The organism is Streptomyces gamaensis (assembly GCF_042656465.1).
Taxonomy (GTDB): Bacteria; Actinomycetota; Actinomycetes; order Streptomycetales; family Streptomycetaceae; genus Streptomyces; species Streptomyces gamaensis.
In genome coordinates this window covers 225,504-282,427 of sequence record NZ_JBHSPB010000009.1, presented here as the reverse complement: position 1 = coordinate 282,427, position 56,924 = coordinate 225,504, and the positions used below count along the sequence as shown (strand labels likewise).

The 56,924-nt window shown below is 72.4% G+C and carries 49 protein-coding genes (2 of these 49 cut by a window edge); 38 read left to right on the top strand and 11 right to left on the bottom strand.

What is annotated here, in order from left to right; translation table 11 throughout:
* The 5 genes in view from ACFP1Z_RS17475 to ccsB are tightly spaced (at most 57 nt apart) and all read left to right on the top strand, a layout consistent with a single transcriptional unit that may run on beyond the window.
* On the top strand, positions 1-145 hold the end of the coding sequence (locus tag ACFP1Z_RS17475; RefSeq protein WP_390317310.1) for a polysaccharide deacetylase family protein. The gene continues 1,052 nt to the left of window position 1, outside the view; the window shows 145 of its 1,197 coding nt (coding positions 1,053-1,197); the start codon falls outside the window, past its left edge; the stop codon is at positions 143-145.
* Positions 146-202: 57 nt separating this feature from the next.
* Complete coding sequence (locus tag ACFP1Z_RS17470) at positions 203-826, top strand: TlpA family protein disulfide reductase (protein WP_390317309.1); 624 nt, start codon at positions 203-205, stop codon at positions 824-826.
* 7 nt (positions 827-833) lie between these two features.
* A complete protein-coding gene (locus ACFP1Z_RS17465; RefSeq protein ID WP_390317348.1) occupies positions 834-1,628 on the top strand; it encodes a cytochrome c biogenesis CcdA family protein in 795 nt (264 codons plus the stop codon).
* A gap of 4 nt (positions 1,629-1,632) precedes the next feature.
* Entirely contained in the window at positions 1,633-3,402 is a 1,770-nt protein-coding gene (resB, locus tag ACFP1Z_RS17460; RefSeq protein ID WP_390317308.1) for a cytochrome c biogenesis protein ResB, read from the top strand.
* Positions 3,399-4,547 carry a c-type cytochrome biogenesis protein CcsB gene (ccsB, locus tag ACFP1Z_RS17455; RefSeq protein WP_390317306.1) on the top strand — a complete coding sequence of 383 codons (1,149 nt, stop codon included), beginning with the start codon at positions 3,399-3,401 and terminating at the stop codon, positions 4,545-4,547. The genes resB and ccsB overlap by 4 nt, the downstream gene beginning before the upstream one ends.
* Positions 4,548-4,616: 69 nt before the next feature.
* On the opposite strand, the gene ACFP1Z_RS17450 is transcribed toward ccsB, so the two are convergent.
* Positions 4,617-6,044: an alkaline phosphatase family protein gene (locus ACFP1Z_RS17450; protein WP_390317305.1), complete on the bottom strand. Its 1,428-nt coding sequence runs from the start codon at positions 6,042-6,044 to the stop codon at positions 4,617-4,619.
* A gap of 234 nt (positions 6,045-6,278) precedes the next feature.
* Positions 6,279-6,626, bottom strand: a complete 348-nt coding sequence (locus ACFP1Z_RS17445; RefSeq protein WP_390317304.1) for a PLD nuclease N-terminal domain-containing protein — start codon at positions 6,624-6,626, stop codon at positions 6,279-6,281.
* Positions 6,627-6,726: 100 nt separating this feature from the next.
* Here ACFP1Z_RS17445 and ACFP1Z_RS17440 point away from each other — a divergent pair, with 100 nt between their 5' ends.
* The 3 genes from ACFP1Z_RS17440 (at position 6,727) to ACFP1Z_RS17430 (ending at position 9,889) form a co-directional block, all read left to right on the top strand.
* A complete protein-coding gene (locus ACFP1Z_RS17440; RefSeq protein WP_390317303.1) occupies positions 6,727-8,178 on the top strand; it encodes a menaquinone biosynthesis decarboxylase in 1,452 nt (483 codons plus the stop codon).
* A gap of 28 nt (positions 8,179-8,206) precedes the next feature.
* The gene (gene mqnP / locus ACFP1Z_RS17435) at positions 8,207-9,124 is read left to right on the top strand and encodes a menaquinone biosynthesis prenyltransferase MqnP (protein ID WP_390317302.1); all 918 of its coding nucleotides are present in this window, start codon (positions 8,207-8,209) and stop codon (positions 9,122-9,124) included.
* Between the two features lie 78 nt (positions 9,125-9,202).
* The gene (locus ACFP1Z_RS17430; protein ID WP_390317301.1) at positions 9,203-9,889 is read left to right on the top strand and encodes a UbiX family flavin prenyltransferase; all 687 of its coding nucleotides are present in this window, start codon (positions 9,203-9,205) and stop codon (positions 9,887-9,889) included.
* Here the strand turns inward: ACFP1Z_RS17430 and ACFP1Z_RS17425 are convergent.
* Positions 9,886-10,032 carry a hypothetical protein gene (locus tag ACFP1Z_RS17425; RefSeq protein WP_390317350.1) on the bottom strand — a complete coding sequence of 49 codons (147 nt, stop codon included), beginning with the start codon at positions 10,030-10,032 and terminating at the stop codon, positions 9,886-9,888. The two genes, ACFP1Z_RS17430 and ACFP1Z_RS17425, sit on opposite strands and share 4 nt — an antisense overlap.
* Positions 10,033-10,152: 120 nt before the next feature.
* Between ACFP1Z_RS17425 and ACFP1Z_RS17420 the strand changes: the two genes are divergently transcribed.
* From ACFP1Z_RS17420 to ACFP1Z_RS17400, 5 genes are all read left to right on the top strand, one after another.
* On the top strand, positions 10,153-10,608 hold the full coding sequence (locus tag ACFP1Z_RS17420) for an Lrp/AsnC family transcriptional regulator (protein ID WP_390317300.1): 456 nt from the start codon (positions 10,153-10,155) through the stop codon (positions 10,606-10,608).
* A 125-nt stretch (positions 10,609-10,733) separates the two neighbouring features.
* The gene (gene mqnE, locus ACFP1Z_RS17415) at positions 10,734-11,897 is read left to right on the top strand and encodes an aminofutalosine synthase MqnE (RefSeq protein ID WP_390317299.1); all 1,164 of its coding nucleotides are present in this window, start codon (positions 10,734-10,736) and stop codon (positions 11,895-11,897) included.
* A gap of 127 nt (positions 11,898-12,024) precedes the next feature.
* On the top strand, positions 12,025-12,315 hold the full coding sequence (locus ACFP1Z_RS17410) for a DUF4229 domain-containing protein (protein WP_390317298.1): 291 nt from the start codon (positions 12,025-12,027) through the stop codon (positions 12,313-12,315).
* Positions 12,316-12,762: 447 nt separating this feature from the next.
* Positions 12,763-14,088: a dicarboxylate/amino acid:cation symporter gene (locus ACFP1Z_RS17405; protein ID WP_390317296.1), complete on the top strand. Its 1,326-nt coding sequence runs from the start codon at positions 12,763-12,765 to the stop codon at positions 14,086-14,088.
* Between the two features lie 191 nt (positions 14,089-14,279).
* Complete coding sequence (locus ACFP1Z_RS17400; protein WP_390317295.1) at positions 14,280-14,930, top strand: TetR/AcrR family transcriptional regulator; 651 nt, start codon at positions 14,280-14,282, stop codon at positions 14,928-14,930.
* A gap of 50 nt (positions 14,931-14,980) precedes the next feature.
* Here the strand turns inward: ACFP1Z_RS17400 and ACFP1Z_RS17395 are convergent, their stop codons facing one another.
* The gene (locus ACFP1Z_RS17395) at positions 14,981-15,292 is read right to left on the bottom strand and encodes a sortase-dependent protein (protein WP_390317294.1); all 312 of its coding nucleotides are present in this window, start codon (positions 15,290-15,292) and stop codon (positions 14,981-14,983) included.
* Positions 15,293-15,513: 221 nt separating this feature from the next.
* Between ACFP1Z_RS17395 and ACFP1Z_RS17390 the strand changes: the two genes are divergently transcribed.
* The gene (locus tag ACFP1Z_RS17390) at positions 15,514-17,412 is read left to right on the top strand and encodes an AMP-dependent synthetase/ligase (RefSeq protein ID WP_390317293.1); all 1,899 of its coding nucleotides are present in this window, start codon (positions 15,514-15,516) and stop codon (positions 17,410-17,412) included.
* Between the two features lie 80 nt (positions 17,413-17,492).
* Here ACFP1Z_RS17390 and ACFP1Z_RS17385 read toward each other — a convergent pair whose 3' ends face one another.
* Positions 17,493-18,662, bottom strand: coding sequence for a lipase family protein (locus ACFP1Z_RS17385; protein WP_390317292.1), 1,170 nt, complete (start codon positions 18,660-18,662; stop codon positions 17,493-17,495).
* Between the two features lie 128 nt (positions 18,663-18,790).
* Positions 18,791-19,915, bottom strand: coding sequence for an AraC family transcriptional regulator (locus ACFP1Z_RS17380; protein ID WP_390317291.1), 1,125 nt, complete (start codon positions 19,913-19,915; stop codon positions 18,791-18,793).
* Between the two features lie 128 nt (positions 19,916-20,043).
* Between ACFP1Z_RS17380 and ACFP1Z_RS17375 the strand changes: the two genes are divergently transcribed.
* On the top strand, positions 20,044-22,053 hold the full coding sequence (locus ACFP1Z_RS17375; protein WP_390317289.1) for an AMP-dependent synthetase/ligase: 2,010 nt from the start codon (positions 20,044-20,046) through the stop codon (positions 22,051-22,053).
* Between the two features lie 196 nt (positions 22,054-22,249).
* On the opposite strand, the gene ACFP1Z_RS17370 is transcribed toward ACFP1Z_RS17375, so the two are convergent.
* Positions 22,250-22,453, bottom strand: a complete 204-nt coding sequence (locus ACFP1Z_RS17370; RefSeq protein WP_390317288.1) for a cold-shock protein — start codon at positions 22,451-22,453, stop codon at positions 22,250-22,252.
* Positions 22,454-22,738: 285 nt separating this feature from the next.
* Here ACFP1Z_RS17370 and ACFP1Z_RS17365 point away from each other — a divergent pair, with 285 nt between their 5' ends.
* Positions 22,739-23,629: a menaquinone biosynthetic enzyme MqnA/MqnD family protein gene (locus tag ACFP1Z_RS17365; protein ID WP_390317287.1), complete on the top strand. Its 891-nt coding sequence runs from the start codon at positions 22,739-22,741 to the stop codon at positions 23,627-23,629.
* 90 nt (positions 23,630-23,719) lie between these two features.
* On the opposite strand, the gene ACFP1Z_RS17360 is transcribed toward ACFP1Z_RS17365, so the two are convergent.
* Entirely contained in the window at positions 23,720-24,823 is a 1,104-nt protein-coding gene (locus ACFP1Z_RS17360) for an alpha/beta hydrolase (RefSeq protein WP_390317286.1), read from the bottom strand.
* A gap of 379 nt (positions 24,824-25,202) precedes the next feature.
* Here ACFP1Z_RS17360 and mqnC point away from each other — a divergent pair, with 379 nt between their 5' ends.
* The 4 genes from mqnC (at position 25,203) to ACFP1Z_RS17340 (ending at position 29,568) form a co-directional block, all read left to right on the top strand.
* A complete protein-coding gene (mqnC, locus tag ACFP1Z_RS17355) occupies positions 25,203-26,399 on the top strand; it encodes a cyclic dehypoxanthinyl futalosine synthase (protein ID WP_390317285.1) in 1,197 nt (398 codons plus the stop codon).
* Positions 26,400-26,404: 5 nt separating this feature from the next.
* Positions 26,405-26,962 carry a hypothetical protein gene (locus ACFP1Z_RS17350; protein ID WP_390317284.1) on the top strand — a complete coding sequence of 186 codons (558 nt, stop codon included), beginning with the start codon at positions 26,405-26,407 and terminating at the stop codon, positions 26,960-26,962.
* 405 nt (positions 26,963-27,367) lie between these two features.
* On the top strand, positions 27,368-28,066 hold the full coding sequence (locus ACFP1Z_RS17345) for a demethylmenaquinone methyltransferase (RefSeq protein WP_390317283.1): 699 nt from the start codon (positions 27,368-27,370) through the stop codon (positions 28,064-28,066).
* 212 nt (positions 28,067-28,278) lie between these two features.
* Positions 28,279-29,568 carry a geranylgeranyl reductase family protein gene (locus ACFP1Z_RS17340; RefSeq protein ID WP_390317347.1) on the top strand — a complete coding sequence of 430 codons (1,290 nt, stop codon included), beginning with the start codon at positions 28,279-28,281 and terminating at the stop codon, positions 29,566-29,568.
* Positions 29,569-29,603: 35 nt separating this feature from the next.
* On the opposite strand, the gene ACFP1Z_RS17335 is transcribed toward ACFP1Z_RS17340, so the two are convergent.
* Together ACFP1Z_RS17335 and ACFP1Z_RS17330 are read right to left on the bottom strand one after the other, a co-directional pair.
* Positions 29,604-30,716: an ArsR/SmtB family transcription factor gene (locus ACFP1Z_RS17335; RefSeq protein ID WP_390317282.1), complete on the bottom strand. Its 1,113-nt coding sequence runs from the start codon at positions 30,714-30,716 to the stop codon at positions 29,604-29,606.
* Positions 30,717-30,992: 276 nt separating this feature from the next.
* Complete coding sequence (locus ACFP1Z_RS17330) at positions 30,993-31,910, bottom strand: C40 family peptidase (protein ID WP_390317281.1); 918 nt, start codon at positions 31,908-31,910, stop codon at positions 30,993-30,995.
* 714 nt (positions 31,911-32,624) lie between these two features.
* On the opposite strand from ACFP1Z_RS17330, the gene ACFP1Z_RS17325 reads away from it, so the two are divergent.
* The 14 genes from ACFP1Z_RS17325 (at position 32,625) to nuoN (ending at position 49,588) form a co-directional block, all read left to right on the top strand.
* On the top strand, positions 32,625-32,984 hold the full coding sequence (locus tag ACFP1Z_RS17325) for an NADH-quinone oxidoreductase subunit A (protein WP_390317280.1): 360 nt from the start codon (positions 32,625-32,627) through the stop codon (positions 32,982-32,984).
* Between the two features lie 43 nt (positions 32,985-33,027).
* Entirely contained in the window at positions 33,028-33,582 is a 555-nt protein-coding gene (locus ACFP1Z_RS17320; RefSeq protein WP_390317279.1) for a NuoB/complex I 20 kDa subunit family protein, read from the top strand.
* On the top strand, positions 33,579-34,316 hold the full coding sequence (locus ACFP1Z_RS17315) for an NADH-quinone oxidoreductase subunit C (RefSeq protein WP_390317278.1): 738 nt from the start codon (positions 33,579-33,581) through the stop codon (positions 34,314-34,316). The genes ACFP1Z_RS17320 and ACFP1Z_RS17315 overlap by 4 nt, the downstream gene beginning before the upstream one ends.
* Positions 34,316-35,644, top strand: a complete 1,329-nt coding sequence (locus tag ACFP1Z_RS17310; RefSeq protein ID WP_390317277.1) for an NADH-quinone oxidoreductase subunit D — start codon at positions 34,316-34,318, stop codon at positions 35,642-35,644. The genes ACFP1Z_RS17315 and ACFP1Z_RS17310 overlap by 1 nt, the downstream gene beginning before the upstream one ends.
* The gene (gene nuoE, locus ACFP1Z_RS17305; RefSeq protein ID WP_390317276.1) at positions 35,641-36,423 is read left to right on the top strand and encodes an NADH-quinone oxidoreductase subunit NuoE; all 783 of its coding nucleotides are present in this window, start codon (positions 35,641-35,643) and stop codon (positions 36,421-36,423) included. The genes ACFP1Z_RS17310 and nuoE overlap by 4 nt, the downstream gene beginning before the upstream one ends.
* Entirely contained in the window at positions 36,420-37,775 is a 1,356-nt protein-coding gene (nuoF, locus tag ACFP1Z_RS17300; protein ID WP_390317275.1) for an NADH-quinone oxidoreductase subunit NuoF, read from the top strand. Before nuoE ends, nuoF begins: the two co-directional genes overlap by 4 nt.
* Positions 37,776-37,863: 88 nt before the next feature.
* Complete coding sequence (locus tag ACFP1Z_RS17295) at positions 37,864-40,392, top strand: NADH-quinone oxidoreductase subunit G (protein WP_390317273.1); 2,529 nt, start codon at positions 37,864-37,866, stop codon at positions 40,390-40,392.
* Between the two features lie 694 nt (positions 40,393-41,086).
* The gene (nuoH, locus tag ACFP1Z_RS17290) at positions 41,087-42,472 is read left to right on the top strand and encodes an NADH-quinone oxidoreductase subunit NuoH (RefSeq protein ID WP_390317346.1); all 1,386 of its coding nucleotides are present in this window, start codon (positions 41,087-41,089) and stop codon (positions 42,470-42,472) included.
* 2 nt (positions 42,473-42,474) lie between these two features.
* Positions 42,475-43,140, top strand: a complete 666-nt coding sequence (gene nuoI / locus ACFP1Z_RS17285) for an NADH-quinone oxidoreductase subunit NuoI (RefSeq protein ID WP_390317272.1) — start codon at positions 42,475-42,477, stop codon at positions 43,138-43,140.
* On the top strand, positions 43,137-43,991 hold the full coding sequence (locus ACFP1Z_RS17280; protein ID WP_390317271.1) for an NADH-quinone oxidoreductase subunit J: 855 nt from the start codon (positions 43,137-43,139) through the stop codon (positions 43,989-43,991). Before nuoI ends, ACFP1Z_RS17280 begins: the two co-directional genes overlap by 4 nt.
* Entirely contained in the window at positions 43,988-44,287 is a 300-nt protein-coding gene (gene nuoK / locus ACFP1Z_RS17275; RefSeq protein ID WP_390317270.1) for an NADH-quinone oxidoreductase subunit NuoK, read from the top strand. Before ACFP1Z_RS17280 ends, nuoK begins: the two co-directional genes overlap by 4 nt.
* A gap of 12 nt (positions 44,288-44,299) precedes the next feature.
* The gene (gene nuoL, locus ACFP1Z_RS17270; RefSeq protein WP_390317269.1) at positions 44,300-46,270 is read left to right on the top strand and encodes an NADH-quinone oxidoreductase subunit L; all 1,971 of its coding nucleotides are present in this window, start codon (positions 44,300-44,302) and stop codon (positions 46,268-46,270) included.
* 1 nt (position 46,271) lies between these two features.
* The gene (locus ACFP1Z_RS17265; protein ID WP_390317268.1) at positions 46,272-47,924 is read left to right on the top strand and encodes an NADH-quinone oxidoreductase subunit M; all 1,653 of its coding nucleotides are present in this window, start codon (positions 46,272-46,274) and stop codon (positions 47,922-47,924) included.
* 32 nt (positions 47,925-47,956) lie between these two features.
* On the top strand, positions 47,957-49,588 hold the full coding sequence (gene nuoN / locus ACFP1Z_RS17260; protein WP_390317345.1) for an NADH-quinone oxidoreductase subunit NuoN: 1,632 nt from the start codon (positions 47,957-47,959) through the stop codon (positions 49,586-49,588).
* An 80-nt stretch (positions 49,589-49,668) separates the two neighbouring features.
* Here nuoN and fahA read toward each other — a convergent pair whose 3' ends face one another.
* Positions 49,669-50,859, bottom strand: coding sequence for a fumarylacetoacetase (gene fahA / locus ACFP1Z_RS17255; RefSeq protein WP_390317267.1), 1,191 nt, complete (start codon positions 50,857-50,859; stop codon positions 49,669-49,671).
* A gap of 384 nt (positions 50,860-51,243) precedes the next feature.
* On the opposite strand from fahA, the gene ACFP1Z_RS17250 reads away from it, so the two are divergent.
* From ACFP1Z_RS17250 to ACFP1Z_RS17235, 4 genes are all read left to right on the top strand, one after another.
* Positions 51,244-52,527 (top strand): carboxylate--amine ligase, encoded by a 1,284-nt coding sequence (locus tag ACFP1Z_RS17250; RefSeq protein ID WP_390317266.1) that lies wholly within the window; start codon positions 51,244-51,246, stop codon positions 52,525-52,527.
* A 177-nt stretch (positions 52,528-52,704) separates the two neighbouring features.
* Positions 52,705-53,904 (top strand): NAD(P)-binding domain-containing protein, encoded by a 1,200-nt coding sequence (locus ACFP1Z_RS17245; RefSeq protein ID WP_390317265.1) that lies wholly within the window; start codon positions 52,705-52,707, stop codon positions 53,902-53,904.
* Positions 53,905-54,210: 306 nt separating this feature from the next.
* Positions 54,211-55,221 (top strand): polyprenyl synthetase family protein, encoded by a 1,011-nt coding sequence (locus ACFP1Z_RS17240; RefSeq protein WP_390317264.1) that lies wholly within the window; start codon positions 54,211-54,213, stop codon positions 55,219-55,221.
* A 474-nt stretch (positions 55,222-55,695) separates the two neighbouring features.
* Positions 55,696-56,924, top strand: the 5' portion of a protein-coding gene (locus tag ACFP1Z_RS17235; protein ID WP_390317263.1) for a LolA family protein. 46 nt of this gene lie beyond the right edge of the window; 1,229 of the gene's 1,275 nt are visible here — the first part of the coding sequence; its start codon is at positions 55,696-55,698; its stop codon lies off the right edge, out of view.

The window sequence follows — 56,924 nt, the reverse complement described above, 5'->3', positions numbered from 1 at the left end:
GCACATCGCCGACGAGAAGCGCAAGGACGTCCGGCTGGTGTCCTTCCGCCAGTTCGTCGACTGGCTCGACGTCCAGGACCCGGCGGTGCTGCAGGGGCTGCGGCGGCTCGAAGTGGGCCAGAAGTGGACTCCCCGCGCGGAGTGACCGGCGGGCCGAGGGGGGTGCGGAAGATCGCGGATGGGACCATGCGAAACTTTTCACATGAGTGCCTGCCGCGCCCTTCGACGCCTCGGACCACGCCGCCGCATCGCCCTCCCGGCCGCCTTCGCCGCGCTCGCGGCGGTGGCGCTGACCGCCTGCGGTTCGGGTACGAAGACGGCGAGCGGCGGCGACACCAAGTTCGTGCAGGGCACGGGCGGGGTGACGGTCGTCAGCGACAGGAGCGAGCGGCAGGCCGCCCCGGACCTGTCGGGCAAGACGCTGGAGGGCAAGGACCTCGACGTCGCCAAGGACTACCGGGGCAAGATCGTCGTCCTGAACGTCTGGGGTTCGTGGTGCAATCCCTGCCGGGCCGAGGCGAAGAACCTCGTCACGGTCGCCAATGACTACAAGGACAAGGGCGTGCAGTTCGTCGGGCTCAACACCCGCGACCCGGCGCCCGCCGCGGCGATCGCCTTCGAGAAGGAATACGGCGTCCCCTACCCGAGCCTGTACGACGCCGAGCAGAAGCTGGTGCTGCGTTTCCCCAAGGGCAGTCTCAATCCGCAGGCGATCCCCACGACGATCTTCATCGACCGGGACGGGAAGATCGCGGCGCGGGCGCTGAAGGCGCTCAGCGAGGACGAGCTGCGCAGGACGCTCGAACCGCTGGTCGCGGAGAAGTGACCCGGTGATCCCCGCTCCCGCTCTGCCCGCGCGGACGGCCGTGACCCTGGCCGCCGTGGGCGATGTGAACCAGACGGTGCTCTCCGGGGCGCTGCTGCTGGCCCTGCCGGTCGCGGTCCTCGGCGGGCTGGTGTCCTTCTTCTCGCCCTGTGTGCTGCCCCTGGTGCCCGGCTATCTCTCGTACGTGACCGGCGTCAGCGGAGTGGATCTGGCGAAGGCCAGGCGGGGGCGGATGGTGCTCGGCGCCTCGCTGTTCGTGCTCGGCTTCACGGCCGTGTTCGTCTCCACCGGCGCCCTCTTCGGCTTCTTCGGCCAGACCCTGCAGAGCCACCGCGACGTGATCAACAAGGTGCTGGGCGCGCTGACGATCCTGCTCGGCCTGGCCTTCATGGGCGTGCTCAACCGCTTCGGGCAGCGGGAGCTGCGCTTCCACACCCGGCCCACGACGGGCCTGGTGGGGGCGCCGCTGCTGGGCGTGGTCTTCGGCCTGGGCTGGACGCCGTGCATCGGGCCGACGCTCGCGAGCGTGCTGGTGCTCTCCAACGACCAGGCCAGCGCCGGGCGCGGGGCGCTGCTGACCGTCGCCTACTGCGTGGGCCTGGGGCTGCCGTTCGTGCTCGCGGCGGTGGCCTTCCGCAGGGCGCTGGGCGCCTTCGGCTGGGTCAAGCGGCACTACGCGTGGGTGATGCGCGCGGGCGGTGCGATGCTCGTCGCCGTGGGCGTGCTGCTCGTCACGGGAGTGTGGGACCAGCTGGTCGGCGTGATGCAGTCCTGGACCAACTCCTTCGTTCTTGAGGTCTGAACCGATGGCCAACACCGATACGTCCGCCGGGAAGACCGGCGCCGAGGAGACCGACGCCCGGGAAGGGGATCTCGCCTCCGCCGGGGAGCGGCTGTCCACGGCCCCGGCCGAGGACTCCGGGCAGGCCGTGCCCGGCTCGTTCGGCGGCGTGCGCCGCCCGGGCGCGCTCGGCGCGCTGGCCTGGACCGCCCGTGAGGCGCTGGGCTGGGCCCGCTGGTTCTGGCGCCAGCTGACCTCGATGCGGGTCGCGCTGATCCTTTTGTTCCTGCTCTCGCTGGGCGCGGTGCCCGGCTCGCTCATCCCGCAGACGAGCACCGACTCGGTCAAGGCCGACGAGTGGAAGCGCGCGCACGAGACGCTCACGCCCCTCTACGAGAAGCTCGGCCTGTTCCACGTCTACAGCTCGGTGTGGTTCTCGGCGATCTACATCCTGCTGTTCGTCTCGCTCATCGGCTGCATCGTGCCGCGCACCTGGCAGTTCCTCGGCCAGCTGCGCGGCCGCCCGCCGGCCGCCCCGCGCCGGCTGACGCGGCTGCCCGCGTACGCGTCCTGGCACACCGACGCCGCCCCCGAGCAGGTGCTCGCGGCGGCCGGGAAGCTGCTCGGGCGCCGCCGCTACCGCGTCGCCCCGGGCGAAGGCTCGGTGGCCGCGGAGAAGGGCTATCTGCGCGAGGCGGGCAATCTGCTCTTCCATCTGTCGCTGCTGGTGATGCTGGTGGCCTTCGCCTCCGGGCAGCTGTGGAAGTCCGAGGGCGGCACGCTGGTCGTCGAGGGCGGCAGCTTCGCCAACGCCCTCCCGCAGTACGACGACTTCAAGTCCGGCTCCCTGTTCTCCGCCGAGGACCTCGGCCCGTTCCGGTTCACGCTCAACAGCTTCGACGAGAGCTACGAGCGCACCGGCCCGCAGCGCGGTACGGCCCGTACCTTCCGCGCCAACGTCACCTACTGGGAGGGCGACGCGGAGGGGGCCGGGAAGAAGACCGCGATCGAGGTGAACCACCCCCTGGAGGTCCAGGGCGCGAAGGTCTACCTCATCGGCCACGGCTACGCGCCGGTCGTCACCGTCAAGGACGGCCGGGGCACGGTCGTCTACCAGGGGCCGGTGCCGTTCCTGCCGCAGGACAGCGAGGGCACCATGACGGGCGTCATCAAGGTGCCCGACGCCCGCGGCAAGGACGGCGCGAGCCAGGGGCTCGGTTTCCAGGGCCTGTTCACCTCGACGTACGCGCTGGACCCGGTGCGCGGCCCGCACTCGTCCTTCCCCGCGCTGGACTATCCGGTGCTGTCGCTGAACGCCTTCTACGGCGATCTGGGCATGAACAGCGGGCTGCCGCAGAACGTCTACAAGCTCGACACGCAGCGGATGAAGCAGTTCAAGAGCGAGAACGGCGATCTGCTGCGGTCCGCGCTGCGGCCGGGCGAGACCCTGACGCTGCCGGACGGCGCGGGCTCGCTGTCGTTCGACGGCATCAAGGCGTGGGCGAGCTTCCAGGTCTCGCAGCAGCCGGGCAACACCACGGCGCTGATCGGCGCGGTCGGCGCGCTCGTCGGGGTGGCCGGCTCGCTGTTCATCCAGCGGCGCCGGGTGTGGGTCCGGGCGGTGGCGGGGAAGGACGGCCGTACGGTCGTCGAGCTCGCGGGCCTCGGCCGCAGCGAGTCCGCCCGGCTGCCGGAGGAGCTCGCGGGCCTGGCGGCGGCCCTGGAGCCCGACGCCCCGCCGGCCGGGCCGCCCTCGACAGATTCTGCTGATCCTTCCGAAGGAGCGCGCGCGTGAGACTCGCGGTCGCAGCCAACGAGAACCTGGCCCATATCAGCAACGTGCTGATCTATTCGGCCATGGCCGTCTACACCCTGGCCTTCATCGCGCACATCGCGGAGTGGGTCCTGGGCAGCCGCAGCGCGGTGGGCCGTACGGCCGCCTCGCTGACCACCGCGGCGCCCGCCGCCGCGGCCGGCGGTGCCGCGGAGCGCAAGGGCGGCGGCACGGCCGTACTGGAGCGCCCCAAGGTCGTCACGCGTGCCGTCGCCGGCGCCCGGGACGTCCCCGACGGGCCGGGCGCGGCCGGCGGCAGCGAGAAGGGCGACGTCTACGGGCGCATCGCCATCTCCCTGACGGTGCTGGCGTTCCTCCTGCACGCGGGCGGGGTCCTGACGCGGGCGCTGTCGGTGGAGCGGGCGCCGTGGGGCAACATGTACGAGTTCTCCACGACCTTCGGCATGACGGCGGTCGGCGTCTACCTCGGTCTGCTCGCCGCGAAGAAGAACGTGCGCTGGCTGGGCCTGCCGCTGGTCACCACGATCCTGCTGGACCTGGGCCTGGCGGTGTCGGTGCTGTACACCGCGAGCGACCAGCTGGTGCCGGCGCTGCACTCCTACTGGCTGTGGATCCACGTCTCCTGCGCGATCCTCTCCGGTGCCGCGCTGTGGGTGGGTGCCTGCTCGACGCTGCTGTATCTCTTCCGGGACGGCTACGAGGCGCGGCTGCTCCAGGGCCGTACGGGCGCGGGGCTGACCTCCTACCTCGCCGAGCTGCCCGCCGAGCGCAGGTACGCGCGGCTGAAGGCGAAGCTGGCCCGCGTCACCGACAACCCGATGTCGCGGCTGCCCGCCGCCGCCACCCTCGACAAGATCGCCTACCGGATCAACGCGACGGTCTTCCCGCTGTGGACGTTCACGATCATCGCGGGCGCGATCTGGGCCGAGGCGGCCTGGGGCCGCTACTGGGGCTGGGACCCCAAGGAGGTCTGGTCCTTCATCACCTGGGTCGCCTACGCCTGCTATCTGCACGCGCGCGCGACCGCCGGCTGGAAGGGCCGCAAGGCCGCGTACATCGCGCTGATCGCCTTCGGGACGTACATCTTCAACTACTACGGCGTGAACATCTTCGTCACCGGCAAGCACTCGTACGCGGGCGTCTGATCCGCCGATCGACGACGGCCCGTCCCCCGCTGGGGGGACGGGCCGTTTCGCGTGCTGCGGTACGGGCGTTCAGCGGCGCGGGCGGCGGCCCGGTTCCTGGTGCGGGACGCTCTGGCGGGCGCCCGGCAGGGTGGGCCTGGGCAGGTGCGCCACCTCCCACTCGGCTTCCTTGAGCCACTCCTCCGTCCTGCGGGGCAGGGACGGCGGCCTGCTGCGCGGGTCGTTGAAGCCGAACGCGGAGGTCAGATCGCCGAAGGTGTGCCGGCGCCAGGCGCTGATGTTGGGCTCGCGCACGCCCGTCCAGCGTTCCAGGAAGCGCAGGCAGCTGGTGTGGTCGAAGGCCTCGCCCGCGGCCCAGCCGCCGATGGTCCAGGGCGAGACGATGAGGCAGGGCACGCGGAAGCCGCCGCCGATGGGCAGGCCGCGCACGTACTCGTCCTTGGTGCCCCTGGGCGGGGTCGGCGGCGGGACGTGGTCGAAGAGGCCATCGTTCTCGTCGTAGTTGAGGATGAAGACGGTCTTGCGCCACACGGCGGGGTTGCTCGCGATGGCCTCGATCTTCTTGGCGACGAAGTCGGCTCCGGCGGCGGGCAGGTACTGGGGGTGCTCGGACTGCGTGGAGGTGGGGATGATCCAGGAGACGGCGGGCAGCCGGTCGGCGCGGGCGTCCGCCTCGAAGGCCCCGGCGGGCAGCCGGCGCATTCCGCGCTCGTAGAGCGGGTCACCGGGCCGGGCGTCCTTGAACTGCTCGAACTCCTCCAGCAGGTTGCACTCGTAGTTGTCCTCCTGCTGGTACACGCGCCAGCTGACGCCCGCCTTCTGCAGCCGTTCCGCGTAGGTGGTCCAGCGGTAGGGCTTGGGCGCGATGTTGTCGATGACGGGGCCGCCGTGGGTGCCGGCGGGGTCGATGGTGCCGGTCATCCAGTACAGGCGGTTGGGCCAGGTCGGTCCGAGGACCGAGCAGAAGTAGTTGTCGCAGACGGTGAAGTTCTCGGCGAGCGCGAACTGGAAGGGGATGTCCTCGCGCGTGTGGTAGCCCATCACATAGGGGCCGTTGGCGCCGTCGGCGGCGCGGTGCGCGGGCAGCCAGCGGTCCATGCGGCCGCCGTTCCAGGCGGCGTGCTGCACCTCCCAGGCGTGGCTGGTGGAGGGGATGGCCTGAGCGCTGGATCTGTGGGTGTCGAGGTGGAACGGCAGCAGATAGCCGGCCGGGTTCTTCGCGTCGGGCTGGTGGAAGACGCTCCTGCCGTCCGGCAGTCTCGGCGCCTTCGGGTCGTCGAAGCCGCGGACGCCCTTGAGGGTGCCGAAGTAGTGGTCGAACGAGCGGTTCTCCTGCATCAGCAGGACGACGTGCTTGATGTCCCGCAGCGAACCGCGCGCGGGCGGTCCGGCGGCGACAGCCCGCTGCACGCTCGGCGGCAGCAGCGCGAGCGTGGCGGCGCCGCCGACCGCGCCCGCCGCCGAGCCGAGGAGTCTGCGTCGGGTCATGTCGGGCATGCGTGCCCCTCTCCCTGGAGTCGCGTGGTGCCTCAGTGTGACCGCAACGACTCTCCCGGTCAGGGCGCGGCCGGGGCAGGGGCCGGGTCGTGAACGCTGTGTCAATTGGCTGTGAAGAGACGGGAGTTGTCCGAACGCGCGTCCTTGACGGCAGGGGCGGGCTCACTCGCGCGGGGGATGGTTCGCCGACCCGTACGGCCGGTGGGAGAGCGGCGCCGAGAAGCTGACGCGGTATCAGCGGGCGGGCGGCGGTCCGCCCTGGGCGCCGCCGTCGCCGTCCTTGTCCCTGCCCCTGTCCTGGTCCTTGTCCAGGGACCGCAGGAACTCGGGGTTGTCGTCGGGCGCGACCCAGCGCGCACCGCCGCCGTCACGTCCATGCGCGCGCTGCCGTGCCGCCGCCCGCGGGCGCCCCGCGACCAGCCAGGCCACCGGGCCGAGCAGCACCTCGCCGAAGAGCAGGATCACGATCACCCACGCGAGCTTCGGCAGCCCGCGGACCTCTTGCTCGGGGGTGTTCAGACAGTCGATGAACGTGTAGATCCACAGCGCCAGGACCAGCAGGAACGGCAGATACCTGAGCATGCGGGCGGCTCTCTTCGGGTGCGTGGCGACGGGCCGGACGCACCGAGCACGACGGCCCCCGTGACGGGTCCAGGGTAGTGGGTGGCGGATACTTGACCCCATGGCTTATGACGATCTCCGCTCGTTCCTGCGGGCACTGGAGCGCGAAGGCGACCTCAGACGCGTCAAGGCCGAGGTCGATCCCCATCTCGAAGTCGGGGAGATCGTCGACAGGGTGAACAAGGCCGGCGGGCCCGCCCTGCTCTTCGAGAACGTCAAGGGCTCGGCGATGCCGCTGGCGATGAACGTCTACGGCACCGACCGCCGGCTGCTCAAGGCGCTCGGCCTGAAGAGCTACGACGAGATCGCCGGGAAGATCGGCGCCCTGCTCCGGCCGGAACTGCCGCACGGCTTCGTCGGCGTGCGCGAGGCCTTCGGCAAGCTCGGCTCGATGACGCACGTACCGCCGCGCAAGGTCAAGGACGCGCCGGTCCAGGAAGTCGTGCTCACCGGCGACGACGTCGACCTCGGCGCGCTGCCCGCGCTGTTCACCTGGCCCGAGGACGGCGGCTCCTTCTTCAACCTGGGCCTGACCCACACCAAGCACCCCGAGACCGGTGCGCGCAACCTCGGTCTGTACCGCCTGCAGCGGCACGACCGGCGCACCATCGGCATGCACTGGCAGATCCACAAGGACAGCCGCAACCACTACCAGGTGGCCGCCCGGCGCGGGGAGCGGCTGCCCGTCGCGATCGCCTTCGGCTGCCCGCCGGCGGTGACGTACGCCTCGACCGCCCCGCTGCCCGGCGACATCGACGAGTACCTCTTCGCGGGCTTCGTGCAGGGCAAGCGGATCGAGATGGTGGACTGCAAGACGGTGCCGCTCCAGGTGCCGGCGCACGCCGAGGTCGTCCTGGAGGGCTGGCTGGAGCCGGGCCGGACGCTGCCGGAGGGTCCCTTCGGCGACCACACCGGCTTCTACACGCCGCAGGAGGAGTTCCCGGCGCTGACCATCGACTGCGTGACGATGCGGCGCCGTCCGCTGCTGCAGTCGATCGTGGTCGGCCGGCCGCCGACGGAGGACGGCCCGCTGGGCCGGGCCACCGAGAGGTTCTTCCTCCCCCTGCTCAAGATCATCGTGCCGGACATCGTGGACTACCACCTGCCCGAGGCGGGCGGCTTCCACAACTGCGCGATCGTCTCGATCGACAAGAAGTACCCCAAGCACGCCCAGAAGGTCATGCACGCGATCTGGGGCGCGCACATGATGTCGCTGACCAAGCTGATCGTCGTGGTCGACGCCGACTGCGACGTGCACGATCTGCACGAGGTGGCCTGGCGGGCGCTGGGCAATACCGACTACGCGCGCGACCTGACCGTCGTCGAGGGCCCGGTCGACCACCTCGACCACGCCTCCTACCAGCAGTTCTGGGGCGGCAAGGCGGGCATCGACGCGACGGCGAAGTGGCCCGAGGAGGGCTACACGCGCGACGGGGGCTGGCCGCACATGGTGCTGTCGGACCCCGGCACCGCCGAGAAAGTGACGAAGCGTTGGAAGGAGTACGGGCTGTGACGGTCCGGACGACGATGGGGTGCTGCCGGTGACCGCCGCCGAAGGAGTTCTCGACCCGGGGCCCGCTCCCTCGCAGGGCAGAGTGCGGGCCTTCCTGCGTCTGGTGCTCATCGAGCACTCCGTCTTCGCGCTGCCCTTCGCCTACATCGCCGCGCTGACGGCCATGTACGTCAAGGACGAGCGGCTGGACTGGTGGAAGCTCCTCCTCGTGACCGTCGCGATGGTGGGCCTGCGGACGTTCGCGATGGCCTGCAACCGCATCATCGACCGCGAGATCGACGCCCGTAACCCGCGCACCGCGGGCCGCGAGCTGGTCACCGGCGCTGTCTCGGTGCGCTCGGCGTGGACGGGCGCGCTGGTGGCGCTGGCCTTCTTCCTGGGGGCGGCCGCGCTGCTCAACCCGCTGTGCCTGGCGCTCACGCCCGTCGCCGTCGTGCCGATGGTGGTCTACCCCTACGGCAAGCGGTTCACGAACTTCCCGCACGCGATCCTGGGCTTCGCGCAGGCGATGGGCCCGGTGGGCGCGTGGCTCGCGGTCTCCGGCAGCTGGTCGCGGGACGCGGTGGTGCTCGGGCTCGCGGTGGGCGTGTGGATCGGCGGCTTCGACCTGATCTTCGCGTGCCAGGACGTGATGGCGGACCGCGCGCACGGCGTGAAGTCCGTGCCGGCCCGCTTCGGGGTCCCGGCCGCGCTGCACGGCGCCCGCGTCTGCCACGTGATCGCCACTGGGCTGCTGGTCGCCTACGGGCTGATGACGCACGCGGGGGCACTGTGGTGGGCGGGCATGGCGATCGTCGCGGTCGCCTTCGTCTACGAGCACACGATCGTGCGCCCGCACGACCTGTCCCGGCTGAACCGGGCCTTCTTCACCGTCAACGGCGTGATCGGGATCGTGCTGTTCTTCTTCGGGCTGCTGGACCTGATCAGCCGCGGCCTGAGCTGGTAGCCGCCGCGCTCCGCCGTACGCACAGGGCCCCGGCCGCCGTTGATCGGCGGCCGGGGCCCTGCGGCTAGGCTCGGACGCGTGGAGAGGGACGAGAAGCAGACGCGGCGCCGCCCCTGGGTGGTCGGCGTCTCCGGCGCGTCCGGCACCCCGTACGCGGCCGCGGTGCTGCGCGGGCTGCTGGCGGCGGGCGAGGACGTCGACCTGGTGGTCAGCCGGGCCTCGCGGCTGACGCTGCTGGACGAGACGGGGATCGCGTTCCGGGACGCGCACTGGCGCGAGGACGTGCGCGAGTGGCTCGCGCTGGGCGCCGACGGCAAGCCGGGCACCTTCGAGACCGAGGTGACGCGGCTGCGGTACTGGCCGGCCGGGGATCTGGCGGCGGGGCCCTCGTCGGGTTCGTACGGGGCCAAGGGCATGCTGATCGTCCCGGCGAGCACGGCGTGCGTGGCCGGGGTGGCGCTGGGACTGTCGAAGGATCTGCTGCAGCGGGCCGCGAGCGTGACGCTCAAGGAGCGGCGCCCGTTGGTGATTGCGGTGCGCGAGAGTCCGCTGAGCGGTCCGGTGCTCAGGCAGCTGGTGGCGCTGGACGAGGCGGGCGCCGTGGTGCTGCCCGCCTCTCCGGCGTTCTACGCGGGGGCGACGCACATCCAGGATCTGGTGGACTTCGTCGCCGGGCGGGTGCTGGACGCGGCGGGCGTGCCGCATCAGCTGTACCGCCGGTGGAAGGGAGAGCTGGGTGGAGCGCGCTCCCGGGACGCGCGTTAGCGCTTCTTGGCGCGCGCGGTGCGGGCCTTGGCCTTGGTGCCGCGCTGCGCGTCGGTGACCCGGTGAGCACGCGAACGGTTGGCCAGGTCCTGCAGCTCGCGCATACGGGCGTAGGCCATCTCGATCGTGTACACGGAGTTCACTCCTGAAGGATCGTCGTTGATCTCGGTGAGTTAGCGGAGATTCGCAGGGCCTCAACCCCTGCATGCCTTAGATTCTACATGAAAAGCGGCGAGTTCGCTGATTATTGAAAGGTGCCAGCAATGGACGCGGTGGACAGGCAGCTCATCCAGGCCCTGCGGGAGAACGGGCGGGCCTCGTACGCGGAGCTGGGCCGGCTCGTGGGCCTCTCCGGCCCGAGCGTCACGGACCGCATCAACCGCCTGGAGGCGGCCGGAGTGATCACCGGCTACCGCGCGACCGTGGACGCGGCCTCGCTCGGTCTCGGGGTCACGGCGCTCATCGGCATCCAGCTCTCCGACGCCGCCGACCACGAGGACGTCGCGCGCCGGCTGCGCGACCTCGCCGAGATCGAGGACTGCTGGTTCATCGCCGGCGACGACTCCTACATGCTCAAGGTGCGGGCCGGCGACGTGGACGGCCTGGAGCGCACCATCCGCCGGCTCTCGGGCACCAAGGGCGTCGCCCGCACCCGCACCACGATCGTGCTCTCCACGAAGTGGGAGAGCCGCGTCGGCGACCTCCCCGAGCACCTCTGAGGCGTCCCCGCCCGTCCGCCGGCGGCTCGCGCCCGGGGGCGCAGGGCCCGCCCGGACCGCGGGCGGGAGGCGGGGAGTAGTCTCGGCGGGGCGCGAAGGTTCGGTACGAGAGAGGCGGGCGACGCATGGACGCGGGGCTCAAGCGCGAGCTGGAGGAGAAGGTCCACGCAGGGGAGCGGCTGACCCGCGAGGACGGCATCGCCCTCTACGAGTCCGACGACCTGGCCTGGCTGGGCGGGCTCGCCCACGAGGTGCGCACGCGCAAGAACGGCGACGTCGTGCACTTCAACGTCAACCGCCACCTGAACATGACCAACGTGTGCACGGCCTCGTGCGCCTACTGCTCGTTCCAGCGCAAGCCGGGCGAGAAGGACGCGTACACGATGCGCATCGAGGAGGCCGTCCGCCTCGCCAAGGCGATGGAGAACGAGCACCTCACCGAGCTGCACATCGTCAACGGCCTGCACCCGACGCTGCCCTGGCGCTACTACCCGCGCTCGCTGCGCGCCCTGAAGGAGGCGCTGCCGGGCGTCTCGCTGAAGGCGTTCACCGCCACCGAGATCCAGCACTTCGAGAAGATCTCCGGGCTGCCCGCCTCGGAGATCCTCGACGAGCTGATCGACGCCGGTCTGGAGTCGCTCACGGGCGGCGGCGCGGAGATCTTCGACTGGGAGGTGCGGCAGCACATCGTCGACCACGACACCCACTGGGAGGACTGGTCGCGCATCCACCGCCTCGCGCACTCCAAGGGCCTGAAGACCCCGTGCACGATGCTCTACGGGCACATCGAGGAGCCGCGCCACCGCGTGGACCACGTGCTGCGGCTGCGTGAACTGCAGGACGAGACCGGCGGGTTCCAGGTCTTCATCCCGCTGCGCTACCAGCACGACTTCGTCGACATGAAGGACGGCAAGGTCCGCAACCGGCTGCAGGCGCGCACCAGCATGGCGACCGGTGCCGAGGCGCTGAAGACCTTCGCCGTCTCCCGGCTGCTGTTCGACAACGTCCCGCACGTGAAGGTGTTCTGGGTCATGCACGGCGTGCAGACCGCCCAGCTCGCGCTGCAGCACGGCGCGGACGACATGGACGGCTCGGTCGTCGAGTACAAGATCACGCACGACGCGGACAACTACGGCACCCCGAACAAGCTCACCCGCGAGGATCTGCTGGAGCTCATCCGGGACGCCGGCTTCCGCCCGGTGGAGCGCAACACCCGCTACGAGGTGATCCGCGAGTACCCGGGCCCGGACGCCGGGCGCCGCGAGACGCCGCAGCCGATGCGCGTCTGAGACAGGTCCGGGGGCACGTCCGGGGGCGTGGGCGGGCGGTGGCACGCCCCCCGCTCCGGCCGGGCGCCGGTCCGTGCTTGACTGGAGGGCGACCCTTCCGAATGCCGACGACAAGAAGGTCCCGCCCGTGACCAGCCAGAAGTTCGCCTCGCTCCGTTACACCGCTCTGCGGTTCGGCCTGCTCGTCGCCTGCTTCGCCGTGGTGTGGGGGCTGTGCGCCCTGCGCGCGATCCCGCTGGGCGCGAACGGTTCGAACGCCGTCTGGATGCTGCTGCTCGCGCTGATCCTCTCCGCGCCGCTGAGCTGGGTCCTGCTGCGCAAGCAGCGCGACGCGATGTCCGAGCAGATCGTCGAGCGCGTGGACCGCGCCAAGGGCCGCCTGGCCGCCAACGCCGCCCAGGAGGACAGCGTGGCCTGACGGGCCGCACCGCCCGCCCGCGTGCGGCGTCTCGGCACCGCCGCACGCCCTCCAGGAGAGAGCGAATCACCCCATACCGGGTGTAACTCTCCTCACATCACCGCGACCTGTCGCTGACACATGGCTGTGACGCCCCGCCGTGGAGTTCCCGCTCCACGGCGGGGCGTTGGCGTGTCCCCGCAAGTTTCCGGCCATCGCTGACCCAAAGAATGACTTTGGGCAGCCCAAAGTCCGAGTGTTAACGTATGGGACATGCAGACAGCAGCAGCGCACCAGTTCCCCACGGGCCCCCGGCTCGTGGCGCGCCTGCACGTCGATCTTTGCCGCTCCGTCTCCGCGGCCTGTTGTCGCCGCTGACGCACGTCCCCGCGGCCGGAGATCCCGTATCCACGGACCTCCCCCGGCGCACCACGCCCTGCACTTCCCCGTCCGTCCCCGGAGTTTCCGTTGGCATCGACCCCCCAGACCCCCACGCCCGCGCGGGCATCCGCGCGCCGGCGCATACCCAAGGTCCCCTTCTGGGCCCAGATCCTGCTGGGTCTCGTGCTCGGCGCCCTGCTCGGCTGGGCCGCCCGCAGCGGTGACATCCACTGGCTCCAGGTGACCCTGGAGAAGATCGGCAGCCTCTTCGTCCAGCTGCTGATGGTCGTGGTCGCCCCGCTCGTGTTCTTCGCGATCCTGGTCTCGATCACCAATCTGCGCAATGTCTCCAACGCCGCCCGGCTGGCCACCCGGACCCTGCTGTGGTTCATGGCCACCTCGCTCATCGCGGTCGTCATCGGACTGGCGATCGGCCTGATCACCAACCCCGGCGCGGGTACGGGCCTGACCGCCGCCGACGGCGCGGAGCCCAAGAAGCACGGCTCCTGGCTGGACTTCCTCACCGGCATCATCCCCAAGGACGTCATCACGCCCTTCACGGAGCTGAACGTCCTGCAGATCGTCTTCCTCGCCGCCGCCGCGGGGATCGCGATCCTCCAGCTCGGCGACAAGGCCAAGCCGGTGCTGACGCTCAGCCGGTCGGCGCTGGAGCTGCTGCAGAAGGTCCTGTGGTGGGTCATCCGGCTCGCCCCGCTGGGCAGCCTCGGCCTCGTCGGCAAGGCCATCGCGAGCTACGGCTGGAACCTGATCGGCAAGTACGCCACCTTCACGGCCGACATCTACGTCGGCTGCGCCATCGTGCTGTTCGTGGTCTACCCGCTGCTGCTGGCGACCGTCGCCAAGGTCAACCCGGTGCAGTTCTTCCGGGGCGCCTGGCCCGCGATCCAGCTGGCCTTCGTCTCCCGCTCCTCGGTGGGCACCATGCCGCTGACGCAGCGGGTCACCGAGCGGCTGGGCGTGCCCAAGGAGTACGCGTCCTTCGCCGTGCCGTTCGGCTCGACGACCAAGATGGACGGCTGCGCCTCGATCTACCCGGCCATCGCCGCGATCTTCGTGGCCCAGGTCTTCGGCGTGGACATGGGCGTGCGCGACTATGTGCTGATCGCGTTCGTCTCGGTCATCGGCTCGGCCGCCACCGCCGGTCTGACCGGCGCGACGGTGATGCTGACCCTGACCCTGTCGACGCTGGGCCTGCCGATGGCGGGTGTGGGCCTGCTGCTGGCGATCGACCCGATCGTGGACATGATGCGCACCGCGACGAACGTGGCAGGCCAATCGGTCATACCGATCCTGGTCTCCGCCCGCGAGAAGATCCTGGACCGCGAGGCCTACGACACCGCCGACGGCTCCCGGCTCGACGCGGAGCCGGAAACGGTTCCCGCCGCCGCGTAGTTGAATCGCGGTCCCGCGCAACAGGGCCCGACGGCCGTCCCGTTGGGCCCAACGGCCCTTGACATCCCTCCCCTCCGTGACATTACCTGCCGGTAACGTGACGGGGGTGGAGGGATGTTGCCGTGAAAGGTGTACAGACCCACGCTGCGGGGGCGGGGACGAAGGAGAAGGTGAAGGCGCGGAGCCGGCGGATGCCGCGTGAGGTGCGGACGCGCCAGATGCTGGACGCCGCCGTGGAGGTCTTCGCGCGCTGCGGCTACCGGACGGCCTCGATGGACGAGATCGCGGAGCTCGCCGGGGCGTCGAAGCCGCTGGTGTATCTGTATCTGAACTCCAAGGAGGAGCTGTTCAGCGCCTGCGTGCGGCGGGAGGCCGAGGCGCTGATCGCGGCGGTGCGCTCGGCCGTCGACCCGGGAGCCCCCGCCGACCGGCGGCTGTGGAACGGGCTGCGGGCGTTCTTCGCGCACACCGCCGCGCACCCGGACGGCTGGGCGCTGCTGCACTGCCAGGCCCGTACGTACGGGGAGCCGTTCGCGCTCGAAGTGGCGCGGCTGCGGCAGCAGTTGGTGGACGTCGTCACGGACCTGATCGCCCGGACGGCGCGGGAGGGCGCGGAGCAGGAGTGCGCGCTGCCCGAGCGGGAGATCGCCGGGCTCGCGCACGCCCTCGTGGGCGCCGCCGAGTCGCTGGCGGGCTGGGCCGACTCCCGTTCCTGCGAGGCCGCCGGGCGCACCGGCGCGCCGCCCTCGGAGCAGGAGGCGGCCGGGACGCTGATGAACCTCGCCTGGGCGGGGCTGGGCAATCTCATGAACGGGCGGCGCTGGGCGCCGGCCCGTTCATGAGTCCCCTCCTCGCCCGCCGCGGCGCGCGGCGGCCCGCCGGGCCGCCCGCGTCAGCGCTCGGTGCCGGGGCGGCGGCGGGTGGCCAGCAGGCCCACTCCGCCGAGGGCGGCCGCCGCCGCGAGCGCGCCGCCGACGATCGCGGGGCCGGAGTCCGGCCGCTGCTCGGGTGCCTCACCGGCGGCGACGCCGCCCCTGGGCGGCTGCCCGGGGCCGGCGTCCAGGGTGACCGTACCGCCGCTGGGCCGGGCGTCCGCGGCGAAGGCCGGGGTGAGGGCCGTGGCGGGCAGGGCGACGGCGCCCGCGAGGACGGCGGTGGCGACGGTGGCACGCAGCGCGGTGCGGCTGCTGCGTGTGGTCTTCATGGTGGGCGTGACTCCCTGGCGCGAACGGGGGTGCCGCTCGTGCGGCGACCCGACGCCCCCGAGGTTATTTCCACCGCAAAGCCGTACACATCAGCAAAACGGATGGAGGTCTGCTGGCCATAAGGACTACGGGAGGGCTGGAGTGCGTCCCCCTTCAGGCGTAGATTCGCCCGCGAATTACCGCCCAGTAAGGGTCAGTTGTGGGTTCGAAGGAGCCGCACGTGTCCATACCGCACCGCGCCGCCCCGCCCGTCCTCGTCCCGCCCCGTACGACCCGCGTCGCCGGTGTCGTCCGCGAGGCGGCCGTCCCCGCGCTCGTACCCCCCGTCCGGCGGGGGTCGCTCGGCGACATCCCCTTCGACAACGCCGCCGTCGCCCCCTGCGACATCGTGCTCAGCCGCAAACAGGGCGACGGCCTGTGGCGCGACGTCACCGCGGCGACCTTCGCCGCCGAGGTCCGCGCCGTCGCGGGCGGCCTGGTCGCGCGCGGCCTGCGGCCCGGCGACCGGATCGCGATCATGGCGCGGACCGGTTACGAGTGGAGCCTGCTGGACTTCGCCGCCTGGGCGGCCGGCCTCGTGCCCGTCCCCGTCTACCCCACCTCCTCCGCCCTCCAGGTCGAGTGGATCCTGAAGGACTCCGGGGCCGTGGCCTGCGCCGTCGAGGGCGAGCGGGAGGAGAAGCTCGTCACGGACGCGCGCGGCGCCCTGCCCGCCCTCGCCCACGTGTGGCGCTTCGACGCCGGCGCGGTCCCGGGCCTGATGGCGGACGGGCGCGGGATGCCGCACGACGTCGTCGACGCACGCCGCGCGCAGCGCGGACCCGACGACATCGCCACCCTCATCTACACCTCCGGTACGACGGGCCGCCCCAAGGGCTGTGTCCTGACGCACGCCAACTTCTTCACCGAGGCCGACAACGCCACCGAACTGCTGCACCCGATGTTCCGCTCGGCCAGCAGGCGGCCCGCCGCCACCCTGCTGTTCCTGCCGCTGTCGCACGTCTTCGGCCGCGCCGTCGCCGTCGGCTGCATGCGGGCCCGCGTCCGCGTCGGCCACACCCCCTCGCTGCGCGCCGAGGACCTGCTCGTGGACCTCGCCGCCTTCCGGCCGACGTTCCTGCTGGTCATCCCCTACGTGCTGGAGAAGGTCCACAACACCGCGCGGGCGACGGCCGAACGGCTCGGCCGGGCCGCCTCCTTCGACCGGGCCGCCCGCGTCGCCCGCGCCTACGGCGAGGCCCGCGAGGCCGCCCGGCACGGCACCGGCCCGGGCCCGCACGCGCGGCTGCGCGCGGCCCGCGCGCTGTACGACCCGCTCGTCTACCGCCGGATCCGCGCCGCCCTCGGCGGGCAGGTGCGCTACGTGCTCAGCGGCGGCTCCCCGCTCGGCGGCCGGCTCGCCGCGTTCTGCGAGGGCGCCGGCATCGAGGTCTTCGAGGGCTACGGGCTGACCGAGACCACCGCCGCCGCCACCCTCACCCCGCCGCTGCGCCCGCGCCTGGGCACGGTGGGCTGGCCGCTGCCCGGCGGCGCGGTGCGGATCGCCGACGACGGGGAGGTGCTGCTGCGCGGCGGGCACGTCTTCGCCGGCTACTGGGACGCCGGACGCGGCGCCGCCGTCCCGGCCGGCGGGGACGAGTGGCTGGCCACCGGCGACCTCGGCGCCCTCGACGACGACGGCTATCTGACCATCACCGGCCGCAAGAAGGAGATCCTCGTGACCTCCGGCGGCAAGAACGTCGCCCCCGCCCCGCTGGAGGACCGGCTGCGCGCCCACCCGCTGATCAGCCAGTGCCTCGTCGTCGGCGACGACCGCCCCTATATCGCCGCCCTGCTCACCCTGGAGCCGGACGGGCTCGCGCACTGGCGCCGCATGCGCGGCAAGCAGGACGTGCCGCTCGGCGAACTCCTCGCGGACAGTGAGCTGCTGGCGGAGCTCCAGGGAGCGGTCGACGACGCCAACACCACCGTCTCGCGGGCCGAGTCCATCCGCCGCTTCACCGTCCTGCCCGTCGACTTCACCGAGGACAACGGCTACCTCACGCCCTCGCTGAAGCTCAAACGGGCCCTGATCGCCCGGGACTTCGCGCGCGAGATCGACGGCCTGTACGCGCGCTGAGCCGGCCGTACGCCCGCGAGGGCACCGACGGCCCCGCGCCGCCCGCTGCGGAAAGGCGGCGCGGGGCCTCGTCACGCGGCCTACGCGGCGGCGCAGTTGCCCGGGGCGGGTTCACCCGCGAAGCGCTCCGCGAGCCAGTCCGCCGCCGGGACGGCCCCGGCGATCGCTCCGGCCACGTGCTCGCCCAGCGGCAGCGAAGTCCACTGCACGCTCACGTCCCTGGCGCACCAGTCGGAGCGCAGCTGCTTGCCGACGGCGTACGGGATGAGCTCGTCGATCACGCCGTGGTAGAGGTAGACCGGGTGGTCGGGGGCGTGCGTGCCCAGGGTCGACAGGCGCAGCACGCGCTGCCAGTCCGGCTCGTACAGCGGGTTCCTCACGGTCACGTCGGAGATGCGCTTGAACAGCGCCGCCGCCGTATTGACCGCCACGCAGTTGTGCTTCATGAACGCGACGTAGGCGCGGCCCTCGTCGTTGAGGTAGGAGTCCAGGCGCAGTTCGGGGTAGGCCGCGTCCTGGCCGACGGCGGCCATCAGGATCAGGCCCGCGCCGATGCCGCCATTGTTGTAGTCGGCGGTCTTGAGCAGGTCGGCGGGGACGCCGCCGGTCGCGGTGCCCTTGACGTCCAGCTCGGGCGCGTACGTGTCGTGCAGCTCGGCGGCCCACGAACCGGCCTGCCCGCCCTGGGAGTAGCCCATGATGCCGACGGGCGTGTCCGGGCCGAGCCCGGCCTGCGGCAGGCGCAGCGCGGCCCGTGCCATGTCGAGGACGGCGTGCCCCTCGGCCGCGCCGACGGTGTAGGTGTGCGTGCCGGGGGTGCCCAGGCCCTCGTAGTCGGTGACGGCGACGGCCCAGCCGCGCAGGGTCAGCAGCTGGATGAGGTTGGCCTCCACGGTCGTCCCGTAGGGGAAGCCGGCCGAGGGCGCGCACTGGTGGCCCAGACCGACCGTGCCCACGGCGTAGGTGATCAGCGGGCGCGGCCCCGTGCGTCCGTCCCGGGGGACGATCACGGTGCCGGCGACGGTGTTCGGGGCGCCCTTCGCGGTCGTCGAGCGGTAGACGACGTGCCAGGCCCGGGTGTTGGTGGGCTGGCCGGGCAGCGGGTGGAAGGAGGTGGGGGTGGCGCTGACGATCTCGCCGGGGGCGCCACCGGCTCTCTCGGCGGCCCCCGCGGCCGCGGTCCCGAACGCGGCGAGGAGCGCGAGGACGGCGGCGACGGCTGTCGCGCGCAGGTGTGGCGGGCGTGGCATGCGTGGCAGGTGCGGAAGGTGCATGTGCGGCTCTCCCGACTCTCCAGTGGTGCCGGTCAGTTGGCGGAGACCGTAGTGACCGGAGAGTCAGCGGACACCTGACCGGAACGCGCAGGTTTCCTGACCCGTCAGTCCCGGCCCCGCAGAAGGCTGCCCGTGGGGTGGCCGGGGAGCGGGGCGCGTGCTGCCGTGCGCCGGAGCGCGGGGGCCCGGGGCGGAACCCCCGGGGCCTGTTCCGCCCGCGCCGCCCGCCGGAACGCGCCCGGCGTCGTGCCCGTCCAGCGGCGGAACGCCCGGTGGAAGGCCGTGTCCTCGGAGAAGCCCAGGCGGGCCGCGAGGTGGGCGATGGGCTCGCGGCCCTCGGACAGCCCGGCGAGCGCCGCTTCCCGCCGCACCTGGTCCTTCAGCCGGCGGTAGGAGGTGCCCTCCTCGTTCAGCCGGCGGCGCAGCGTGGCCTGGCTCACCGCGAACCGCGCGGCCAGCCGGTCCAGTTCGGGCAGCCGGGCCTCGCGGCCGCCGCGCAGCGCCCGTACGAGCGCCTCGCGGACCTGCTCGGCGAGCGTCATGGTGTCCTCGCCCCGGCCGATCAGCTCCGCCGGGGTGCGCCGCAGCAGCTCCCTCAGCCCGGACTCGTCCCGGACGACCGGCGCCGCGAGCCACTCCGGGTCGAAGCCGGCGCCGGTGCGCTCCGCGCCGAACCGCACCGGGCAGCCCAGCAGCGGCGCGTACTCGTCGGCGTACGGCGGCGCGGGATGCGCGAACCCGGCCCAGCGCAGGGGGAGCCGGCGGCCGATGAACCAGCTCGCCAGCCGGTGCCAGACCACCACGAGGCACTGGGCGAGGAAGTACTCCTCCGCGAAGCCCCGCAGATCGTTGCGGACGGTGAACACCGCGTCGGGGCCGCGCCGTTCGAGCGCGAGCTCGGGCCCGCCGGGGAACAGCCCGTAGAAGCGTGTGGCGCGCTCCACCGCGCCGCCCAGGTCGGCGCAGCCCACGCACGCGTAGCACATCATGGCGAACGTGCCGCAGCGGCTGGGCGCCGGCGCGAGCCCCAGGAACTCGTCGCCGGTCGCCCGGCGCACGCCGTCGATCAGCCCCGAGAACTGCACGGGCGTCACCCGTGCCCGGTCGTCGCCGAGGAGCAGCGGCGGGATCCGGGCGGCCTGCAGCAGCGGCACGGTGTCCAGGCCGAGCCGCCGCGCGCCGCCGAGCGCGGCCCGCACGTGGTGCACGGTGATCGTGCGCCCGTCCATGCGTGCACGGTAGCCGCATTGAGCGCCGGGGTCAGCGGCGCTGACCGTTCCGGTCCTGCGCGGCCGCCGCGGCCGCGCTCTAGCGTCGTGCGCGCTCGTGTACCCGTACCGGCACACCTGGAGGCTTCATGCGGCAACGACCCGGCACGCTGGCCGTACTCGCGGAGTGGGCGGCGGAGCGGTACGGAGAGCGGCCCGCGGTGCGCTTCCGGCGCCGCGACGGCGGCTGGTCGGACCTCCGCTACGACAGTCTGCGCGCGTCCGTACGGGCCGCGGGGCGCGGCCTGATGGCGCTCGGGACCGCCCCCGGCGACCGGGTGGCGATCCTGGCCGAGACCCGCCCGGAGTGGATCCGCGCCCACCTCGGCGCGCTCGCGGCGGGCGCCGCGGCCGTCCCCGTCTACCCGACGGCGGGCGAGGACGAACTGGCCTGGGTCCTGGGCGACTCGGGCGCGGTCCTGGCCGTCTGCGAGAACGAGGCCCAGGCGGCACGGGTGCTGCAACTGCGCGGCAGGCTGCCGGGGTTGCGGCATGTGGTGCTGATGGAACGGACGGGGGAGGGCGACGGGCGAGGGGACCGGGAGCCAGCCACGGCCCCCGGCGCGGACGCGGCTTCCGGCGCGGGCGGCGGTCCCGGCGTGGGGGCGGGTGCGGCTTCCGGCGCGGGCGGTGTCTCCGGCTCCGGCACCGGCTCGGGCTCGGCTTCCGGTGCGGGCGGCGGCCTCGGCGCGGCTTCCGGCGCGCGTACCGGCTCCGGCGCGGCCCGGGGCGCCGTGCCGGACTCCCCGGAGCGGCTGCTCACCCTCGACGAGCTCCCCGCGCACCGCACGCCCCTGTCCGAACTGCTCGCGCGGGCGCGCTCCGTCGAGGACGACGATCTGTGCGCGATCGTCTACACGTCCGGCACCACCGGCCTGCCCAAGGGCTGCCGGCTCACGCACGGCAACGTCACGCGCGCCGACGACGCCACCTCCGGTCTCCTCGGCGGCGGGCCCGGCGACGTCATGTACCTGTACTTGCCGCTCGCCCACGTCTACGCGCAGCTCGTGGAGGTCGCGGCACTGGTCAAGGGCGCGACGCTGTGCTGTTTCGGCGGGCGGATGGAGGACGTCGTCGGCGAGCTGGCCGAGGTACGGCCCACGCATCTGCCGTCCGTTCCGCGCCTGTTCGAGAAGGTGCACGCGACGGCCCGCTCGCTCGCGGAGCGGCGGGGGCCCGAGGGGGCCGCCCGCTTCGCGGAGGCGGTGCGCGTCGGCGTCGCCGTGGCGGAGGCGCGCGAGCGCGGCGAGGGGATCCCGGCGGGGCTGCGCGCGGTGTGGCAGGAGGCGGAGGAGCTGCTGTACGCGCCGGTACGGGCGGCCCTGGGCGGGCGGCTGCGGTGGGCGCTGACCGGGGCCGCCCCGATCGCCCGGCAGACGCTGGACTTCCTGCGCGCGTGCGGCGTCCCCGTCTTCGAGGGCTACGGCATGACCGAGGCCTCCGGGGTGATCACCATGAACCACCCGGGGGCCGTGCGGTACGGGACGGTCGGCCGGGCCGTGCCGGGCTGCGAGGTGCGGATCGCGGCGGACGGCGAGGTCCTGGCCCGCGGCCCGGGCGTCTTCGCCGGCTACCACGCGAACCCGGCCGCCACCGCGCAAAAGGCACTCGACGCCGAGGGCTGGCTGCACACGGGGGACCTGGGCGCCCTGGACGCGGACGGTTACCTGAGCATCACCGGCCGCAAGAAGGACCTGATCATCACCTCCGGCGGCAAGAACCTCACGCCGACGCTGACGGAGTTCGCGCTGCAGCAGTCCCGGTGGATCTCCCGGGCGGTCATGGTGGGCGACCGCCGCCCGTACCCGGTGGCGCTGCTCACCCTGGACGTGCCGGAGCTCGCGGCCTGGGCGGAGCGGGAGGGGCTGGCCCTGGGGCCGCGCCCGGGCCGGCACCCGGCGGTGCGGGCGCTGTGCGAGCGGGCCGTGGCGGACGCGAACGGCCGGCTCTCCGGACCCTCCCGGATTCGCGCGTTCGAAATCCTCGACGAGGACTTCAGCGTCGCGGACGGAACGCTCACGCCCACGCTGAAACTGCGCCGCTCCATGATCGCCGAACGGTACGCGATCGAGATCAATGCACTTTATGAGCAGACATGAAAGAAAAGTAAAAGAAAAGGGACGTTCTGTGGGGGCGTTCCGTGAGGGCGTTCTGTGGTGATGTTCGGCGATAAGAACCGGTGCCGGAAAGGCAGGAGCCCCGCCCCTGCGTGACGCAGGGGCGGGGCTCCTTGGGTACAGCGTCGACCGCGAACGGTCACCCACAGGGTGTCGCGGGCCCGGGGGCCCGTGATCACTACTTGGGGGTGACGTTCTCCGCCTGCGGGCCCTTCGGACCCTGCGTGACGTCGAACTCGACCTGCTGGTTCTCCTCCAGGGAGCGGAACCCGGCAGCGTTGATCGCGGAGTAGTGGACGAAGACGTCGGGGCCCCCGCCGTCCTGGGCGATGAAGCCAAAGCCCTTTTCAGCGTTGAACCACTTCACGGTTCCGGTAGCCATAAGCCCTCCTTGGGCCAAAGGGTTGCCCTGCTCCAGAACCTGCGAGAAGTCTGAAAACTACAAAAGCCTGCGGGTCACATGCTCCGCAGGCTCTGTACTGCAAGGGAAACCAAACTGCAACTTGCGCCGAGCGTAGCACGCTGGCTTCTCACGGGGAAAGAGTTGAAGATCACGCTGTCGGATGGTTTTCGGCGTGGCGGAGCCGGAAAAGATCGCCCGTCAGGCCCGGCACCGTCCCGGGACCCCGCCCGCCGGACCCTCCGGGCGCGGGGCTAGCCTCCGGATGTGGACAATTCAGCCTCTGTCGTAGCGACCTCGCCCGATCCGCACGGCCGGCTCCGCAGCCGACCCCGGGTCGGCCACATCCAGTTCCTCAACTGCCTCCCCCTGTACTGGGGCCTCGCCCGGACCGGCACCCTGCTGGACCTGGAGCTCACCAAGGACACCCCGGAGAAGCTCAGCGAGCAGCTGATCGACGGCGAGCTCGACATCGCCCCCGTCACGCTCGTGGAGTTCCTGCGCAACGCCGACGACCTCGTCGCGCTGCCGGACATCGCCGTGGGCTGCGACGGCCCCGTGATGTCCTGCGTGATCGTCTCGCAGCGGCCGCTGGAGCAGCTGGACGGGGCGCGCGTCGCGCTCGGCTCCACCTCGCGCACCTCCGTCCGCCTGGCGCAGCTGCTGCTCGCCGAGCGCTACCACGTGGCGCCCGACTACTACCGCTGCCCGCCGGATCTGGGCCTGATGATGCGGGAGGCGGACGCGGCCGTGCTGATCGGCGACGCCGCGCTGCGCGCCTCGCTGCACGACGCGCCCCGGCTGGGCCTCGAAGTCCACGACCTGGGGCAGATGTGGAAGGACTGGACGGGGCTGCCGTTCGTCTTCGCCGTGTGGGCCGTGCGCCGCGACTACCTGGCCCGTGAGCCGCGCCTGGTCTCCAAGGTGCACGAGGCCTTCCTGGCCTCCCGGGACCTGTCCCTGGAGGAGGTCGCCAAGGTCGCCGAACAGGCCGCGCGCTGGGAGGCCTTCGACCAGCGGCTGCTGGAGCGCTACTTCACGACCCTGGACTTCCGCTTCGGGCCCGGTCAGCTCGCGGGCGTCACGGAGTTCGCGCGCCGCGTCGGACCGACGACGGGCTTCCCGGCCGATGTGAGGGTGGAACTGCTGGGCGCCTGACCGCCGTTGCGCGCCGGAGCGCGCCAAAAGGCGGGGGCGCGGCGCCTATTGCGCCGCGCCCCCGCCTTCCCGGGTCGGACCGGGAGCTGGTCAGACCGAGAGCTTGAAGCCCTCGGGGCCCTCCATCTGCTTGCTGATGAACTGGATCAGGCCCTCGCCCATGCTCGGCACGTAGGTGTGCGCGTTGTGCGAGCCGCCGGGGATCTCCCGCAGCATCGTGTGCACCGGCCCGTGCCCGTACTGCGCCTGGAACTGCTTGACCTGGTTCATCACCGTGGCCGGCTCCTTGGTGCCGACCTGGAAGGCGAGGTAGACGTCCGGGCCCTTGCGGTCGATGAGCTGCTTGGCCAGGACCTGCGGGTTGTTCTCCTGCTTCTCCTTGTCGTGGCCGTTCCACAGCGGGGAGTCCGGGACGATGTCCGGGCCGGAGGCGATCACGGCCTTGAACCTGTCCGGGTGCTTGAGCACGGCCTTCAGGCCGGAGAAGCCGCCGGAGGAGGAGCCCATGAAGGCCCAGCCGTCACGGGACTTCAGGGTGCGGAAGTTGGCCTTCATCAGGTCCGGCACGTCCTCGGTGAGCCAGGTGCCCATCTTCGGCTGGCCGGGGATGTCACTGCCGTCGTAGTAGTGCTTGTCGTCCGGGTTGAGCACCGGCATCGCCAGCAGGAACGGCAGGGACTTGCCCTCCTGCGACCACTTGGAGACGGAGTCCTGGAGCTTGAGGTCCGTGCCCATCCAGTAGTTGCTCGGCCAGCCCGCGCCGCCGGGCAGCGCGACCATCACCGGGAAGCCGGCGTTCGCGTACTTGGGGTCGTCGTACTGCTTCGGGGCCCACACCCACACCTTGCCGGTGAAGCCGGACTTCTTGCCGGTGAGCGTCACGACGCCGATCTTCGTGCCGTCGGAGAGCGTGTTCGCGACGCGGAAGTCGGCCTGCGGGCCGGTGGGCATCAGGGTCTTGGAGTCGGCCGCCTCGCCGCCGGTGCCGCCCGCCTGGCCGCCGCCGGCCGCCGCCGGCTGCCCGAAGCTGACCGGCTTCCCCTTGTCCGTGAAGGGGGGTATCTCGAAGTAGCTCATGACCGGCCAGGCGATCAGGCCGAGCGCGGCTATGGACGCCACGACCAGAACCCATCGTTTGGCACGGGAAGCACGCCGGTGGCCCTGGGACCGGTAGGCCCCGGAAGTGTGCGTCATCGCGTCGCTCCGGATGATGCTGCTGCCCCGAAGGACATGACGGTTCTTTCCGCCCTTGGGGATGACGGAAGCCGGGGCGCGGGTTCCTGGGGACAGCCGTGAATTGAGTCATAGGCCGACAATCATCAGGAGCGCGGGGGGCGCGCGGGCGCGCCGACGGCCGGGAGCGCGCCGTGCCCGTGCGGGCGGCACCGGAGCCCGGGGCGTTCCGGGTCCGCCGGGGCGCGACGGCCGGTCCCCGGGGGCCGCGGCACCTCGTCCCGCCGCCCCCGGGGCCGTAGGCCCCGTACGTGCCGCCCGTCAGGGCCTGCGCACCCCGCCGCAGGCGGCTGGCGTAGGCTGAACCGGTCGTGTCGAACCCCCTCCGAAGGGACGCCCGGTGAGCGAGAGCGCCGATCTGCAGCCCGTCCTCGACCGTGCCGCGGGCGGCGGCCGGATCACCCCGGAGGAGGCGCTGGAGCTCTACCGCTCCGCGCCGCTGCACGCGCTGGGCGCCGCCGCCGACGCCGTGCGCCGCAAGCGCTACGCGGGGACCGAGCACATCGCGACGTACATCATCGAGCGCAACATCAACTACACCAACTCGTGCGTCACGGCGTGCAAGTTCTGCGCGTTCTACGCGCCGCCGAAGAGCGACAAGGTGTGGGTGCGCGGCCTGGACGACATCCTGCGCCGCTGCGCGGAGACCGTCGAACTCGGCGGCACCCAGATCATGTTCCAGGGCGGGCACCACCCCGACTTCGGCGTGGAGTACTACGAGGAGCACTTCGCGGCGATCAAGAAGGAGTTCCCGCAGCTCGTCATCCACTCCCTCGGCGCCTCCGAGGTCGAGCACATGGCGCGGATCTCGGGCGTGAGCGCCGAGGAGGCGATCCGCCGGATCCACGCCGCCGGACTGGACTCCTTCGCGGGCGCCGGCGCCGAGCTGCTGCCGCAGCGGCCGCGCAAGGCCATCGCCCCGCTCAAGGAGTCCGGCGAGCGCTGGCTGGAGATCATGGAGATCGCCCACAGCCTGGGCGTCGAGTCGACCTCCACGATGCTCATGGGCACGGGCGAGACCAACGCCGAGCGGATCGAGCACCTGCGGATGATCCGCGACGTGCAGGACCGCACGGGCGGCTTCCGCGCCTTCATCCCGTACACCTACCAGCCGCAGAACAACGTGCTCAAGGGCCGTACCCAGGCCACGATCTTCGAGTACCTGCGCATGATCGCCGTGGCGCGGCTGTTCCTCGACAACGTCGCGCACATCCAGGGCTCGTGGCTGACCACGGGCAAGGAGATCGGCCAGCTGTCGCTGCACTACGGCGCGGACGACCTCGGCTCGATCATGCTGGAGGAGAACGTGGTCTCCTCCGCCGGCGCCAAGCACCGCTCCAACCTCGCCGAGCTCGTGCACCTCATCCGCAACGCGGGCCGGGTGCCCGCGCAGCGGTCCACCACCTACGAGCACCTGCTGGTGCACGAGGACCCGGCGGCCGACCCGGTCGACGAGCGCGTCGTCTCCCACCTGTCCTCCACGGCGATCGAGGGCGGCACCGCGCACCCGGAGCTCAAGCTCCTCGACGCCCGCTGACGGCCGTGACCACGGTCCACCGGGCGCGCGCGGTGCGCCTGACCGAGGACGGCGAACAGCACCCGGACTGGGCCGTGGCCGTCACCGGCGCGCTGCTGACCGCCGCCGGCCCGTACGAGGAGGTACGGGCGGCAGCCGGCGGGCACGCGCGCGTGCGCGAGTGGGACGGCGTGCTCGCGCCCGGACGGTACGAGCCGTACGCGCCCGTCCTGTTGGAGACCGCCTACTACCCCGACCCGCAGGAGGCGGACGAGCTGGGCACCGCCCCGCTCACCGGGGACGCGCTCGCCGCGCTGGGGATGAGCGAGGCCCGCTGGGGCTGGAGTGCCCGGCGCGGGCTGCAGCGGCTGCTGGCGGCGGGCACCACCGCGCTGTCCGGTCCGTTCGCCCACCCCGCCGTGCGGACGGCCGTCGAGCGCTCCGGCATCCGTGTGCTGCCCGGCCCGCCGGCCGGGCCGCGCGCGCTGGCCGTCCCCGGGCCCGCCGACTTCGCGGTGTTCGCCGACGACGGGAGCGCGCTCGCCACCGTCCTCGACGGGCGGCTGGTGCACCGCCGGCGCTGAACTCCCCGCCGGAATCCGGCCGTCAGGGATGCGTCAAAGCGGTGGCGATCTTCGTCAGGGCGGTGTCAACACAAGCGGGGGACGCCCTTCCGGTCCGCCAGGATGAGCGGTGCGGGGACGGCCGTCCGGGCCGCCTCGCGATGCGTACTGTGGAGGGCCCGGACGACCGGCGTGACGCCGGCGGGCCACAAGGACGCGCGACTGCCGGAGTGACGCCGGTCCGCGAGGGGGCGGACGGGGCGGGGGGCCGGCGGAGTCCCGGGGGAACGGGGGTTCCCGGGAGTGGCGCAGTCGGCATCGCGGGGCGGGACTCACCGGCGGGCCGTCCCCGTCCAGCTTCGCGGCGCCCGGCGCCGCCTGCGACCCGGGTGCCCCGGGGAACGGACCGGGGTGAACAATGGGGGAGTGACCCGAGCATCCCTGGACAAGCAGCCGCACGAAGTCGCCGCGATGTTCGACGACGTGGCGGCCAAGTACGACCTGACCAACGACGTGCTCTCGCTCGGCCAGGCCCGGCTGTGGCGCAAGGCGGTCGCCCGGGCCGTGGACGCGCGCCCGGGGCAGAAGGTGCTCGACCTCGCGGCCGGTACGGGCACGTCCTCGATGCCGTTCGCCGCCGCCGGCGCGTACGTGGTGCCCTGCGACTTCTCCGTCGGCATGCTGCGCGAGGGCCGCAAGCGGCAGCCATGGATGCCGTTCGCCGCCGGTGACGCGACGCGACTCCCCTTCGCGGACGGCGTGTTCGACACCGTGACGATCTCCTTCGGGCTGCGCAACGTGCGCGAGACGGACGCCGCGCTGCGCGAGATGCTGCGCGTGACGAGGCCCGGCGGGCGAGTGGTGATCTGCGAGTTCTCCACCCCGGCCTGGGCGCCGTTCCGCACGGTCTACAGCGAGTACCTGATGCGCGCCCTGCCGCCGGTCGCCCGCGCCGTCAGCAGCAACCCGGACGCCTACGTCTACCTCGCCGAGTCGATCCGCGACTGGCCCGACCAGCCCGCGCTCGCCGCGCGGCTGCAGGCGGCCGGCTGGAGGGACGTCGCGTGGCGCAATCTCACCGGCGGGATCGTGGCACTGCACCGGGGGACGAAGCCCGCCGGGTGAGCGCGGCGCGCGCCCCTTCCAGCGCCCTCCACAGCGCCCCGTACGGCGCCCCGGCGGCGGCCGGGAGCGGGGGCGTGCCCGCCGCGCCGGTGCTCCACCGCGCCCCCATACACTGACCGATGTCCGGTGCCCGGCCGCCCGTCCGGCGCACGCATCCCCTCGACGCCCCGGGAGATCCCGCCGTGACCGAGCCGACCGCTCCGATGGAACCGATGGATCCGGCGGACGCCGCCTCCGGGCGCACCGCGGACGTGATCGTCGTCGGGGCCGGCCCGGCCGGCTCGGCGGCCGCCTACCACCTGGCGAAGGCCGGGCTGGACGTGCTGCTGCTGGAGAAGACGGCGTTCCCGCGCGAGAAGGTGTGCGGCGACGGCCTGACCCCGCGCGCCGTCAAGCAGCTCGTCGCGATGGGCATCGACATCTCCGAGGAAGCGGGCTGGCTGCGCAACAAGGGCCTGCGCATCATCGGCGGCGGCCACCGGCTGCAGCTCGACTGGCCCGAGCTCGCCTCCTTCCCCGACTACGGACTCGTGCGCAAGCGCGACGACTTCGACGAGCAGCTCGCCCGCGCCGCGCAGAAGGCGGGCGCGCGCCTGTACGAGCGCTGCAACGTCGGCGCGCCCGTGATCGACGGGCGCACGGGCCGGATCAGCGGGGTGCACGCGAAGCTGGGCGAGGAGAAGGTGCCCGTCACCTTCCACGCCCCGCTCGTCGTCGCCGCCGACGGCAACTCCTCGCGGCTGTCGCTGGGGATGGGCCTGCACCGGCGCGAGGACCGTCCCATGGGCGTCGCCGTGCGCACCTACTTCACCTCCCCGCGCCACGACGACGACTACCTGGAGTCCTGGCTGGAGCTGTGGGACCGGCGCGGCGGGCAGGAGCGGCTGCTGCCCGGCTACGGCTGGATCTTCGGCATGGGCGACGGCACGAGCAACGTCGGCCTCGGCGTCCTCAACACCTCCGAGTCCTTCAAGGAGCTCGACTGGCGCGAGGTCCTCAAGGCGTGGTGCGCCTCCATGCCCGAGGACTGGGGCTACACCCCCGAGAACATGACGGGCCCCATCCGCGGCGCCGCCCTTCCGATGGCCTTCAACCGCCAACCCCACTACACGCGCGGCCTGTTGCTCGTCGGTGACGCGGGCGGCATGGTCAACCCGTTCAACGGCGAGGGCATCGCCTACGCCATGGAGTCCGGGCAGATCGCCGCCGACGTGATCGTGCAGGCGCACGCCCGCGGCTCGTACGCGGGGCGCGAGCTGGCCCTCGCGCGCTACCCGAAGGTCCTCAAGGACACCTACGGCGGCTACTACACCCTCGGCCGCGCCTTCGTGAAGCTCATCGGCAACCCCCGGGTCATGAAGATCGGTGCGCAGCGCGGGCTGTCGCACCCGGTGCTGATGCGTTTCACGCTGAAGATGCTCGCGAACCTGACGGACCCCTCCGGCGGGGACGCGATGGACCGCGTCATCAACGGCCTGTCGAAGGTCGCGCCGAAGGCGTGACCGCCCCTCTCACGCCACGCAGTTGACCGCCCTGCTCACGCCACGCCGTTGAGCAGGGCGAGGCCCAGCGGGGTGAGCGAGTGCCGCACCGCCGGTCCCTCCCGTCGCGTCATGACCAGCCCCGCCTCCCGCAGCACCGTCGCGTGCTCGCTGGCCGAGGCGGGCGACACCCCGGCGCGGCGGGCCAGTTCGACGGTGCTGCACCCGGCGGCGGCCTCCTCCAGCACCCGGGCGCGGGTGCGGCCCAGCAGCGCGGTCAGCTGGCCGACGCGGTCCTTCTCGCCGCCGTCGCCCGGGGAGAGCACCGACTGGTACGTGGCCAGTTCCAGCGCGACCGGGTAGCACAGGTCGATCGGCCGGCCGGGGTCCGCGCTGTCGGCGCGGGCCGTCGGGTGCGGCCAGAAGAACGACGGGGTCAGGGTCAGGCCCCGCCCGTTGAGGTAGACGTCGTGGTAGTCGGTGTGGAAGCCCGTGCCGTGCATGCAGGGCACGTGCAGGACCGGCGGTTCCCAGCGCACGGTGGGGTTCAGGGTGGCCAGCAGGTGCTCCACGCCGTGCTCGGCGGCCAGCCGGATGCGGCGGGTGCGGTCCGCCGCGACGCAGGCCGTGATCTGTGACCAGTAGGGGGCGATGGCGGTGTCGTAGTACGCGCGGAAGGCGCGGTCGACGAGCCGTACGATCTCCCGCTCGCAGGTGTGGAGTTCGCCGAACCAGCGCGGGACGGGCCGGTACTCCAGCGCGCACTCCAGCTCCGCCGACCAGATGGGCTGCGGCAGGCTCCACACGCACTCCAGGCTCTGCTCCAGCGAACTGGTGCCCCCGCCGCGCAGGAAGGCCTCCGGCAGGTACTCGCCGAGCCCGGGCGGGGCCAGCTCCAGCGCGGGCCGGGTGACGGGGGTGAGCTCGCGCCGGGTGCGCCGCCGCCAGCCGTCCAGGCCGAGGCCGCCCATGTCCCGGCTCTGCAGGACGGGCAGGCTCAGCGCGGCCTCCGCGAGCGGGTCGGGGCCGGGGGCGAGCCGGACCCGGCCCAGGTCCTCGGGGCCGAAGTGGATACGCAGCACAGTGGTCTCCGGTCCGGCGCTCCTGGTGTGCGCCTGGCCCGAAGGTAACGCGCAGAAGCGGACAGCCGGGTGTGCGGTTCTGGCCATCTTCGCTTCGAGGCCGCCCGGATTCGGCTGTGCCCGAAGGGTGTTGTCCCGGGGGCCGCGCGCTCGCACACTTCAAGTACCGGTCACGGGGGACCCGGCAGCGACCGGGGACCGGTCAGCCGACGGGTGCCCTGCGCAAGTTCGACGGGGGGCAGGGCATCCGGTCGGCCAGGGCTCGTACAGCGGGGGGAGTTGCGGTCGGGCCCCGCGTACGAAAAAGGGCCGCCACCCCGCGAGGGATGGCGGCCCTTCCGTCGTGCGCGGAGCGCCCGGACGTCACAGGACGCGGACGGCACCCGAGGGCGGGGAGTAGCTCATGTCCCGCTCGACCACGCCGGTGCTGGGGTTCTGCGCGCCGATGAACTTGCCGCCGCCGATGTAGACGGCGACGTGGTACGCGCTGCCCGCCGAGCCCCAGTAGAGGATGTCGCCGGCCTGCAGGTTGCTCAGCGACACCGCGGTGCCGGCCGTGGACTGGTCCTGCGAGACGCGCGGCAGCTCCACGCCGATCTGCTTGTAGGCCGCCTGGATCAGGCCGGAGCAGTCGTAGGCGGACGGGCCGGACGAGCCCATCACGTACGCCTTGCCGACCTGCGCCTGGAGGAAGGAGAGCAGCGTCGCGGTGTTGCCGGTCGCGCTGGAGGAGCTCTTCTTCGAGCTGGAGGAGGACGAGGAAGACGACGAGGACGAGGAGGACGACGACTTCGAAGAGGAGGAGGACTTCGAAGAAGAGGAGGAGGACGAGGACTTCGAGGAGTCGTCGTCGGACGACGCGTTCAGCGCGGTGCGCTCGGCGTCACGCGCGGCGCGGGCGGCCTCCTCGGCCTCGCGCTTCTCCTTGGCCTCGGCGGCCTTCCGCTCGGCCTCGGCCTTGCGGTCGGCCTCGTCCCGGGCCGTCTTCGCGGCCTCCTCGGCGGCGCGGTCGGCCTCGTCCTGCTGCGCGCTGACCTGGTGGTCGAAGGCGACCTGCTGGGTGGCCGCGGCGCTCTGCGCGATGGAGCTGGCGAGCATCGCGCCCAGCGCCGGCATCTCCATGCTCGTCTCGGTGGGCTTCTCGGCGGCGGTGGCGGGGGAGGCCGCGCCGGTCACCGCGAGCGTGCTGAGAACGCCGCCGGCGACACCCGCGCGCATGACCCAGGACGGGGTCGGGCGGCGGTGCTTCCGGCGGCTGGTTATGTGCGCGTTCGAGGACATGCCCCAACGGCTATCAGGCGCCGCAGGTTGAGATCAATAAACGTGGTGTCCGTCACGATTGGCGTGTACTCGCCTCAAAACGGGCCCTCAGGGCGCCGCCGGGCGACCGGAGCTGACGTCCCATAAGTCGTGATCATGCGTCTCATCACGGGTTTTGCGTCCTGGGCGGAAGTCTCCGGGCGCCTATCACTTTTCGGCTGCCCGGGTCGAGACCTCGCCGCCCGGCGCCCTCCGGGCCCGCGGGTCCCGTGGGATACCTCACGCCGGGCCGCGCCCGTACCCCGCTCGGGAAGGGCTCGTGAAGGAAAGCGCGGAGCGGGGATCAAGGCCGCTGCCGGCGGATCCCTCCTCAGTGGGCTGTCGGCCGCTAGCAGTTGACGGCAACGCGCGCCAATTTGCGTGCACGGGCCATGTCTTGATAGTGCCGCACCCCCGCAAGGCGCCCTCGACCAGCGGTCACGTCCTCACATATCACCTCTGGTGATCACCCGGGCGCTTCGAGTAAGAAGATCGCCCCTGTTTGGCGCGGTGATCGCGCGTCAGGTGGTGGAGATCACAAACGCGGTCGCGTACCCCGTGTCGCAGATCACAGGCCGACGGGCATAGGATGCGCTCGACCCGGGCTTGTGAACTGCCTCACATGTCGGTGATCTTCCCCGGCGAGCGGCAGACGTCGTTGCTCAAGCAGTCCACCGGAAGGAAGGAGCGAGGACGGTGAACGCCTACGCGCCCATCCTCGTACTGGGGGCCCTCGGGGCGGCCTTCGCGGTCTTCTCCGTGGTCATGGCCGCACGCATCGGGCCCAAGAAGTACAACCGCGCCAAGCTCGAAGCCTACGAGTGCGGCATCGAGCCGACCCCGCACCCCGCGGGCGGCGGGCGCTTCCCGATCAAGTACTACCTGACGGCGATGCTCTTCATCGTCTTCGACATCGAGATCGTCTTCCTCTACCCCTGGGCCGTCACCTTCGACGCCCTGGGCCTGTTCGGGCTCGTGGAGATGCTCCTCTTCGTGCTCACCGTCTTCGTCGCCTACGCCTATGTCTGGCGCCGCGGCGGCCTCGAATGGGACTGACCGGTACCAAGCGGAAAACCAAGGGACTGATAGGGGCCAGTCAATGGGACTCGAAGAGAAGCTGCCCAGCGGCTTCCTGCTGACCACGGTCGAACAGGCCGCCGGGTGGGCCCGCAAGTCGTCCGTCTTCCCGGCCACCTTCGGACTGGCCTGCTGCGCCATCGAGATGATGACCACCGGAGCCGGCCGCTACGACCTCGCCCGCTTCGGCATGGAGGTCTTCCGGGGCTCGCCCCGGCAGGCCGACCTGATGATCGTGGCCGGGCGGGTCAGCCAGAAGATGGCACCCGTCCTGCGGCAGGTCTACGACCAGATGCCCAACCCCAAGTGGGTGATCTCCATGGGCGTCTGCGCCTCCAGCGGCGGCATGTTCAACAACTACGCCATCGTGCAGGGCGTCGACCACATCGTGCCCGTCGACATCTATCTGCCCGGCTGCCCGCCCCGCCCCGAGATGCTCCTCGACGCGATCCTCAAGCTGCACCGGAAGATCCGCGGCGAGAAGCTCGGCGCCCACCGCGCGGCCGCCGAGGCCGAGGCGGAGCGGAAGGCCCTCGACGCCCTGCCGCTGATCGAGATGAAGGGGCTGCTGCGGTGAGCGAGCAGGAACGACCCCCCGAGCAGGTGCCCGCGCAGCGGGAGGAGGCCGGCGAGGTCATCGACGTCCGGCACGGCATGTTCGGCGCCCGCAACGGCGGGGACACCTCCGGCTACGGCGGCCTGGTACGGACCGTACGGATGCCGGGCGAGGCGACCCGGCCGTACGGGGGCCCACGCGGCGAGGCCGGACACGGAAGCTTCGACGAGGTGGCCGACGAACTCGAAGGCGCCCTGGAGGAACAGGGCCTGCTGCCGGAGAACGCGATCGAGAAGACCGTCGTCGACCGCGGCGAACTCACCTTCCACATCGCCCGCGAGCACCTGCCGCGCGTCGCCCGCACCCTGCGCGACGACCCCGCGCTGCGCTTCGAACTGTGCACCGGCGTCAGCGGAGTGCACTACCCCGGGGACAAGGGCCGCGAGCTGCACGCGGTCTACCACCTGCGCTCGATCACCCACAACCGGCTGATCCGGCTGGAGGTCAGCGCCCCCGACAGCGATCCGCACGTGCCCTCGATCGTCGACGTCTACCCCACCAACGACTGGCACGAGCGCGAGACCTACGACTTCTTCGGCCTCGTCTTCGACGGCCACCCCGCGCTCACCCGGATCATGATGCCGGACGACTGGCAGGGCTTCCCCCAGCGCAAGGACTACCCCCTGGGCGGGATCCCCGTCGAGTACAAGGGCGCCCAGATCCCGGCCCCGGACCAGCGGAGGTCGTACACCTGATGTCCACAGCGGCACACACGCCGGGTCCGCGCGAGACCACCGAGGGCACCGTCTACACCGTCACCGGCGGCGACTGGGACGAGGTCGTCGAAGCGGCGAAGAAGGCCGACGACGAGCGCATCGTCGTCAACATGGGCCCACAGCACCCCTCCACGCACGGCGTGCTCCGGCTCATCCTGGAGATTGACGGCGAAACCGTCACCGAAGCCCGCTGCGGCATCGGCTACCTCCACACCGGCATCGAGAAGAACCTGGAGTACCGCACCTGGACCCAGGGCCCCACGTTCGTCACGCGCATGGACTATCTGACGCCGTTCTTCAACGAGACGGCGTACTGCCTGGCCGTGGAGAAACTCCTCGGCATCGAGGAGCAGATCCCCGAGCGGGCCACCGTCATCCGCGTCCTGCTGATGGAGCTGAACCGCATCGCCTCGCACCTGGTGGCCATCGCCACCGGAGGCATGGAGCTCGGCGCCACCACCATCATGATCTACGGCTTCCGGGACCGCGAACACATCCTGGACATCTACGAGTTGATCACCGGGCTGCGCATGAACCACGCCTATGTGCGCCCCGGCGGACTCGCCCAGGACCTGCCGCCCGGCGCGGTCGACCAGATCCGCGAGTTCGTCAAGAAGATGCGCCGCAATCTGCCCGAGTACGACAAGCTCGCCACCGGCAACCCCATCTTCAAGGGCCGTCTGCAGAACATCGGTTACCTCGACCTCGCCGGCTGCATGGCCCTCGGCGCGACCGGGCCGATCCTGCGCGCGACGGGCCTGCCGCACGACCTGCGCAGGACGCAGCCCTACTGCGGTTACGACACCTACGACTTCGAGGTGCCGACCGCCGACACCTGCGACGCCTACGGGCGCTTCCTGATCCGCCTGGAGGAGATGCGCCAGTCCCTGCGGATCGTCGAGCAGTGCCTGGACCGGCTCAGGCCCGGACCCGTCATGGTGGCCGACAAGAAGATCGCCTGGCCCGCGCAGCTGGCCCTCGGCCCGGACGGCCTCGGCAACTCCCTCGACCACATCAAGAAGATCATGGGCACCTCGATGGAGGCCCTCATCCACCACTTCAAGCTGGTGACGGAGGGCTTCCGGGTGCCGCCGGGACAGACGTACGCGGCCGTGGAATCCCCCAAGGGGGAACTCGGCGTGCACGCCGTCAGCGACGGCGGCACCCGCCCGTACCGGGTCCACTTCCGCGACCCGTCCTTCACCAACCTGCAGGCGGTGGCGGCGATGTGCGAAGGCGGCCAGGTCGCCGACGTCATCGTCGCGGTCGCCTCGATCGACCCTGTGATGGGGGGAGTCGACCGATGACGGAGATCGGTCTTGGGATGCCGCAGGTGCCGCCGCCGGACTATCCCGCCGAGGTGCGGGCCCGGCTGGAGCCGGACGCCAAGGAGATCATCGCCCGCTACCCCGACAGCCGCAGCGCGCTGCTGCCGCTGCTGCACCTCGTGCAGTCCGAGGAGGGGTACGTCACCGGCAGCGGCATGCGCTACTGCGCCGAACTGCTGGGGCTCACCATGGCCGAAGTGACGGCCGTGGCGAGCTTCTACACCATGTACCGGCGCGAGCCCGGCGGCGACTACCAGGTCGGGGTGTGCACCAACACCCTGTGCGCCGTCATGGGCGGCGACGCCATCCTCAAGACGCTCCAGGACCACCTGGACATCCACGCCAACGGCGGCACCAGCGCCGACGGGAAGATCACCCTGGAGCACGTCGAGTGCAACGCGGCCTGCGACTTCGCACCCGTCGTGATGGTCAACTGGGAGTTCTTCGACAACCAGACGCCCCACAGCGCCGTCGCGCTCGTCGACGGACTGCGCGCCGGACACCCGGTGAACCCCACCCGCGGGGCGCGCCTGTGCGGCTTCCGGGAGACGGCCCGCATCCTGGCCGGCTTCCCCGACCCGCGGCCGGGCGCGGTCGAGGAGAGCGGCAGCGCCGGACCCGCCTCCCTGACGGGCCTTCGGCTCGCCCGCGGCGAGCGGCCGTCCCCGCGCGTGGGCCCGCCCCGCACCGCTCCGCCGGCCGACGCGTCCCCGCGCGAGCGGCCGGGCTCCGACAGCCCCGAGGAGGGGGAGGGATGACCATGGCACCCGCCATCGGAGAGACCAGCCCCGAGAAACTGCTCGCCCCCGTGCTCAGCGCGCACTGGGACGAACCGCGCTCGTGGACCCTGGAGAACTACCTGCGCCACGACGGCTGGGCGGCCGCCCGCAGGGCGCTCGCCATGCCCCCCGACGACGTCATCGCCCTGGTGAAGGACTCCGGGCTGCGCGGCCGCGGCGGCGCCGGCTTCCCCACCGGGATGAAATGGCAGTTCATTCCGCAGGGCGACGGCAAGCCGCACTATCTCGTCGTCAACGCCGACGAGTCCGAGCCCGGCGCCTGCAAGGACATGCCCCTGCTCTTCGCCTCCCCCCACACCCTCATCGAGGGCATCGTCATCGCGTGCCACGCCATCCGCTCCGACCGCGCCTTCATTTATCTGCGCGGTGAAGTCGTCCCCGTGCTGCGGCGGTTGCACGAGGCCGTGCGCGAGGCGTACGAGGCCGGATACCTCGGCCGGGACATCCTGGGCACCGGTCTCGACGTGGAACTCACCGTGCACGCGGGGGCGGGCGCCTACATCTGCGGCGAGGAGACCGCCCTGCTGGACTCCCTCGAAGGCCGGCGCGGACAGCCACGGCTGCGACCCCCCTTCCCCGCCGTCGCGGGCCTGTACGCGTGCCCCACTGTGGTGAACAACGTCGAGTCCATCGCCTCGGTTCCCGCGATCGTCCTGCGGGGCAAGGAGTGGTTCCGCTCCATGGGCACCGACAAGAGCCCCGGATTCACGCTGTACTCGCTCTCCGGGCACGTCGTGTCCCCCGGCCAGTACGAGGGCCCCATGGGCATCACCCTGCGGCAGCTGCTCGACATGAGCGGCGGGATGCGGCCCGGCCACCGGCTGAAGTTCTGGACCCCGGGCGGCTCCTCCTCCCCGATGTTCACCCCCGAACACCTCGACGTCCCCCTGGACTTCGACAGCGTCGGCGCGGCCGGCTCACTGCTGGGCACCAAGTCGCTGCAGTGCTTCGACGAGACGACCTGCGTGGTGCGGGCCGTCACCCGCTGGGTGGAGTTCTACGCCCACGAGTCCTGCGGCAAGTGCACGCCCTGCCGCGAAGGCACCTACTGGCTCGTGCAGTTGCTGCGCGACCTGGAGGCGGGCCGGGGCCGCAAGGACGACCTCGACAAGCTCGCCGACATCGCCTCGAACATCGACGGCAAGTCCTTCTGCGCGCTCGGTGACGGCGCCGCCGCGCCCGTCGTCTCCTCGCTGCGGCACTTCCGCGCCGAGTACGAGGAGCACATCACGGGCAAGGGCTGCCCCTTCGACCCCGCGAAGTCCGTGCTGTGGGCCGACGACGGACACCGGACGGGGGTGGGCGCATGACGCCGGCGCCCCGGCCGGCCGTGTGCGCCCCGGCCGACCCCGCGGGCAGCGCGCCGCGTTCCGACCAGTGGCACCCGGAGGTGCAGCCATGACCGTCACCACGTCCGCGTCCACCCCGGGCGGACCGCCGGTCCCGCCGGCGGACCTGGTGTCCCTGACCATCGACGGGATCGCGGTCTCGGTCCCCAAGGGCACCCTCGTCATCCGCGCGGCGGAACTCCTCGGCATCGAGATCCCCCGCTTCTGCGACCACCCGCTGCTCGACCCCGCCGGCGCCTGCCGGCAGTGCATCGTCGAGGTCGAGGGCCAGCGCAAGCCCATGGCCTCCTGCACCATCACCTGCACCGACGGCATGGTCGTCAGGACCCAGCTGACCTCGCCGGTGGCCGAGAAGGCCCAGCGCGGCGTGATGGAACTGCTGCTGATCAACCACCCGCTGGACTGCCCCGTCTGCGACAAGGGCGGCGAGTGCCCGCTGCAGAACCAGGCGATGACCGCCGGCCAGGCCGACTCGCGCTTCGAGGGCCGCAAGCGGACCTTCCCCAAGCCCGTGCCGATCTCCCCGCAGGTGCTGCTCGACCGCGAGCGGTGCGTGCTGTGCGCGCGCTGCACCCGCTTCTCGCAGCAGATCGCCGGCGACCCGATGATCGAGATGATCGAGCGGGGTGCCCTGCAGCAGGTCGGTATCGGGGGCGGCGAGCCCTTCGAGTCGTACTTCTCCGGCAACACCATCCAGATCTGCCCGGTCGGCGCGCTGACCTCGGCGGCGTACCGGTTCCGCTCCCGCCCCTTCGACCTCGTCTCCTCGCCGTCGGTGTGCGAGCACTGCGCGGGCGGCTGCGCGACGCGTACGGACCACCGGCGCGGCAAGGTGATGCGCCGGCTCGCGGCCGAGGACCCGGAGGTCAACGAGGAGTGGCTGTGCGACAAGGGCCGCTTCGCGTTCCGCTACGCGCAGTTGCCGGACCGGCTCACCGCCCCGCTCGTCCGCGGCCCCGACGGCGTGCTGGCGCCCGCGAGCTGGCCGGAGGCGCTGGCGGCGGCCGCGAAGGGGCTGGCCGCCGCGCGCGGCCGCGCCGCCGTGCTCACCGGCGGCCGGCTGACCGTCGAGGACGCCTACACCTACGCCAAGTTCGCCCGCGTCGCCCTCGACACCCACGACGTCGACTTCCGCGCCCGCCCGCACAGCGCCGAGGAGGCCGACTTCCTCGCCGCCCGCGTCGCCGGGCGCGGCCGCGACCTCGACGGGACGGGCGTCACCTACACGTCACTGGAGCAGGCGCCCGCCGTCCTGCTCGCCGGGATCGAGGCCGAGGAGGAGGCGCCGGCGGTCTTCCTGCGGCTGCGCAAGGCCCACCGGGGGCGCGGGCAGCGGACGTTCGCGCTCGCCACCCACGCCACGCGCGGCCTGCGCAAGGCGGGCGGCACGCTGCTGCCCGCCGCCCCCGGCACCGAGACCGAGTGGCTGCGGGCCCTGGCCTCCGGCGTCGGCCTGGACCCGGCCGGGCAGAGTGCCGCCGAGGCGCTGCGTGCGCCGGGCGCGGTGATCGTCGCCGGTGAGCGGCTCGCGGCCGTCCCCGGAGCGCTCACCGCCGTCGCCGAGGCCGCCGACGCGACCGGGGCGGCGCTGGTGTGGATGCCGCGCCGGGCGGGGGAGCGCGGTGCGCTGGAGGCGGGCGCCCTGCCCGGGCTGCTGCCCGGCGGCCGCCCGGCCACCGACCCGCGCGCCCGCGAGGAAACCGCGCTCGCCTGGGGCGTTCCCGAACTCCCGCGCAGGCCCGGCCGGGACACCGGCCAGATCGTCGAGGCCGCCGCCACCGGGGAGCTGGGCGCCCTGCTGGTCGGCGGGGTCGAGCCCGCCGACCTGCCCGACCCGGCCCGGGCCCGGGAGGCGCTGGAGGCCGTCGGCTTCCTCGTCAGCCTGGAGCTGCGGCCGGGCGAGGTGACCGAGCGCGCCGACGTGGTGCTGCCGGTCGCGGCCGTCGCGGAGAAGGCGGGGGCGTTCCTCGACTGGGAGGGGCGGCTGCGGCCGTTCGGGACCGCGATCACCCCCGACCAGCTGACGCACCGTCATGTACCGTGCGACGCCCGCGTCCTGCACATGCTCGCCGACGCCATGGCCGAGGCGGCGGGCGACGGGCGCGGCCGGCTGGACCTGCCGGACGTCGAGGCCGTCCGCGCCGAGCTGCGCCGCCTCGGCGCCTGGCAGGGCCCGTACGCCACCGGCCCGGCGGAGAGCGCCCGCCAGATGCCCGCACCCGGGGCCGGCGAGGCCGTCCTCGCCGGCCACCGGCTGCTGCTGGACCGGGGGCTGCTCCAGGAGGGCGACGACGCGCTCGCCGGCACCCGGCACGCGGCCCTCGCCCGGCTCTCCGCGGCCACCGCCGCCGAGGCGGGCGTGCGCGACGGCGACCCGCTCGTCGTCACCGGCCCCACCGGAAGCGTCCGCCTGCCGCTGAAGGTGACCGACATGCCGGACCGCGTCGTATGGCTCCCGCTCAACTCCACCGGCGGCGGCCTCACTTCGGACACCGGCGCCCGCCCGGGCGAACCGGTCCGCATCACGGCACCGGCCGACACACCCGCCGGCACGCAGACCCCGGAGGCGGGCCGGTGACCGCTGCGCGTCGTTTCCCCTCGGGGCTGCCAGGCGTTGCGGCCCGGTGCCGCCGAGTTCCGTTTCCGTCAGGGGCCGGTTGCCGGTCGTGCCACGGAGGCGGGCCGGTGACCGCCGTGCCTCGCCCCCGCCCGGGGCTGCCCGGCCTGGGGGCCCGGTGTCTCCGTGTTCCGTTCGTGCGGTCCTGCGTCGGGGACGGGTCAGTGGCCACCGCGCACCGTCTCCGCCCGGGCTTGCCCGGCCTGGCATCCCTGCGTCGCCGTGTTCCGTTCGCGCGGCCGTGCCCCAGGGGCGGGCCGGTGGTCGTCACGCGCCGATTCCGCCTGGAGACGACCGGTCCGGCGGCCCGGTGTCGCCATGTTCCGCTCGCGCGGCCCTGCCTTGCAGGCGGGTCAGTGGCTGCCGCGCACCGTCTCCGCCCGGGCTTGCCCGGCCTGGCATCGCGGCGTCGCCGCGTTCCGTTCGTGAGGCCGGGTCCCGGGGGCGGGCCGGTGGTCGCAGCGCACCGTCTTCGCCCGGGCTTGCCCGGCCCGGCGTCCCGGCGTCGCCGTGTTCCGTTCGTGCGGCCCGGGGGCGGGCCGGTGGCCGTCGTGCTGCGGATCCGTCCTGAACTCTCCGGCCGCCCGACTTCGTTCGCCCGTCCGCGCGTATGCGCATGCGCGCGTCCCGCCCCGGAGGTCCGCCCGTGAGCGTCATGCCGCACCTCGCCCCGGCGACACCGCTGGCTGCCGAGGACCTCTCCTTCTTCGGCCGCGACCCGTGGTGGCTGATCCTTCTCAAGGCCGTCTTCTGCTTCGCGTTCGTCATGGTGACGGTGCTGTTCTCGATCGTGTGGGAGCGCAAGGTCGTCGCCTGGATGCAGCTGCGCATCGGCCCCAACCGGCACGGCCCGTGGGGGCTGTTGCAGTCGCTCGCCGACGGCATCAAGCTCATGCTCAAGGAAGACGTGATCGTCAAGCGCGCGGACAAGGCGGTCTATCTCCTCGCGCCGCTCGTCTCGGCGATCCCCGCGTTCATGGCCGTCGCCGTGATCCCCTTCGGCCCGGCCGGCAACGAGATCTCGATCGCCGGCCACCGCACCGCGATGCAGCTCACCGACCTGCCGATCGCCGTGCTGTACGTGCTGGCGACGGCCTCCGTCGGGATCTACGGGATCGTGCTCGCCGGCTGGTCCTCGGGCTCGACCTACCCGCTGCTGGGGGGCCTGCGCTCGTGCGCGCAGATGATCTCCTACGAGATCGCGATGGGCGTCGCCTTCGCCTCGGTCTTCCTCTACTCGGGCTCGATGTCGACGTCGACGATCGTCGACGCCCAGCACGACCGCTGGTACGTACTGCTGCTGCCGGTGTCGTTCGTCATCTACATCGTGGCGATGGTCGGGGAGACCAACCGGGCGCCCTTCGACCTGCCGGAGTCCGAGGGCGACCTCGTCGGCGGCTTCAACACCGAGTACTCGTCCATCAAGTTCGCGATGTTCATGCTCGCCGAGTACGTCAACATGGTGACCGTCTCGGCGATCGCGGTGACCCTCTTCCTCGGCGGCTGGCGGGCCCCGTACCCGGTCTCCGCGTTCTGGGAGGGCGCCAACCACGGCTGGTGGCCGCTGCTGTGGTTCGTCGTCAAGTTGCAGGTGCTGCTGTTCTTCTTCATCTGGCTGCGCGGCACGCTGCCCAGGCTGCGCTACGACCAGTTCATGAAGCTGGGGTGGAAGGTCCTCATCCCGGTGTCGATGGTGTGGCTGATGCTCGTCGCGTCCGTGCGCGCGCTGCGCAACGAGAACTACGACGCGCAGCACGTCGTGCTCTACGTCGGCGGCGCCGTCCTCGCGGTCCTGCTGCTGTCCTTCGTCGCCGACGTCTTCCGCGGCCGTCCCGGGGGCGGGGAGCGGCAGGCGCCCCCGCCGAAGGAGTTCGACCCGACGGCGGGCGGCCATCCGGTGCCGCCGCTGCCCGGGCAGAGCCTGCCGCCGGTGCCCCGCCGCCGGCCGCGCCGCGACGGCGAACTCATTGTCAGTGGCGGAGTGAATACTGTCCGTGACGAGTCCGCGCGTGACGGATCCCGCGACGGAAAGGAGGGCTGACGATGCCCGGATCCACGGGCTCCCCGGGGGCCTTCGGGGCCGGCCGGGGGGAGTCCCCGCCCCGGCCGGCCCGGCACAACCCGGTGGCGGGCTTCGGCGTGACCTTCAAGGCCATGTTCAAGAAGCGGCTCACCGAGCAGTATCCGGAGGAGAAGAAGCACACGGCGCCGCGTTTCCACGGCCGCCACCAGCTCAACCGGCATCCCGACGGGCTGGAGAAGTGCGTCGGCTGCGAGCTGTGCGCCTGGGCCTGCCCGGCCGACGCCATCTATGTGGAGGGCGCGGACAACACCGACGAGGAGCGCTACTCCCCGGGCGAGCGCTACGGCCGCGTCTACCAGATCAACTATCTGCGCTGCATCCTGTGCGGGCTGTGCGTCGAGGCGTGCCCGACCCGCGCGCTGACCATGACCAATGAGTACGAACTGGCCGACGACAGCCGCGAGTCGCTGATCTTCACCAAGGAGCAGCTGCTCGCGGGCCTGGAGGAGGGCATGGTCGACACCCCGCACGCGATCCACCCGGGGATGACCGAGCAGGACTACTACCGCGGGCGGGTCACCGGGGCCGCGCCCGGCACGGTGCGGCAGACCGCGGTCTCCCAGGGTGAGCGGCCCCCCGAGGCGGCGGGGCGGGCGGCCGACTCCGGTGAGGGGGTGGGCGCGTGAGCGCGACGACCACTTCCACGGGCGAGGCCGTCCAGTTCTGGATCCTGGCCGTCGTCGCCGTCCTCGGCGCGCTCGGCACGGTGCTGATGAAGAAGGCCGTGCACAGCGCCCTGTCCCTGGCCGGCACGATGATCGTGCTCGCGGTCTTCTACCTCGCCAACGGGGCGTACTTCCTGGGCGTGGTGCAGATCGTCGTCTACACCGGCGCGATCATGATGCTGTTCCTGTTCGTCGTCATGCTCGTCGGTGTCACCGCCGCCGACTCGCTGCGGGAGACCATCAGGGGCCAGCGGCTGCTCGCCGGGCTGTGCTTCCTCGGCTTCGGCATCCTGCTGTTCGCCGGAATCGCGAACGCCGCCCTGAAGGACTTCAAGGGCCTCGCCCAGGCCAACTCCGGTGGAAATGTGGAGGGGTTGGCGGCGCTGGTCTTCACCAAGTACGTCTACGCCTTCGAGCTGACCGGCGCGCTGCTGATCACGGCGGCGGTCAGCGCGATGGTGCTCACCCACCGCGAGCGCACCGAGCGCGCGGCGACCCAGCGCGAGCGCTCCGAGGCCCGCGTCCGCGACGGCAAGCACGTCACCCCGCTGCCGGCCCCGGGTGTCTACGCCCGGCACAACGCGGTGGACATCCCCGCGCTGCTGCCCGACGGCACGCCCTCCGAGCTGACCGTCAGCCCCACGCTCCGCTCGCGCGGACAGGTCCGTGACGTCTCCGAGGAGGCGTTCGACGATCTCGCGGCGCTGGAGCGGCGCTCGCGCAGACGCCTGGGGCAGGCGGAGAAGTACGCGGGCAGGGCTGCCTCCGACAGTGCCGGGGCAGCCGGCGACGAGAGGGGAGCGGCCGAGTGAATCCCGTCAACTATCTCTATCTGGCGGCCCTGTTGTTCACCATCGGCGCCGCCGGCGTGCTCATCAGGCGGAACGCGATCGTCGTCTTCATGTGCGTCGAGCTGATGCTGAACGCCTGCAATCTGGCCTTCGTCACCTTCGCCCGGCTGCACGGCAACCTCGACGGCCAGATCATCGCGTTCTTCACGATGGTCGTCGCCGCGGCCGAGGTCGTCGTGGGGCTGGCGATCATCGTGACGATCTTCCGCTCCCGCCACTCGGCCTCGGTCGACGACGCGAACCTGCTGAAGCTGTGAGGGGACGCTGACGTGGACAGACTCATCGGATTGCTCATCGCGGCACCGCTGCTGGGCTCGGCGGTGCTGCTGAGCGGCCCCCTGTTCCGGGCGCGCGCCCCCGAGGGCGCCGTGCCCGAGGACGCCGTGCCCGGGGACGGGCGGGCTGCGCCGGCGGGCCCGCTCGCGCGCGGCGGGCCGTGGATCGGGACGCTGCTCGCGGCCGCCTCCTTCGCGATCGCGGTCGTGCTCTTCGCCGACATGCTCTCCCGCGCGGGCGACCGGCGGACCCTGCACGCGCACCTGTTCAGCTGGGTGCCGGTCGGCGGCTTCCGCGCGGACGTGGCCTTCCAGCTCGACCAGCTGTCGATGACGTTCGTGCTGCTGATCACCGGGGTGGGCACGCTCATCCACCTGTACTCGGTGGGCTACATGGAGCACGACGAGCGGCGCGTGCGCTTCTTCGGCTACCTGAACCTCTTCCTCGCCGCGATGCTGCTGCTCGTCCTCGCCGACAACTACCTTCTGCTGTACGTCGGCTGGGAGGGCGTGGGCCTGGCCTCGTACCTGCTCATCGGCTTCTGGCAGCACAAGCCGAGCGCGGCCACGGCGGCGAAGAAGGCGTTCCTCGTCAACCGCGTCGGGGACATGGGCCTGTCGATCGCCGTCATGCTGATGTTCACCACGTTCGGCACCTTCGCCTTCGCACCGGTCCTCGGGCACGCCACACAGGCGAGCGAGGGACGGCTGACGACGCTGGGGCTGCTGTTGCTGCTCGCCGCGTGCGGCAAGTCCGCGCAGGTGCCGCTGCAGTCCTGGCTCGGTGACGCGATGGAGGGCCCGACCCCGGTCTCGGCCCTGATCCACGCGGCGACGATGGTGACCGCGGGCGTGTATCTCATCACCCGCTCCGGGGCGGTCTTCGACGCGGCGCCGGACGCGCAGACCGCCGTCGTCACCGTCGGCGCGGTCACGCTGCTGTTCGGTGCGATCGTCGGGTGCGCCAAGGACGACATCAAGAAGGCCCTCGCGGGCTCGACGATGTCGCAGATCGGCTACATGATCCTGGCCGCCGGCCTCGGCCCGCTCGGCTACGTCTTCGCGATCATGCACCTGGTGACGCACGGCTTCTTCAAGGCCGGGCTGTTCCTCGGGGCCGGTTCCGTCATGCACGGCATGAACGACGAGGTGGACATGCGCCGTTACGGCGGTCTGCGCTCGTCCATGCCCATCACCTTCGTCACCTTCGGGCTCGGCTATCTCGCCATCATCGGCTTCCCGGGGCTGTCCGGCTTCTTCTCCAAGGACAAGATCATCGAGGCGGCGTTCGGACGGGGCGGCACCGAGGGCTGGATCCTGGGCGGCGCGGCGCTGCTGGGCGCGGCCATCACCGCGTACTACATGACGCGCGTGATGGTCCTGACCTTCTTCGGCGAGAAGCGCTGGCAGCCCGACGCCGCGGGCAATCTGCCCCAGCCGCACGAGGCGCCGCGCACCATGACGATCCCCATGATCGTGCTGGCGATCGGTTCGGTCTTCGCGGGCGGGCTGTTCAGCATCGACGACGCCTTCGTGAAGTGGCTGGAGCCGGTCACCGGGCACGAGGAGGGGCACTCCCCGGTCGGCACGCTGACGATCACGGTGGCGACCCTCGTGGTGCTCGTCGTCGGCGCCGCGCTCGCCTGGTCGCAGTACGGGCGCGGGCCCGTGCCCGTCACGGCGCCGGCCGGCTCGCTGCCCGTGCGGGTCGCCCGCCGCGATCTGCTCCAGGACGACGTCAACCACGTGGTGTTCGTCCGGGGCGGCGGGCGGCTGACCCGCGCGCTGGCCACGGTCGACCGCTCGGTGATCGACGGCATCGTGGTCGGTACGGCCGCCGCCTTCGGCGGGCTCTCGGCCCGGATGCGCACCCTGCAGAACGGCTACGCCCGTTCCTACGCGGTCTCGATGTTCGGCGGTGCGGCGGTCCTCATCGCCGCGACCCTGCTGATGAGGGCGGTCTGACATGGCGTTCCCCCTGCTCACCGTCACCGCCGCCGTGCCGGCGCTCGGCGCCCTCGTCACGGCCGCCGTGCCGGCCGCGCGCCGCGAGGCCGCCAAGCGCCTCGCCCTGGGCGTCTCGCTCGTCACGCTCGCCCTGGCGGTCGTGCAGCTCGTCCGCTTCGACACCGGCAGCACGGCGGCCTTCCAGCTCACCGAATCCCACGCCTGGATCGCCGACTTCGGGGTCCGCTACGAGCTGGGCGTGGACGGCATCGCGGTCGTGCTGATCGCCCTGACCGCGCTGCTGGTGCCCTTCGTCATGCTCTCCGGCTGGCACGACGCGGACGCGCTGGAGACGCCCGCGGAGGGCGGGGCCGCGAACCGCCGCTGGCGGCCCACCCAGGGCTTCTTCGCGCTCGTCCTGATGGTCGAGGCCATGGTGGTCGTCGCCTTCGAGGCCACCGACGTGTTCCTCTTCTACATCTTCTTCGAAGCCATGCTCATTCCGCTGTACTTCCTCATCGGCGGCTTCGGGGACCGCGCGGGCGAGGGCGACGCGGGGGCCCCGGCCCGCCGCTCCGCCGCGGCGGTGAAGTTCCTGCTGTACAACCTGGCCGGCGGGCTGATCATGCTGGCGGCGGTCATCGGGCTGTACGCGGTCACCGCGCACCAGCTCGGCGCCGGCACGTTCTCCCTCCAGGAGATCGTCCAGGCGCGGGCGTCGGGCCGGCTCGGCTTCGCGACCGTCACCGAACGGGCCCTGTTCCTGGGCTTCTTCTTCGCCTTCGCGGTCAAGGCGCCGCTGTGGCCGCTGCACACGTGGCTGCCCGGCGCGATGGGCGAGGCGACGGCGCCCGTGGCCGTGCTCATCACGGCCGTGGTCGACAAGGTCGGCACGTTCGCGATGCTGCGGTTCTGCCTCCAGCTCTTCCCGGAGGCCTCGAAGTGGGCGACGCCGGTGATCGTGGCGCTGTCGCTGGTGAGCATCGTCTACGGGGCGCTGCTCGCGGTGGCCCAGAAGGAGATCAAGCGGCTGATCGCCTACGCGTCGATCTCGCACTTCGGCTTCATCGTCCTGGGCATCTTCGCGATGACGAGCCAGGGCCAGGGCGGCGCGACGCTCTACATGCTCAACCACGGCCTGTCCACGGCCGCGTTGCTGCTCGTCGCCGGCTTCCTGATCTCGCGGCGGGGCTCGCGGCTCGTCGCGGACTACGGCGGGGTGCAGAAGGTCGCCCCGGTGCTCGCGGGCACCTTCCTCGTCGGCGGGCTGGCCACGCTGTCGCTGCCGGGCCTGGCGCCGTTCGTCTCCGAATTCCTCGTCCTGGTCGGCACGTTCAGCCGCTATCCGGCGGCCGGTGTCATCGCGACGCTCGGCATCGTGCTGGCCGCGCTGTACGTCCTGGTGCTCTACCAGCGCACCATGACCGGCCCGGTGCGGGAGGGGGTGCGCGGCATGCCGGACCTGCGGCCGCGCGAACTGGCCGTCGTCACCCCGCTGATCGCGCTGCTGCTGTTCCTCGGTGTCTACCCCAAGCCGGTCACGGACCTGGTGAACCCGGCGGTGGCGCACACGATGTCGCAGGTCGGCAGGGTCGACCCCAAGCCCAGGGTGCCGGTGCCGGACGTCCCGGCGCAGCAGGCCCCGGTGAACGATGTGGAGGCCGCGAAGTGAGCCAGCCAGCCTTCGTCCACAGCCTGTGGACGATGTCGGCCGGGGCGGTCCCGGCCGCCGGAGCGAAGAGGATCCCGGCACCGCACATCGAGTACGCGCAGCTGTCCCCGACGCTGATCGTGCTCGGCGCGGCCGTCCTGGGCATTCTGGCGGAGGCGTTCCTGCCGCGCCGCACCCGGCATCCCGCGCAGCTGCTGCTGAGCGTCGTCGGGCTCGCCGCCGCCTTCGCCGCGGTGATCGCCCTGGCCGCCGGCGGCTACGCCACGGACAAGGCGCACACCGCCGCGATGGGCGCGGTCGCCGTCGACGGCCCGGCGCTCTTCCTCCAGGGCACGATCCTGCTGGTGTCCCTGGTCGCGGTGGTCACCTTCGCGGAGCGGCGGCTGGACCCGGCGGCGCACGGCCGGCCCGTGGACTCCTTCGCCGCGCAGGGCGCCGCCGTGCCGGGCGGAGCGGCCGAACAGGCGGCCGTGAAGGCCGGGTTCACCACCACCGAGGTCTTCCCGGTGCTGCTGTTCGCGGTCGGCGGCATGCTGGTCTTCCCGGCCGCGAACGATCTGCTGACGCTGTTCGTCGCCCTGGAGGTCTTCTCCCTGCCGCTGTACGTGCTGTGCGCGCTGGCCCGCCGGCAGCGGCTGCTGTCGCAGGAGTCGGCGGTGAAGTACTTCCTGCTGGGCGCGTTCTCCTCGGCGTTCCTGCTGTTCGGCATCGCCCTGCTGTACGGCTACGCGGGCACGGTCACCTACGCGGGCATCGCGGATGTCGTCGGCGGGACGGCGCCGGCGGTCGACCCGGCGCTCGTCGGCACGACCGGCAACGACGCGCTGCTGCTGGTCGGCGGCGCGATGGTGCTGATGGGCCTGCTGTTCAAGGTCGGCGCGGTGCCGTTCCACATGTGGACGCCGGACGTCTACCAGGGGGCCCCCACGCCCGTCACGGGCTTCATGGCGGCGGCCACCAAGGTCGCCGCGTTCGGCGCGCTGCTGCGGCTGCTGTACGTGGTGCTGCCGGGGATGCGCTGGGACTGGCGGCCGGTGATGTGGGGGGTCGCGATCGTCACGATGCTGGTGGGCGCGATCGTGGCCGTCACACAGACCGATGTGAAGCGGCTGCTGGCCTACTCCTCCATCGCGCACGCCGGGTTCATCCTCGCCGGTGTCGTCGCGACGAGCCCGGAGGGGATCTCTGCGGTGCTGTTCTACCTCGCCGCCTACTCCTTCGTCACGCTCGGGGCGTTCGCGGTCGTGACGCTGGTGCGGGACGCGGGCGGCGAGGCGACGCAGCTGTCCAAGTGGGCCGGTCTGGGCCGCCGTTCGCCGCTGGTGGCGGCGGTCTTCGCGGTGTTCCTGCTGGCCTTCGCGGGCATTCCGCTCACCAGTGGCTTCGCGGGGAAGTTCGCGGTGTTCAAGGCGGCCGCGCAGGGCGGGGCCGTGCCGCTGGTGATCGTGGGTGTGGTGGCCTCGGCGATCGCCGCGTTCTTCTACATCCGGGTGATCGTGCTGATGTTCTTCAACGAGCCGCGTCCGGAAGGGCCGTCGGTGGCGGTGCCCAGCGCGCTGACGTCGACGGCCATCGCCCTGGGGGTCGTGGTCACGCTCGTCCTCGGTATCGCCCCGCAGTACTTCCTGCATCTGGCGGGCCAGGCCGCGGTGTTCGCGCGCTGAGCGGCGCCCGGCGGGTCCGTACGGCCGTTGCCCGGCGCCCCTTCACCGAAGGGGCGCCGGGCAACAGCGTGTTACGGGGCTCAGTCGCGCGCGGGCAGGACGCGGCCGGTGACCTCGCCCAGGCCGATCCGGGCGCCGTCGGGGCCCGGCGCCCACGCGGTGAGGGTGACCTCGTCGCCGTCCGCCAGATAGGGGCCCTTGCCCGCCGTGAGCTCCAGCAGGCAGCCCAGCTGGTCGGGTTCGGGGCCGCTGACGGTGCCGGAGGCGAACAGGTCGCCCGTGCGCAGCGTCGCCCCGTTGACGGTCATGTGGGCCAGCTGCTGCGCGGCCGTCCAGTACATGGAGGCGAACGGCGGCCGGGAGACCGTCCCGCCGTTGACGCTCACCTCGATGCGCAGGTCGATGCCGCCCGGCTCGGCGGCGCCGGAGTCGTCGAGGTAGGGCAGCAGCGGGTACGTGCGCTCCGGCGGGGCCGTACGGGCGGCGTCGAACGCCTCCAGGGGGGTGATCCACGCGGAGACGGAGGTCGCGAAGGACTTGCCGAGGAACGGGCCGAGCGGCACGTACTCCCACGCCTGGATGTCGCGCGCGGACCAGTCGTTGACCAGGCACACGCCGAAGACGTGCTCGCGGAAGTCCCCTTGCGTCACGGGGCGGTCGGAGGGGGTGCCGACGACGAAGCCGACCTCGGCCTCGATGTCCAGGCGCCGCGAGGGCCCGAAGGAGGGGGCGGCGTCGCCGGGGGCCTTGAGCTGTCCCTTCGGCCGCACGACGTCCGTACCGGAGACGACGACGGTACCGGCGCGGCCGTGGTAACCGATCGGCAGGTGCTTCCAGTTGGGGGTGAGCGGCTCGCTGTCCGGACGGAAGATGCGGCCGACGTTGGTCGCGTGGTGCTCGCTGGCGTAGAAGTCGACGTAGTCGGCGACCTCGAACGGCAGGTGCAGCGTGACGGCCTCCAGGGGATGGCAGTGGGCCTCGCTCCCCGGCGCCGCGGCCCAGGCGCGCACCTCGGCCCGTACGGCCTGCCACACCGAACGGCCCGCCGCCATCAGCGGGTTGAGGACCGGCTGCGCCAGCAGGGCGGCGTGCGGCGAGCCGTGGGCCGCGGCGGCGGCCGCGGCGTCCAGGACCCGCCCGCCCAGGCGCACGCCGATCCGGCGGTTCGCGGGGTCCTCGGGCGCTCCGGGGGGTGTGAAGACGCCGTAGGGGAGGGTGTGCGCGCCGAAGGGATCGCCTTCGGACAGGTGCCGGGGGTTGTGCTCGGGCATGTGACGCTGCCTCGCTCTCTCCTGGGCGCTCCTGTGCAGCCCGGTGCCTCGGTGGCCGCAGCCCACATTAGTTGTCGGACGCACGAAGGCAAGGGCGGTGCGTCGGTGCCGGGATGGCCCCGGTGCGTGACCGCGCTCCGCTTCCGGTTGCAGCGGGCGGGACCGTTTCCGTAGGGATGTCCGGAACGGGCTCGAACAACATCCCGGGAATCGCTCGAAACGCACTAGAAAGGCGTGCGAAACTTCCTTCAATCCCTGCCCTGTGGCAGGCCAAGGAGTAGGCAATGTCCGGTAACTCCTTGCTGGAAGCGGCAATTCCGAAGTAGCGTCCTTAATCGGGTCACGCACAGTGGGGGGGCCGCTGCGGCTGAGTGGCCGAGGGGGATGCTGGTGGCGATCAAGGGTGCGACCGTCGCGGCGGACCGTTCCGTTCCCGGACTCATTGTCAAGATCGGCGACTATCCCCTGCACCACGGCGGGGTCGGCGCCATCCGCAGCCTGGGCAGACTCGGTGTCCCGATGTACGCGGTGACCGAGGACCGCTGGACCCCGGCCGCCGCCTCCCGCTATCTGCGCCGCGCCTTCGTCTGGCCGACGACCGGCACGGAGCGGGCGGAGGAGCTCGTCGAGGGGCTGCTGCGGATCGGCCGGCGCATCGGGCGGCCGACGGTGCTGCTGCCCACCGACGAGGAGGCCGCCGTGCTGATCGCCGAGCACGGCGAGCAGCTCGCCGGGACGTTCCTCTTCCCGCCCGTGGAGCGGGAGTTGCCGCGCAGACTCGCGAGCAAGCAGGGCCTGCACGAGCTGTGCGCGGAGCACGGGGTGCCCTCGCCGGAGGCCGCCTTCCCCGGCTCGTACGCGGAGATCGAGGAGTTCGCGGCGCGGGCCCGTTTCCCCGTCGTCGCCAAGAACCGGGAGGCGTTCGAGCGCCGGCGGCGGCCCGCCGTGCACGGCACGACGCGCATCGCCGGACCGCGCGAACTGCTGCGCCTCGCGCGCGGCTGGGGCGAGGCGCCCGGGGTGATCCTTCAGGAGTATCTGCCGCGCGAGGAGGCCGAGGACTGGATCGTCCACGCCTATTTCGACGCCGAGTCCACGCCGCTGGCGATGTTCACAGGGGTCAAGGTGCGCTCGTGGCCGCCGCACGCGGGCATGACGGCGTGCGCGTACGTCGTGGACAACCCCGAACTCGCCGACATGACGGCCCAGTTCATCAAGCAGATCGGTTTCTGCGGAATCGTCGATCTCGACTGGCGTTTCGACCGCCGTGACGGACGCTGCAAACTGCTGGACTTCAACCCCCGGATGGGCGCGCAGTTCCGGCTGTTCGAGAGCGAGACCGGCATCGACGTCGTGCGCGCCCAGCACCTGGACCTCACCGGCCGCAAGGTCCCCGAGGGCGAGCAACTGGCCGGCCGGCGCTTCGTCGTGGAGAACATCGACCTGCCCGCCCTCGCCGCCTACCGCCGCAGCGGCTACACCACGCCGCACGCGCCACCGCGCGCGAACGGCACGGAGCTGGCGTGGGCCGCGCGCGACGACATCAAGCCGTTCTTCACGATGCTGGCCCGCTTCGTCCGGCCGGGCGCGCGGCACTTGTGGCAGCTGTGGCGCGCCCGGCGCGCGGCGGCGGCCACGGGGGAGGGCGAACAGGCCACCGGGCGCTGAGCGATGGCGTACCGTCCCAGTACGTCCCGTGGGCGCGCGTCATCCGTCGAACCGAGCACCGTCCAGCACATCCAGCACACCGAGCGCGTCGATCACACCGAGCACGTCGATCACGTTGACCACGTCGAGCAGGCGCACAGCGACCGCGTCGTCGAACGACGCCCTGGGAGGGGACCCGTGACACTGCCCGTTGCCATCATCGGGGCCGGACCGTACGGACTGTCGACCGCCGCCCATCTGCGGGCCCGCGCCGTGGCGACCCGCGTCTTCGGCTCGCCCATGGTGAGCTGGCGCGAGCACATGCCCGCCGGGATGCTGCTGAAGTCCACACCCGTCGCCTCGAACATCGACGCCCCGCAGCCGGGGCACACCCTGCTCGACTTCTGCCGTGACGTGGGGGAGCGGCGCTACGAGTCGGACTGGGACACCATCCCCGTCGAGACCTTCTCCCGCTACGGGCTGTGGTTCCAGCGGCGGCTGGTGCCCGAGCTGGAGCAGGTGCGCGTGGTCTCCGTGGACCGCCGGGGCGGCGGCTTCGAGCTGAAGCTGGACTCGGGCGAGCAGTTCGCCGCCCGCGCGGTCGTGGTCGCCACCGGGCTGAGCGGGCTCGCGCGGGTGCCGCGGGCCCTGGCCGCCGCGGTGCCGGACGGGCCCTCGGCGAGCGGCGCGATCTCGCACAGCTCGCAGCACCGCGACCTGTCCCGCTTCGCCGGCCGGGAGGTCCTGGTCGTCGGCGCCGGCCAGTCCGCGCTGGAGAGCGCGGTACTGCTCGCGGAGGCGGGCGCGTCCGTGCGGGTGCTGGCGCGGCGGCGGGGCGCGGTGCGGTTCGGGGCGGCGCCCGACGAGCAGCCGGCCCTCAAGCCGGACAGCCCCTTCGGGCGGGCCTGGTCGCTGTACGCGTTCTCCTCCTACGCCGACGGCTTCCGCCTGCTGCCGCCGCGCACCCGCGGCTACCTGGTGCGCCGGGTGCTCGGCCCGCTGGGCGCCTGGTGGCTGCGCGAACGCTTCGTGGGGCGGGTGCGGGTCACCGAGGGCAAGCACATCGTGGGGGCGAAAGTGGTGGACGGCCGTCCCGTCCTCACCCTCGCCGAGGCCGACGGCGCGGACGCGGGCGAGCTGAGCGCCGACCACGTCATCGCGGCGACGGGCTACCACGTGGACCTCGGCGCCATGGACTTCCTCGGACACGGGCTGCGCACGAGGATCGCGGTGGCCGCCGGCGGGCCGCGCCTCGGCGCCGGCTACCGCGCCTCGGTACCGGGCCTGTTCTTCACGGGCCTGCCGGCGGCGGCGAGCTACGGCCCGGTGATGCGTTTCGTGTGCGGCACCGAGTACGCCTCACCGCGGCTGGCGAAGGCGGTGGCGGCACTGGCGTGAGCGGCCCCGCCGGCGGGGAGGGCGGGCGGCCGGGCGGGCGGCCGCCGCGCGGACGGGCCCGGGTCCGGGAGCGGTTGCGGCCCGGGCCCGGTCGCCGTACGGCCCGTAACCGCCCGCCCGCGGCCGAAAAGAGCCTTGCGGAACCGAGCGGGGGCATCCTGCGGGGGAGCGGCGCCGGGCGCGGCGGACAGCGCGGAAGCGATGGGCGCCCACGGTGATCGACAGCCGACCGGATACGCTGACTTTCGGTAAAGACAGCGACACATCGACAATCCCCGTGATCGCAGGCAGACAGGAGTACCCCTCGTGACCGTCGTCGGGCCTTTCGGGCTGAGCGTGCGGGACCAGGCTCTTGAAGCCGATGTCCAGGCCGGTTTGGCCGCTGTCGAGGAGGGCCTCCTGGAGGCCACCAAGAGCGACGTGCCCTTCATCACCGAGGCGGCCCAGCATCTGGTGCGGGCGGGCGGCAAGCGGTTCCGGCCGCTGCTGGTGATGCTGGCCGCGCAGTTCGGTGACCCGTACGCCCCGGGCGTGGTCCCCTCGGCCGTCGTCGTCGAGCTCACCCATCTGGCCACGCTCTACCACGACGACGTCATGGACGAGGCCGAGGTGCGGCGCGGAGTGGCCAGCGCCAACGCCCGCTGGGGCAACTCGGTCGCGGTCCTCACGGGTGACTTCCTCTTCGCCCGCGCCTCGCGCATCCTGGCCGACCTCGGCCCGGAGGCCGTACGCATCCAGGCGGAGGCGTTCGAGCGGCTGGTGACCGGTCAGATCCTGGAGACCGCGGGCCCGCGCGACGGACGCGACCCCGTCGAGCACTACCTGGACGTCATCGCCGGCAAGACCGGCTCCCTCATCGCCGTCTCCGGACGGTACGGCGCCATGATGTCCGGCGCCGACGAGCGCACCGTCGATGTGCTGACCCGGTACGGGGAGCGGCTGGGCACCGCCTTCCAACTCGCCGACGACGTACTGGACATCGCCAGCGACTCCCACGAGTCCGGCAAGACCCCGGGCACGGACCTGCGCGAGGGCATCCCCACGCTGCCCGTGCTGCACCTGCGGGCACAGGCGGCGGCCACCGGCTGCCCGGCCGACCTGGAGCTGTGCCGGATGCTCGACGGGGACCTGGGCGACGACGCGCTGCTCGCGGAGGTGCTGCGCCGGCTGCGCGCCCACCCGGCGCTGGAGCAGGCCCGCCGGGACACCATCCGCTACGCGCGCGAGGCCCGCGCGATCCTCGCACCCCTGCCGGAGGGCTTCGCCAAGGCCGCGCTGGAGAACCTGTGCGACGCGGTGGTGCACCGCGCGGGCTGAGGCGACGGCTCCGCCGCCTTGCTGAGGCCGTGTCGTCCTGCCGGGCTGCGCCCGTTCCGCCGGGGGCGTGCCGCTCCGGCGCGGGCCGTGGCCTTCGCGCGGTGCCGCGTTGCCCGCCGTGGCTGTGCTGTCTTGCCGAGGCCGTGTCGTCCTGCCGGGCGGCGCCCGTCCCGCGCAGGCCGTGCTCTCCGTGCGGCGTCGCGTTTCCGTCGGGGCTGTCCGTCCTCCCTGGGGGCTTCGGGTCCGTCCTGGGGTGTCCGGGGTGGCTACGGGCCGTCATACCCGAGGCGGACATGGTTTTGATCCCCGCGGCTGATGCCCCGGAGGGGTCCGGTTTGGTGGAATCGAGGGGTAGCGGGACCGGGGAAATGCTCCGGGCACCCGGCGCCACCACCGGGTGGCAGGGCCACAATGGGCCCCGGGGGTGGGTGCACCGCACGTGAAGGCCGGCCGCCGACCACGGAGGTAGAGCACATGGCAGGAAACGGGACCAACCGGGATGCCGGCGAGGGGGACTTCGGCACGTCGGGCCGCCGCAAGGCGCTGCGCTACGGGGTGCCCGTCGCGGTCGCGGGGGTCGCGGCCGCGTCGATCGGCATCGGTACGGCGCTCGCGAGCAGCGGCGACCCGGATCTGCCGCGGATCAGCGCGCAGGACCTGATAGCCAAGATGGCCGGGGCGGACGCCAAGCAGCTCTCCGGCTCGGTGCGCGTGACCACGGACCTGGGGCTGCCGTCGCTGCCCTCGGGCCTGTCCCTCGGTGACGTGGGCGGGGCCGCGAAGGGCGGCAATGGCGGCAAGGGCGACAAGGACGCCGCGTCCCCGCAGGAGAAGCTGACCGAACTGGCCTCCGGGACGCACACGCTGAGAGTGGCCTTCGACGGCCCCGACAAGCAGCGGGTGTCGATCGTCGAGCGGGCCGCCGAGTACAGCGTCGTCCGCAACGGCGACCAGGTGTGGGCGTACGACAGCGCGAGCAACAGCGTGCACCACTCGACGGCGCCGCGCGACGCGGCCGCCCGGGAGCGGCAGGACGCGGGCGGGCTGAAGGACGCCTCCCCGCAGGAGCTGGCGAAGAGGGCGCTGTCCGCCGTCGACGACTCCACGTCGGTGACGGTCGACGGCACGGCCAAGGTGGCCGGCCGCGACGCCTACCAGCTGGTGGTCACGCCCAAGCAGGACGGGACGACGGTCGCCTCGGCGCGGATCGCGGTCGACGGGAAGACCGGGGTGCCGCTGAAGTTCACGCTCCTGGCCAAGGGCGGCGGCAAGCCGGTCGTCGACGCGGGCTTCACGAAGGTCGACTTCGGCAAGCCGGCCGCGAGCACCTTCGACTTCACCCCGCCGAAGGGCGCGAAGGTCACCGAGGAGTCCGGGCACCACGCGCAGGACGGCAAGGGCGGCAAGGACGCCAAGGACCACCGGGGCGCCGGGCACGGCGACTTCGGCCCCGGCGCGCTCTCCTCGCCGAACGTGATCGGCAAGGGCTGGACCACGATCGCCGAACTGCAGGGCCCCAAGGGCGGCGTCCCGCAGAGCGGCAAGGAGAGCAAGGGCGCCAAGGGCGAGGTCATGGGCGGCTCCCTGCTCGACGGCTTCGGCGAGCAGGTCTCCGGGAAGTTCGGCTCCGGCCGGCTGGTCTCCACCCGGATCGTCAACGCCCTGGTGACCGACAGCGGCAAGGTGTACGTGGGCGCCGTCAC

What these genes read in the sequence shown, in the direction of transcription:
- ACFP1Z_RS17470 (WP_390317309.1), top strand. Translation starts at nt 203, where the DNA reads ATGAGTGCCTGCCGCGCCCTTCGACGCCTCGGACCACGCCGCCGCATC.
- resB (WP_390317308.1), top strand. Translation starts at nt 1,633, where the DNA reads ATGGCCAACACCGATACGTCCGCCGGGAAGACCGGCGCCGAGGAGACC.
- ACFP1Z_RS17450 (WP_390317305.1), bottom strand. Translation starts at nt 6,044, where the DNA reads ATGCCCGACATGACCCGACGCAGACTCCTCGGCTCGGCGGCGGGCGCG.
- ACFP1Z_RS17445 (WP_390317304.1), bottom strand. Translation starts at nt 6,626, where the DNA reads ATGCTCAGGTATCTGCCGTTCCTGCTGGTCCTGGCGCTGTGGATCTAC.
- ACFP1Z_RS17440 (WP_390317303.1), top strand. Translation starts at nt 6,727, where the DNA reads ATGGCTTATGACGATCTCCGCTCGTTCCTGCGGGCACTGGAGCGCGAA.
- ACFP1Z_RS17420 (WP_390317300.1), top strand. Translation starts at nt 10,153, where the DNA reads ATGGACGCGGTGGACAGGCAGCTCATCCAGGCCCTGCGGGAGAACGGG.
- mqnE (WP_390317299.1), top strand. Translation starts at nt 10,734, where the DNA reads ATGGACGCGGGGCTCAAGCGCGAGCTGGAGGAGAAGGTCCACGCAGGG.
- ACFP1Z_RS17400 (WP_390317295.1), top strand. Translation starts at nt 14,280, where the DNA reads ATGCCGCGTGAGGTGCGGACGCGCCAGATGCTGGACGCCGCCGTGGAG.
- ACFP1Z_RS17395 (WP_390317294.1), bottom strand. Translation starts at nt 15,292, where the DNA reads ATGAAGACCACACGCAGCAGCCGCACCGCGCTGCGTGCCACCGTCGCC.
- ACFP1Z_RS17385 (WP_390317292.1), bottom strand. Translation starts at nt 18,662, where the DNA reads ATGCCACGCCCGCCACACCTGCGCGCGACAGCCGTCGCCGCCGTCCTC.
- ACFP1Z_RS17380 (WP_390317291.1), bottom strand. Translation starts at nt 19,915, where the DNA reads ATGGACGGGCGCACGATCACCGTGCACCACGTGCGGGCCGCGCTCGGC.
- ACFP1Z_RS17375 (WP_390317289.1), top strand. Translation starts at nt 20,044, where the DNA reads ATGCGGCAACGACCCGGCACGCTGGCCGTACTCGCGGAGTGGGCGGCG.
- ACFP1Z_RS17370 (WP_390317288.1), bottom strand. Translation starts at nt 22,453, where the DNA reads ATGGCTACCGGAACCGTGAAGTGGTTCAACGCTGAAAAGGGCTTTGGC.
- ACFP1Z_RS17360 (WP_390317286.1), bottom strand. Translation starts at nt 24,823, where the DNA reads ATGACGCACACTTCCGGGGCCTACCGGTCCCAGGGCCACCGGCGTGCT.
- ACFP1Z_RS17340 (WP_390317347.1), top strand. Translation starts at nt 28,279, where the DNA reads ATGGATCCGGCGGACGCCGCCTCCGGGCGCACCGCGGACGTGATCGTC.
- ACFP1Z_RS17335 (WP_390317282.1), bottom strand. Translation starts at nt 30,716, where the DNA reads ATGGCCAGAACCGCACACCCGGCTGTCCGCTTCTGCGCGTTACCTTCG.
- ACFP1Z_RS17330 (WP_390317281.1), bottom strand. Translation starts at nt 31,910, where the DNA reads ATGTCCTCGAACGCGCACATAACCAGCCGCCGGAAGCACCGCCGCCCG.
- ACFP1Z_RS17320 (WP_390317279.1), top strand. Translation starts at nt 33,028, where the DNA reads ATGGGACTCGAAGAGAAGCTGCCCAGCGGCTTCCTGCTGACCACGGTC.
- ACFP1Z_RS17310 (WP_390317277.1), top strand. Translation starts at nt 34,316, where the DNA reads ATGTCCACAGCGGCACACACGCCGGGTCCGCGCGAGACCACCGAGGGC.
- nuoE (WP_390317276.1), top strand. Translation starts at nt 35,641, where the DNA reads ATGACGGAGATCGGTCTTGGGATGCCGCAGGTGCCGCCGCCGGACTAT.
- nuoF (WP_390317275.1), top strand. Translation starts at nt 36,420, where the DNA reads ATGACCATGGCACCCGCCATCGGAGAGACCAGCCCCGAGAAACTGCTC.
- ACFP1Z_RS17295 (WP_390317273.1), top strand. Translation starts at nt 37,864, where the DNA reads ATGACCGTCACCACGTCCGCGTCCACCCCGGGCGGACCGCCGGTCCCG.
- nuoH (WP_390317346.1), top strand. Translation starts at nt 41,087, where the DNA reads ATGCCGCACCTCGCCCCGGCGACACCGCTGGCTGCCGAGGACCTCTCC.
- nuoI (WP_390317272.1), top strand. Translation starts at nt 42,475, where the DNA reads ATGCCCGGATCCACGGGCTCCCCGGGGGCCTTCGGGGCCGGCCGGGGG.
- ACFP1Z_RS17265 (WP_390317268.1), top strand. Translation starts at nt 46,272, where the DNA reads ATGGCGTTCCCCCTGCTCACCGTCACCGCCGCCGTGCCGGCGCTCGGC.
- nuoN (WP_390317345.1), top strand. Translation starts at nt 47,957, where the DNA reads ATGTCGGCCGGGGCGGTCCCGGCCGCCGGAGCGAAGAGGATCCCGGCA.
- fahA (WP_390317267.1), bottom strand. Translation starts at nt 50,859, where the DNA reads ATGCCCGAGCACAACCCCCGGCACCTGTCCGAAGGCGATCCCTTCGGC.
- ACFP1Z_RS17250 (WP_390317266.1), top strand. Translation starts at nt 51,244, where the DNA reads ATGCTGGTGGCGATCAAGGGTGCGACCGTCGCGGCGGACCGTTCCGTT.